Source organism: Sphingobacterium thalpophilum (assembly GCF_901482695.1).
Taxonomy (GTDB): Bacteria; Bacteroidota; Bacteroidia; order Sphingobacteriales; family Sphingobacteriaceae; genus Sphingobacterium; species Sphingobacterium thalpophilum.
This window is the reverse complement of record NZ_LR590484.1, coordinates 5,243,246-5,300,916: the sequence shown is the minus strand read 5'-3', so window position 1 is coordinate 5,300,916 and position 57,671 is coordinate 5,243,246. Positions and strand designations below refer to the sequence as shown.

The 57,671-nt window shown below is 43.2% G+C and carries 52 protein-coding genes and 1 pseudogene (2 of these 53 running past the window's edge); 34 read left to right on the top strand and 19 right to left on the bottom strand.

Going from position 1 to position 57,671, the window contains the following annotated elements:
- Positions 1-212: the 3' portion of a TonB-dependent siderophore receptor gene (locus FGL37_RS22460; protein ID WP_028068186.1), read on the top strand. Its footprint begins 2,038 nt before the window's first position; only the last 212 of its 2,250 coding nucleotides appear in the window; its start codon lies off the left edge, out of view; the stop codon is at positions 210-212.
- On the opposite strand, the gene FGL37_RS22455 is transcribed toward FGL37_RS22460, so the two are convergent.
- Positions 209-388 (bottom strand): hypothetical protein, encoded by a 180-nt coding sequence (locus FGL37_RS22455; RefSeq protein ID WP_028068185.1) that lies wholly within the window; start codon positions 386-388, stop codon positions 209-211. The two genes, FGL37_RS22460 and FGL37_RS22455, sit on opposite strands and share 4 nt — an antisense overlap.
- Before the next feature lie 112 nt (positions 389-500).
- Here FGL37_RS22455 and FGL37_RS22450 point away from each other — a divergent pair, with 112 nt between their 5' ends.
- The 14 genes from FGL37_RS22450 to FGL37_RS22385 all read left to right on the top strand — a co-directional run bounded on the left by FGL37_RS22450 (position 501) and on the right by FGL37_RS22385 (position 20,016).
- Positions 501-1,010: an STM3941 family protein gene (locus FGL37_RS22450; RefSeq protein WP_028068184.1), complete on the top strand. Its 510-nt coding sequence runs from the start codon at positions 501-503 to the stop codon at positions 1,008-1,010.
- 553 nt (positions 1,011-1,563) lie between these two features.
- Positions 1,564-2,334, top strand: coding sequence for a hypothetical protein (locus tag FGL37_RS22445; protein WP_028068183.1), 771 nt, complete (start codon positions 1,564-1,566; stop codon positions 2,332-2,334).
- 9 nt (positions 2,335-2,343) lie between these two features.
- On the top strand, positions 2,344-4,893 hold the full coding sequence (locus tag FGL37_RS22440; protein WP_028068182.1) for an RHS repeat domain-containing protein: 2,550 nt from the start codon (positions 2,344-2,346) through the stop codon (positions 4,891-4,893).
- A complete protein-coding gene (locus FGL37_RS22435; RefSeq protein ID WP_028068181.1) occupies positions 4,890-5,312 on the top strand; it encodes a hypothetical protein in 423 nt (140 codons plus the stop codon). The genes FGL37_RS22440 and FGL37_RS22435 overlap by 4 nt, the downstream gene beginning before the upstream one ends.
- 75 nt (positions 5,313-5,387) lie before the next feature.
- Positions 5,388-6,794: an RHS repeat domain-containing protein gene (locus FGL37_RS22430; RefSeq protein WP_138097040.1), complete on the top strand. Its 1,407-nt coding sequence runs from the start codon at positions 5,388-5,390 to the stop codon at positions 6,792-6,794.
- Positions 6,751-7,125: a hypothetical protein gene (locus FGL37_RS22425; protein WP_051606436.1), complete on the top strand. Its 375-nt coding sequence runs from the start codon at positions 6,751-6,753 to the stop codon at positions 7,123-7,125. Before FGL37_RS22430 ends, FGL37_RS22425 begins: the two co-directional genes overlap by 44 nt.
- A gap of 2 nt (positions 7,126-7,127) precedes the next feature.
- Positions 7,128-7,565, top strand: a complete 438-nt coding sequence (locus FGL37_RS22420) for a hypothetical protein (protein WP_028068179.1) — start codon at positions 7,128-7,130, stop codon at positions 7,563-7,565.
- A gap of 194 nt (positions 7,566-7,759) precedes the next feature.
- Entirely contained in the window at positions 7,760-8,227 is a 468-nt protein-coding gene (locus tag FGL37_RS22415; protein WP_051606434.1) for a hypothetical protein, read from the top strand.
- A gap of 711 nt (positions 8,228-8,938) precedes the next feature.
- Positions 8,939-9,349 (top strand): hypothetical protein, encoded by a 411-nt coding sequence (locus FGL37_RS22410; RefSeq protein WP_028068177.1) that lies wholly within the window; start codon positions 8,939-8,941, stop codon positions 9,347-9,349.
- Positions 9,350-9,565: 216 nt separating this feature from the next.
- The gene (locus tag FGL37_RS22405; protein ID WP_138097038.1) at positions 9,566-10,141 is read left to right on the top strand and encodes a hypothetical protein; all 576 of its coding nucleotides are present in this window, start codon (positions 9,566-9,568) and stop codon (positions 10,139-10,141) included.
- A 12-nt stretch (positions 10,142-10,153) separates the two neighbouring features.
- Positions 10,154-15,631 carry a DUF5977 domain-containing protein gene (locus FGL37_RS22400; protein ID WP_051606433.1) on the top strand — a complete coding sequence of 1,826 codons (5,478 nt, stop codon included), beginning with the start codon at positions 10,154-10,156 and terminating at the stop codon, positions 15,629-15,631.
- Positions 15,632-15,686: 55 nt separating this feature from the next.
- The gene (locus tag FGL37_RS22395; protein WP_160169450.1) at positions 15,687-16,391 is read left to right on the top strand and encodes a hypothetical protein; all 705 of its coding nucleotides are present in this window, start codon (positions 15,687-15,689) and stop codon (positions 16,389-16,391) included.
- Positions 16,366-19,404 carry an RHS repeat domain-containing protein gene (locus FGL37_RS22390; RefSeq protein ID WP_028068172.1) on the top strand — a complete coding sequence of 1,013 codons (3,039 nt, stop codon included), beginning with the start codon at positions 16,366-16,368 and terminating at the stop codon, positions 19,402-19,404. The genes FGL37_RS22395 and FGL37_RS22390 overlap by 26 nt, the downstream gene beginning before the upstream one ends.
- Positions 19,405-19,452: 48 nt before the next feature.
- Positions 19,453-20,016 carry a hypothetical protein gene (locus FGL37_RS22385; protein ID WP_138097036.1) on the top strand — a complete coding sequence of 188 codons (564 nt, stop codon included), beginning with the start codon at positions 19,453-19,455 and terminating at the stop codon, positions 20,014-20,016.
- Between the two features lie 81 nt (positions 20,017-20,097).
- Here FGL37_RS22385 and FGL37_RS22380 read toward each other — a convergent pair whose 3' ends face one another.
- Both FGL37_RS22380 and FGL37_RS25880 read right to left on the bottom strand, forming a co-directional pair.
- Entirely contained in the window at positions 20,098-21,297 is a 1,200-nt protein-coding gene (locus FGL37_RS22380) for an IS256 family transposase (protein WP_171019317.1), read from the bottom strand.
- A 58-nt stretch (positions 21,298-21,355) separates the two neighbouring features.
- Positions 21,356-22,127, bottom strand: a pseudogene (locus FGL37_RS25880) (integrase core domain-containing protein); the annotation flags it as partial.
- Between FGL37_RS25880 and FGL37_RS26050 the strand changes: the two are divergent.
- From FGL37_RS26050 to ybiA, 13 genes are all read left to right on the top strand, one after another.
- Positions 22,111-24,084, top strand: coding sequence for an RHS repeat domain-containing protein (locus FGL37_RS26050; protein WP_028071684.1), 1,974 nt, complete (start codon positions 22,111-22,113; stop codon positions 24,082-24,084). The pseudogene FGL37_RS25880 and the gene FGL37_RS26050 sit on opposite strands and share 17 nt — an antisense overlap.
- Positions 24,084-24,653 carry an RNA 2'-phosphotransferase gene (locus FGL37_RS22365; protein WP_197734502.1) on the top strand — a complete coding sequence of 190 codons (570 nt, stop codon included), beginning with the start codon at positions 24,084-24,086 and terminating at the stop codon, positions 24,651-24,653. Before FGL37_RS26050 ends, FGL37_RS22365 begins: the two co-directional genes overlap by 1 nt.
- Entirely contained in the window at positions 24,622-25,116 is a 495-nt protein-coding gene (locus tag FGL37_RS22360; RefSeq protein ID WP_138097034.1) for a hypothetical protein, read from the top strand. Before FGL37_RS22365 ends, FGL37_RS22360 begins: the two co-directional genes overlap by 32 nt.
- A gap of 423 nt (positions 25,117-25,539) precedes the next feature.
- Positions 25,540-26,016, top strand: coding sequence for a hypothetical protein (locus FGL37_RS22355; protein ID WP_028071686.1), 477 nt, complete (start codon positions 25,540-25,542; stop codon positions 26,014-26,016).
- A gap of 472 nt (positions 26,017-26,488) precedes the next feature.
- Positions 26,489-26,698, top strand: a complete 210-nt coding sequence (locus FGL37_RS22350) for a hypothetical protein (protein ID WP_028071687.1) — start codon at positions 26,489-26,491, stop codon at positions 26,696-26,698.
- A gap of 30 nt (positions 26,699-26,728) precedes the next feature.
- Complete coding sequence (locus FGL37_RS25450; protein WP_160169543.1) at positions 26,729-26,893, top strand: hypothetical protein; 165 nt, start codon at positions 26,729-26,731, stop codon at positions 26,891-26,893.
- Between the two features lie 107 nt (positions 26,894-27,000).
- Positions 27,001-27,330, top strand: a complete 330-nt coding sequence (locus FGL37_RS22345; protein WP_150113834.1) for a hypothetical protein — start codon at positions 27,001-27,003, stop codon at positions 27,328-27,330.
- Positions 27,327-27,581, top strand: a complete 255-nt coding sequence (locus FGL37_RS26195; RefSeq protein WP_081817984.1) for an RHS repeat-associated core domain-containing protein — start codon at positions 27,327-27,329, stop codon at positions 27,579-27,581. Before FGL37_RS22345 ends, FGL37_RS26195 begins: the two co-directional genes overlap by 4 nt.
- 6 nt (positions 27,582-27,587) lie before the next feature.
- Positions 27,588-28,031 carry a DUF4279 domain-containing protein gene (locus tag FGL37_RS22335; protein ID WP_028071689.1) on the top strand — a complete coding sequence of 148 codons (444 nt, stop codon included), beginning with the start codon at positions 27,588-27,590 and terminating at the stop codon, positions 28,029-28,031.
- Complete coding sequence (locus FGL37_RS26240) at positions 28,031-28,237, top strand: tRNase toxin domain-containing protein (RefSeq protein ID WP_491631057.1); 207 nt, start codon at positions 28,031-28,033, stop codon at positions 28,235-28,237. Before FGL37_RS22335 ends, FGL37_RS26240 begins: the two co-directional genes overlap by 1 nt.
- A gap of 36 nt (positions 28,238-28,273) precedes the next feature.
- Positions 28,274-28,549, top strand: a complete 276-nt coding sequence (locus FGL37_RS22330) for a hypothetical protein (protein ID WP_028071690.1) — start codon at positions 28,274-28,276, stop codon at positions 28,547-28,549.
- 62 nt (positions 28,550-28,611) lie between these two features.
- On the top strand, positions 28,612-29,295 hold the full coding sequence (locus tag FGL37_RS22325; RefSeq protein WP_028071691.1) for a hypothetical protein: 684 nt from the start codon (positions 28,612-28,614) through the stop codon (positions 29,293-29,295).
- 612 nt (positions 29,296-29,907) lie between these two features.
- Positions 29,908-30,570, top strand: a complete 663-nt coding sequence (ybiA, locus tag FGL37_RS22320; RefSeq protein WP_081817985.1) for a riboflavin biosynthesis intermediates N-glycosidase — start codon at positions 29,908-29,910, stop codon at positions 30,568-30,570.
- On the opposite strand, the gene FGL37_RS22315 is transcribed toward ybiA, so the two are convergent.
- The 12 genes from FGL37_RS22315 to FGL37_RS22260 form a co-directional block, all read right to left on the bottom strand.
- Positions 30,565-31,764 (bottom strand): IS256 family transposase, encoded by a 1,200-nt coding sequence (locus tag FGL37_RS22315; protein WP_171019317.1) that lies wholly within the window; start codon positions 31,762-31,764, stop codon positions 30,565-30,567. The genes ybiA and FGL37_RS22315 overlap by 6 nt on opposite strands.
- Positions 31,765-31,923: 159 nt before the next feature.
- Positions 31,924-32,583: a DUF6266 family protein gene (locus FGL37_RS22310; RefSeq protein WP_138097032.1), complete on the bottom strand. Its 660-nt coding sequence runs from the start codon at positions 32,581-32,583 to the stop codon at positions 31,924-31,926.
- Positions 32,584-33,224: 641 nt separating this feature from the next.
- Positions 33,225-33,788, bottom strand: coding sequence for a biliverdin-producing heme oxygenase (locus FGL37_RS22305; RefSeq protein WP_028070185.1), 564 nt, complete (start codon positions 33,786-33,788; stop codon positions 33,225-33,227).
- Positions 33,789-33,883: 95 nt separating this feature from the next.
- Positions 33,884-35,101, bottom strand: a complete 1,218-nt coding sequence (locus FGL37_RS22300) for a S41 family peptidase (RefSeq protein ID WP_051606939.1) — start codon at positions 35,099-35,101, stop codon at positions 33,884-33,886.
- Between the two features lie 185 nt (positions 35,102-35,286).
- Positions 35,287-36,354 (bottom strand): cytochrome-c peroxidase, encoded by a 1,068-nt coding sequence (locus tag FGL37_RS22295; RefSeq protein ID WP_081817882.1) that lies wholly within the window; start codon positions 36,352-36,354, stop codon positions 35,287-35,289.
- 81 nt (positions 36,355-36,435) lie between these two features.
- Positions 36,436-37,347 (bottom strand): SGBP N-terminal domain-containing protein, encoded by a 912-nt coding sequence (locus tag FGL37_RS22290; protein WP_150113824.1) that lies wholly within the window; start codon positions 37,345-37,347, stop codon positions 36,436-36,438.
- A gap of 157 nt (positions 37,348-37,504) precedes the next feature.
- The gene (locus tag FGL37_RS22285; RefSeq protein WP_037533473.1) at positions 37,505-38,074 is read right to left on the bottom strand and encodes a hypothetical protein; all 570 of its coding nucleotides are present in this window, start codon (positions 38,072-38,074) and stop codon (positions 37,505-37,507) included.
- Between the two features lie 54 nt (positions 38,075-38,128).
- The gene (locus tag FGL37_RS22280; RefSeq protein WP_051606941.1) at positions 38,129-39,115 is read right to left on the bottom strand and encodes an SGBP N-terminal domain-containing protein; all 987 of its coding nucleotides are present in this window, start codon (positions 39,113-39,115) and stop codon (positions 38,129-38,131) included.
- Between the two features lie 40 nt (positions 39,116-39,155).
- Positions 39,156-39,893, bottom strand: coding sequence for an HmuY family protein (locus tag FGL37_RS22275; RefSeq protein WP_028070188.1), 738 nt, complete (start codon positions 39,891-39,893; stop codon positions 39,156-39,158).
- A 248-nt stretch (positions 39,894-40,141) separates the two neighbouring features.
- Positions 40,142-40,372: a hypothetical protein gene (locus FGL37_RS22270; RefSeq protein WP_028070189.1), complete on the bottom strand. Its 231-nt coding sequence runs from the start codon at positions 40,370-40,372 to the stop codon at positions 40,142-40,144.
- 29 nt (positions 40,373-40,401) lie between these two features.
- Positions 40,402-41,157 carry an HmuY family protein gene (locus FGL37_RS22265; RefSeq protein WP_179958478.1) on the bottom strand — a complete coding sequence of 252 codons (756 nt, stop codon included), beginning with the start codon at positions 41,155-41,157 and terminating at the stop codon, positions 40,402-40,404.
- 47 nt (positions 41,158-41,204) lie between these two features.
- Entirely contained in the window at positions 41,205-43,583 is a 2,379-nt protein-coding gene (locus FGL37_RS22260; protein WP_232048763.1) for a TonB-dependent receptor, read from the bottom strand.
- Between the two features lie 303 nt (positions 43,584-43,886).
- On the opposite strand from FGL37_RS22260, the gene FGL37_RS22255 reads away from it, so the two are divergent.
- From FGL37_RS22255 to FGL37_RS22240, 4 genes are read left to right on the top strand one after another with little or no spacing between them, the layout of a single operon-like run.
- Positions 43,887-44,744, top strand: coding sequence for a heme/hemin ABC transporter substrate-binding protein (locus tag FGL37_RS22255; protein WP_028070192.1), 858 nt, complete (start codon positions 43,887-43,889; stop codon positions 44,742-44,744).
- Positions 44,745-44,749: 5 nt separating this feature from the next.
- Complete coding sequence (locus FGL37_RS22250; protein ID WP_037533476.1) at positions 44,750-45,778, top strand: FecCD family ABC transporter permease; 1,029 nt, start codon at positions 44,750-44,752, stop codon at positions 45,776-45,778.
- 31 nt (positions 45,779-45,809) lie between these two features.
- A complete protein-coding gene (locus FGL37_RS22245; protein WP_037533479.1) occupies positions 45,810-46,601 on the top strand; it encodes a heme ABC transporter ATP-binding protein in 792 nt (263 codons plus the stop codon).
- Positions 46,602-46,647: 46 nt separating this feature from the next.
- Positions 46,648-47,652, top strand: a complete 1,005-nt coding sequence (locus FGL37_RS22240) for a helix-turn-helix transcriptional regulator (RefSeq protein ID WP_232048762.1) — start codon at positions 46,648-46,650, stop codon at positions 47,650-47,652.
- On the opposite strand, the gene pdeM is transcribed toward FGL37_RS22240, so the two are convergent.
- From pdeM to FGL37_RS22220, 4 genes are read right to left on the bottom strand one after another with little or no spacing between them, the layout of a single operon-like run.
- A complete protein-coding gene (gene pdeM / locus FGL37_RS22235; protein ID WP_028070195.1) occupies positions 47,653-48,309 on the bottom strand; it encodes a ligase-associated DNA damage response endonuclease PdeM in 657 nt (218 codons plus the stop codon).
- Entirely contained in the window at positions 48,306-50,768 is a 2,463-nt protein-coding gene (locus FGL37_RS22230; RefSeq protein ID WP_081817884.1) for a ligase-associated DNA damage response DEXH box helicase, read from the bottom strand. The genes pdeM and FGL37_RS22230 overlap by 4 nt, the downstream gene beginning before the upstream one ends.
- Before the next feature lies 1 nt (position 50,769).
- Positions 50,770-52,350: an ATP-dependent DNA ligase gene (locus FGL37_RS22225; protein ID WP_028070197.1), complete on the bottom strand. Its 1,581-nt coding sequence runs from the start codon at positions 52,348-52,350 to the stop codon at positions 50,770-50,772.
- Positions 52,347-53,357 carry a ligase-associated DNA damage response exonuclease gene (locus tag FGL37_RS22220; protein WP_232048761.1) on the bottom strand — a complete coding sequence of 337 codons (1,011 nt, stop codon included), beginning with the start codon at positions 53,355-53,357 and terminating at the stop codon, positions 52,347-52,349. The genes FGL37_RS22225 and FGL37_RS22220 overlap by 4 nt, the downstream gene beginning before the upstream one ends.
- A 210-nt stretch (positions 53,358-53,567) precedes the next feature.
- Here FGL37_RS22220 and FGL37_RS22215 point away from each other — a divergent pair, with 210 nt between their 5' ends.
- A complete protein-coding gene (locus tag FGL37_RS22215) occupies positions 53,568-55,055 on the top strand; it encodes a hybrid sensor histidine kinase/response regulator (RefSeq protein WP_028070199.1) in 1,488 nt (495 codons plus the stop codon).
- Positions 55,045-57,671, top strand: partial view of a response regulator gene (locus tag FGL37_RS22210; protein ID WP_028070200.1) — the 5' portion only. The gene runs 970 nt beyond the window's last position; only the first 2,627 of its 3,597 coding nucleotides appear in the window; it begins with the start codon at positions 55,045-55,047; its stop codon lies beyond the right edge, outside the window. The genes FGL37_RS22215 and FGL37_RS22210 overlap by 11 nt, the downstream gene beginning before the upstream one ends.

Sequence of the window (57,671 nt, the reverse complement as noted above, 5' to 3'; positions counted from 1 at the left end):
AGGACCACAAATACCTGCCAGATGATCTATTTTCGATAGACCTTGGAGCCTCTTATCAGAAGAACAACTATCATATTGCGCTGCTGGTCAACAACGTGACCAACCGATACAATTATGTCGGGTTCTATCCCGGTGCATGGCGCTATACCCATTATGGATGGCGGGTTGTCAACCCACAGGGATTTAGGCTCAATCTCGCTTATAAGTTTTAGAAAGCACCCGCATCAGCAATTAAATGTAATGGCCCGGCGATCTGCATACGCTGGGCCATTGTATTTCTATTTGGATCCCCAGGATACGCCATGCCGGTACAAGCGATAATAGAAGGAGATACATCGCTTTTTAATCCAGTGCCTGCGAATTGTAAAAAGTCGGGATTTGAACCCATTAAGTCGCTATATTTGGTGAGCTAATATCATTTTGTACTCAAATGAACACGGCGCCTTCTTCTTGCCAGGGGACGCAGCTGGAAAAATGATAAAAATTATATCATAAGATATATGAAAGAGACGGTTATAAAATTTGACAAAAAGAAGCGGATTAAGAACTTGTTGGTTGGCTTTATCTTCACAATAGCCGCATTGTGTTTTTCCTATTACATTTTCTTTATCGCGGACAAAATAAGACTATACCACGGTCTTATGACGGCGATGCTAGGGGCGCTAGGGATCTATGTTGTGGTGAAGGCAGCGAAGGAACTGGGTAATGGCGACAGCATCGGACTGATATTGAATGCCGAAGGCATCACTTACAAGGCGACCCCCTTGGGTAAACAGGTTGGCCTGTTGCGGTGGAGTTCAATCGAATCTTTAAGGACCGAAAAGAGACACGGAATACATTTTGTTTTTTTGAAATTGAGGGACGCCAGTCGTGATATTCCGGCACTTGGTCCCGCCCTATACCGAAATGTCGAGACAAACGGCATACCCGTGTCAGCAGATCAGCTCGCCATCGGATTTGAGGAACTTGCACAGCTGATTGCACAGTATCACCAGCGTTATCGGTATTAACAATTATGTACGTTTAATTACCGCCTTCCGGTATGGTTGTAGAAAGCGCCCTTGTAATCCAAAACAAGTTTTGGAACGCTGTGTTTTGATCATGCATAATGTTTTAAACTCTAAATTTGGTTGCAGTAAATTGATATACAAGCTTTCCCAAAAACTTAATTCATGTCATTTTTACAATTTATTTTGAGAACACTTTGATTGTGTCTATCTTTATGAAGAAAAACGATCTAGTGTATTAATGACGTTTTTAAATAGTATATAAGCCGTACATTATTTAGCGCCAGATAGAACCTATTTCATTTGTTATCCAGTACCAATACATAAATTTTTTACATGGTTACTTTAAAGAAATTTATGAAGGTACGGATATCAGATTTGCTGCTCAGCGAGAAGGGCAAACAGAAAACTGATGTTTATCCCGTTTCTAGATTTAAGTCAAAATAGAAAGTATCCTGGAATGGTCAATACAGAAGATGGTTTTCAGGAGATAAGATTAGGGAAATTGGATTTCCTCTTTTTCTTCAAAGAATCAACTCTTATTTAAATAATTAATATGAAACATTTGATTGTTATAGCTGTTGTAGTTACTTCTATTTTTTTTGTATTTAATCTATCGGCGCAAGAATTTAGTGTGAAAGTGACTAAAGAGAGAGTACAACAAGATTTCGACGGACATGGACTTAAGGTCGTATTAAATAAAGATTATAAGTCGGACACAATTTATCCTCGTGATTACGATAAAGCATATTCTTTTGCCTTTAGGTTGGACAAACATGAAAAACTTAAGCTGTTAGAGGAGATGATGGTTTATTTTGTTGATTATTCTTTATGTGGTTATAGAGTGAAAATGTATTCACCCTTTGCAAGAATTTTTGGGGTGCAAAAAATTACAAATCGAAAATATTCAATTGCTATAGAGGCTATGTATTTAATTAACTTAATGTTCTATGGTGAATACACGCGTTACTTATCAAATTTTCAGGTTTTAATTAATAAATGTGACAACGAAGAGATAGCGTATAATGACTCGCTCAATATTACTAAAATGACTAATCTTTATAAGAGCTGGTATAGCAATGTTAAGAACAATATCGAGGTAACAAATTTCTCTTTGTTAGACCTTTTGGATCTGTATAAAGGTCCTATTTGTTGGGTTGATATGGAAAATATGCCACCTGTTAAAGAAATAGCATCTGTATTAATCAATCAGGAGAATCTTATAGAGAAAAATAAGCGAGATAAACAAGACAAAAATATATTTAAAGCAAATAGGCCAAAAGGAAATCTGCCTAAGATAAAACCCAAATTTAAAGTAAGAGAATAATATTATTCTTTGGTAAAAAGACCATGTTGGACTTTCAATAATTATATCTATAGCTATAAATACGACGGCCGGCGCCGCCTGGTGGAGAAGAAGATCCCAGGCAAAGGCTGGGAATATCTGGTGTACAACAGGAATGACCAGGTTGTGCTCACGCAGGACGCCGAACAGCGTGCGCGCAAAGAATGGACCTACACCCGCTACGATGCCTTTGGGCGTATCACTTCCAGTGGTCTGTACACCAACACGGCCAAGGTGAGCCGTGCCGATGTGAGCGGACTGGTGGATGCCTCGACGGGTCCGCTGTGGGAGACGCGCTCGGGAGCGGACTATCCTTCCCCTGCGACGACATTTCCACTGGCGGGTACGGGTATCACGATAAAGCCTTTAGTTGTCAACTACTACGATGACTATTCCTTTACTGGAGCTGCGGATCTTCCCGACAGCGGGATCAGCAGGAGCCAGATGATCAGGTCATTGCAGACGGGAAGCAGGGTGTACCGCACAGACGGAACGCAGCCGCTGCTGACGGTGATGTACTATGACGACTATGGCAGGGTGATCCAGACCGCCTCGAAGAACCATCTGGAAGGGAAGGACTATGTGACTAATACGTATCTGTTCAGCGGCGAACTGAAGACGAGCACGCGTGTACATACGCCGAAGACCGGAACAGCGACGACAATTGTGACCAGCAACGAGTATGACCATGTGGGCAGGCTGGTGTCGGCAAAAGAGCGTATCGGCTCGCAAGCAGAGGTTACGCTGGCATCCAACAGCTACAATGAGATCGGTCAGCTGAAGACCCGTTATATGGGCAAGGCTGGAACAGAACCTGGCTATGTGGATACGACGAGCTATACCTACAATGAGCGTGGCTGGCTCACCGGGAGTATCTCCCCGCGGTTCAGCCAGCAGCTGAAGTATCAGGATGGACCCACGCCGCAGTGGAACGGGAACATCAGCCAGCAGCTGTGGAACGAGAACAGCAGGCTGGATGCCACGGCCCAGAGCTTTACGTATGTCTATGATAAACTGAACCGTCTGAGGAGTGGTACGAACGGGCTGACCGGGACAGCCGAAATGGCCGAGGTAATCAGCTACGATGATCTAGGTATGGGCAATATCAAGACCCTGAAACGGGATGCACAGGCAGTGACGACGTATACCTATGACGGCAATAAGCTGACGGGCCTGTCGGGAGGACTGAAGGGGTCATATACCTATGATGCGAACGGTAATGCGAAGACGGACCGTCTGGGGATGGCCTTTACGTACAATCACCTGAACCTTCCTCAGACAGCAAAGAAAACCGGTACGGATGTGTCATTCCTGTATGACGCTACCGGAACCAAGCTTCAAAAAGTTTCCAAAATCGGAACTACCACCCCGATCATTACGAAAAGAGACTATGTGGACGGTATTGAATATAATAGCGGCACGATCGATATCATCCACAATGCGGTGGGTTATGCGATGTGGAACGGCACTAATTATGTGTACCACTATAATCTGAAGGACCATCTGGGCAGTGTCCGGGCGACGCTGAAACGGCGAACGAATAGTACCTCGGTAGTCGATGTAGTGCAACCGGATAACTATTATCCATTTGGCAAGCGCAGGGTTGTACTGGGCGGAAATAATAGGTATCTTTATAATGGGAAGGAGATCCAGGGCGAGCTTGGAGAGACCTACGATTACGGCGCGAGGTTCTACGATGCGGAGATAGGACGTTGGAATGTGGTGGATCCAATGGCGGAGGATTATGCTCATTGGTCTCCGTATAATTATGCAATGAATAGTCCATTGGTTTATATTGATCCTGATGGAATGTCGTCAGAAGGATTCTATACAAGATATGTGCGTCCAGATGGTAGTACAATTGTGAATACCAATGACGGGCGAAATGATGTCGTAATTGTTCCAACTAATAGGATGGCAGACTTTATGCACAATCTCAATGAAACTGAGAAATCACCGCAATATAGCATACATTCGATCGGATGGAATAACTATTGGAGGGGTGAGTTTGGCATTTCTATAAGTGAAAATACACTAAATTATGCTGGCCATTATTTGTTAGGGACAGAAGAATCTAGGGCTGCTCAAGTTAAATATTTTGTGACAGGAAAGAGTGGAGATTATAGAGACTTTGTACGTACGAGGATTTTCGCAAGTTGGAGTGGTCCAGTACATGTAACGTTCAATATAGTGACAGGAGCCCAACTATATAGCGGCTTAGTAGCTGTTCCTGGCTTAAGAGCTGCCTATGAAGCAGAAGTTAAAGCTTTAAGTAATTTGGCCAATGAGATGAGACTTGCCGGTAAATCGAATGAAGAAATTGCTAGGACCGTTAGCCGTATGAGAAGAGAGATAGGTGTGAAGTATAAAGAATTAACTCCAGCTCAGCTAAGAAACGAAATCTATGAAAGAAACACCAAAAAATATGGCGATCCGTTAGGGCCATCTATAGACTATTTGAGACAACAAGGTAAATCTTGGGATGATATTATTAATTCTGCGAGTAGGTTTTGGGGAAAAGATATGAATTTTAGGAAATGAAATTATTAAGAAATTTTGATATATATAATTTATTTTTCGATCTAGAATCGAGAAAAGAATTTGAAATTTTAGATATGACGATAGGTATTACTGGATGGTACAAATTATTGGATAGTGGTATGTCCGCTTTGTATGTTCAGGAATTTGAACTTTACTTTTTATTCCGTGAAAAGAGCTTTTTAATTAAGGAAGAACATCGAGTTGGTTTACGTAAAATATCAGAAAATAGTGTTGAATTTTCGATTACTGAAAACCAAAAAACTCTTGTCAGTTTTATATATTCTGCGTTAGAATCTGAAAGTTCACCTACTCCTTTCGAATATTTAGACGATCTGGAATCAGATTGGGGAGTGTTTATTCAGGAAATCATTAATAATCCCGTAAGAAAACAAAATTTTATCTTAAATCTGATGGGTTAATTTTACGCAATCACAGTAAATGATCATGTCGGCAGGTTGGTTGAGACCAAAAAACAGCTTAATAATCTTACGGAAGTGTCGCAGAGCAAGCTGTCGTACAATGAGATCGGGCAGCTGAAACAGAAGAACCTGCACAATACCGGCAGCACTGCCGTGCAGGAAATCCTGTACAGCTATAATGAGCGTGGCTGGCTGAAGTCGGTCAACAGTCCGGCCGCTGTGAGTGCCAGGCGTGTTTTCGGGATGGAGCTGAGCTATGGGGATAAGACGGACAGCTACAATGGCAATATCGGCAGTATGAAATGGAATACCCTGGTGCCCTCCACAATGACCATGCAGCCGGTTCAGACCTATACGTACTACTATGACAGGCTCAACCGATTGAAACGGGGAACATATATCAATGCGGCATCCGGTTCCCCTGCGAATAAAGCAGGCCATTATGATGAGGAACTGGCGTATGATGTAATGGGTAATATCGATTCACTGCGCAGGTGTAACGGTACGGGGAGTGGCTGGTACAATAATTTTAAATACACGTATTCGGGCAACCAGCTGACCAAAGTCACTGATGCGGGTACGGCGGCGAGGACCAACACGTTCAGCTATGATGCCAATGGCAACGGAATCACAAATTCACGTCTGGGAATTAGCAAGATTGAATATAATCACTTAAATTTACCCAATAAGCTGACCAAGGGTTCTAACAGTCTTATCTACAGCTATGATGCCAATGGCAGAAAGCTGTCCAAGACACTGGGTTCTGCAGTAACGGATTATGTTGACGGTATCCAGTACGAGAACGGGGTACTGAAGTTCATCCAGACGGAGGAGGGGAGGATCCTTCCGAACGGCAGTTCTTATATATATGAATATTTTCTGAAGGATCATCTGGGCAATACACGTGCTGTTGTTGACCATAGTGGAACGATCAAGCAGATCCAGGACTATTACCCGTTTGGTATGGAGATGAACCAGGGCAATGCACTGAACACTGCATCAAACCTGTACAAATACAATGGGAAGGAGAAACAGGTTGAACTGGGACTCGATCAGCTGGATTACGGGGCTAGGTTCTATGATGCAGAGATAGGACGTTGGAATGTGGTGGATCCAATGGCGGAGAAGATGAGAAGACATTCGCCGTATAATTATGCGTTCAGTAATCCAATACGTTTTATTGATCCTGATGGACGGGCGCCAATCGATCCACCTACTAAAAAACAACAGAGAGTAGCGGCAGGGGTAATTGTTGGCGGAGCAGCGGGCGGCTCAATTGCATCTACTATTATTGGTGGATCACTTGTAGCCGGGGGGGGGCGTAGCTGGAGGGGGGACTGCAACCGTATTCGGTGCACCTGTAGGATGGTTTGTTGGTGGCGCTATAATAGTCGGGGGTGTGGTTGTAGGAGGTACGGTTGCTTTGGTAGAGAATCTTATGGAAAACAGTGCCCCAGAGCCAAGTTCTGTTGTTTTAAGTGAAGGAACTAAAAGTAATCCAACTGATAGAAAACTGCCACGAGATAAAAACGGGCTTCCTGTACGGGATCCAGAGGCACAAGATGCGGGGCCTCATTCTCAAATTGGGAAAAAAGAAGGTAGAAATGGAGATTATAAACAAGTACGAGAGTTTGACAAAGATGGTAATCCTGTAAAAGATATTGACTTTACCGATCATGGTAGACCAGATACACATCCGCATAATCCACATGAACATGTGTATAAGCCTAGTAAGACCGGAGGTACGCTTCAAAGAGATAAAACTCCTGCACCCTTAACATATACAGATTGGATAAATGGCTTAAATAAGTGAAGATGAGGAAAATTATAATACATGGGGACGATAGTCCTATTCTGTCTGTGCGACTTGAAGATATATTGAACTGTTTTGAGACAAAAGAGAATGAAGTTTTTTGGGGGGTGTTATGGGTATACGTGACAACAGTCCAAGAGGTGGATTGTGATATTGTTAAATTTGAAGAAGAAATCAACAAATCAAAGCGTGGCAAAGTAATCTCTTTGGATAGAATATTTAACTTGTCTTCTAAAATTGATCAAGCAATTGAACTTTTAGTGATTGGTGACAGTAATATTGAAAATATCAGAAAATATGAGGGTGATAAGTTGATGTATGAAAATTGTGAATACGTAATTGAGCTGGTCGATTCATCCTATTGGTTAGTCTGTAGTAAAGATGATAGTTTCATTGGGAATATCTTCGAAAAAATACAGGGAGTTGAATATGATAATTAAATTGACTACTAAAAATAAGACACTATTGTAAGTTATAAAAATGCGAGGTTCTAAAGGACTTTAACAGACAGTCAATGCTTTGGACTCAATTAATTCAACACAAGAAGGAGCTTCATTATTGAGTGGGTTGGAAAGCTCTGCGAATAATGGTCGTCCAGTAAACTATCAAGTTCGTTAATGTTAAACATTATGTTATGAAAATATTATTATCTGTGCTTTTGCTGACAAGCTTCCTTTCCCCTCCATCGTATTTTATAAAAGGCAAGGGATTTGAGGGATATAGCTTTTCTAGTGACCATCTTGTGTTTATAGATATCAAAGGACAGCGATATCGTCCAGATGAAAGAGATATCAATGCAGCAGAAAGACTATTAAAAGGAAATCTAAAAACGATAAATATTCCATTGATTAATCAAGGTGGTAAAGGTTGTCCGGCTATTCATAAGAATCTCAAAAAGTATATTAGGCAGTATGTTGGAATCATAAATGAAAATAACGATAAAGTTCTTTGGATAAACTCTGTGTGGAAATCGGGCGCAGATAAAAAAAGGCTCTCTGAAGATATTGAAACTGTCTTGGATGGATGTAGCCACTATTGGAACATCAAAGTTAATATTGACAAAAAGGTAGTCTATGATCTTCGTGTTAACGGAGAAGCCTAAAAGAGAATGTTGACTTAATGCAACTGCGCCTAATCTTTATCGGATTGGGCATTGTTGTTTATTTGAGTATGGCCTGCATCTTTGGAGATAAAAAATTCAGATGGCTCAATAATAAAATTCAGATATGAAAAATAATAATATAAGTTAAGAAAATGGTGTCCTGTTGAAAAGATTGATGGAGCTCTTTATTTGATAAATCTATTATATGATCAAGAGAATGGACTTCAGATCAGTTTTGAAATAGAGAAATTTGAATCTAAACTTGTCGTCGATTTTGGGTTTCATGCACTCTATTATCAAAGCCAAAATGAAAACAGTTCTTTAAAAATGATTGATGATTACGGTATTATGGGAAATAATTGCTCGTTGTTTTCCGTGGGAGAATCTGACCTTATTAACTGGGTAGCAAAAAATAGCTACAATATTATTAGTAGGGAAGACATTTCACATTTTATCATTTTACATGCTGACGGATTAATCAGTGTTTTAACGTCGAAAGAACCAAAAGTGTATTTAGAATCTTAGAATGTAATATCAGTCAATCTGTATAATAAGAATTAACGATATTACTCTTTTCAGGCTGCTGTTTGCCTAAGTTGATTATGAATCAACAATACCATACGGCCGATCCTTCTACATCGTGGTAGCGGAAACATTGCATAACATCGAAGTCGGGACTCTCCAAATTACAGGATTTGAAAGATAATTTGTATGAATACAAAAAAAATGAGAATATTCTTAATAGGCGCACTTGCTATTGGCGTAGTCTATAATATATATTTTTATAGGGAAGACGTTAAAATGGAGAGTAGCGTTGCCGGGAGCTTTCTGGTTGAAGAGCAATATTGTCGAAGTTCAAAAGGAAGCTCATCAATCAATGTCAAATATAAAGGCAAGCTATATTCTGTTAGAATGGCAAATGAAGAATGCTTAAAATATCCTGTTGGTTCTCATATCAATTTAGTATATAACGAAGCGCATGATTTTTTTTATAAAAAGGATAGGCTAGCGACGGCAAAGCTCAGGGTGTTTTTTTTCTTATTTCTTTTACTTATTTCGGTTATACCATGGGGAAGATTTTTGGAAAAAATGCACTTTGTAAGTCCTAGGAAGGCAGTTTAAATGATGGAATACTAAAGCAGGTATTTTCAAAAAACAGGTGCAATAGAGTTTATTTTTTCACATTTGGGCTGGAATGATTATTCCGACGTGTCATCGTGTTAAGGAGTAAGATTATAAGCTATCATTATAAATTTATTTTTATTGCTAATCCTTCCGGTACCATTGCTTATGCAGCAGATGGAACAAATGTCACGGACGATGTCCTTAAACAAATCAATGAAAAATAGTTTTATGACGCGTCTATTATCGATCTTACTGTTGTGGTTAACAGTTATAGGGTGCGGAAATAATGATCCCAGAAAATTTACAACTATTGATGAGGGACTTCAATATGTTTCCGAAGTTAAGCATGGTTTCGTAAAAGATACGTTATTGGGAAATGGTGTAGAGATTAGAATGCAGATTTTACCGGCATGTCTTGTACGGCGAACCAATAAGCCCGGGAGACAAAAATATTTTAGTATCCAGTTATCTCATAAAGGGCGTGAGTTGCTTGCACAACTTCCACTCGAAGAGTACGGTAGCTATGTTCAGCTTTTCTCTTTTGGTATGGACCAATATATTTTTCTTCGTACCGATTCGGGAAAAGAATATGGTGCTAGTATGGTCACTTATCAGCCTACTTATAACCTAGGTAAAGCTAATGAGCTAGTTGTAGTATTCAACGATGACCTGTCTTCCTACAAAAGTCTCAGTCTTGTGATTAAAGAGTTTGGGCTTAATTTAGGACAAATAGACCTTTCCGTAGATTTGAACAAGTTTAATTACTCTCCTATTATCGAGCAATTATAATTTTAAACAACAATGATTTTTATCCAATTATTAAATAGACATACGAAGAAGATTGCAGCTTTATGGGGAAGCATATTTCTTTTCGAATTAGTAAGTCCAATGGCAGCCTTAGCATTGACAGCCGGACCAACTGCGCCCGAAGCAACGAGTTTTGAACCAGTTGACACTACCGATATGGTAAACCCATTAACTGGCAGCTTCACGTATAATCTTCCTTTAATGGAAGTCCCGGGGCCTGAAGGAGGTTATCCGCTTTCTCTCTCTTATCATGCGGGAATTCGTCCAGATGTTGAAGCGTCCTGGGTTGGGTTGGGATGGTCGTTGAATGCTGGCGCGATAAATCGTAATGTCTCCGGTATCCCTGATGATTTTAATGAAGTTTCTTTAAAACGAAGAGATTACTGGGCCGGCGGTTCAAGAAGAGAATATGGTATAGAAGTCGGCTTCGCTAGCGCTGTCAATGTAGGTTTAGTGTTTGCTTCGGATACTTATCAAGGCTTTGGAGTAGGGGCAAGTATCGGCTATGGAATTCGGGTGCCTGGCTCCCCAGCAAATATTGGAATAGATGTCGGTATAGGCCCATATCGTGGCGGATACACAGGAATAAGTGTGTCATCGGGATATGAGGTTGCCAGAGGGCTTAATGGCGTGGCAAGTATAGGGCTCTCTACAAATTTTGAAAGTATTAGCGTGGGTACAGGGGCTTCCTTGGTTAAGAGCGATGGCGGAAAAGCCGGTACGAGCTTAGTGTCCGGATCAATGAGCAGCTCTTCGAATAAACCTAGTTTGTCCGCGATGGGCGTTACCGGATCGGTTTTCAATAAGAATAGCGGAAAGATAAGTACTAGTAGTTCTGGTTTTGGTTTCAACATTCCATTTGGAGCATTTAGTATTGGAGCATCGTTCAGAAACACACGTTATTGGATTGATGAAACGGTTGAAGTAGCATCGAATGGAAGTCTATATACACCTGTCTTAGCTGCAAATACTCCTACATCGTATTGGGATAACCGTAATTTTGATAATTATCGTTTGATGCCCGATAATATGAATGTAGTTGATAATGCTGATGATCATGAATTTGTTGGAGGTACATTTCCTGAATACGATAATTACACTGTAAGTGGCCAAGGTATAGGGGGGCAAATTCGTCCATTCCTTTATCAAAGAACGTTGAGTATACAAAATTCCGGTTACGATAAGAGTTTTAGTTATCCTAGCGCTGTTAGTTCGTTACATAAAGCTGGAGTCGGTTTCCGGTTTGTTAATGATTTCTCTAATTCGTATGATCAAGGGCTTGATGACGTAATTAATCAATCTGGGTCGCCTTCAGATACCAAAGTTCTACCATTTAGTACGGGAGGGCAACCGGACAATAGAATTGGAAACGAGTTAGTATCATCTAAATTTATCAAATACTTTACCAATGATGAGATAAGAAACGGAACGGCTCGGGCTAAGGGCTTCATCGATGTGGGTAATGTTACTAAAGGATTTGCCAGGCTGACAAATGGCAGCACAATCGGTGCTGTTGCGGTAACAAAGGGAGGAAGTCAGGTTGGCGGATTTATGATAACAAATGAATCAGGAGTAACCTATCATTACGCATTACCAGTATATTCTTACAACGAGTATTCATTTAACTATACGAATAAAGGTGGCTATCGTTATAGTGAAACCAATAGAACCGAACCATATGCATACACCTGGCTTTTGACTGCAGTAACTGGGACTGACTACGTAGATCGTAATGGAAATGGTTTGGTAGACACAGGAGATTGGGGCTATTGGGCAGCTATAGACTATGGTAAATGGACAGGTGATTATGTTTGGCGCACGCCAGCCGACGGAACAGATGAGGACCTTGACCAGAATTATTATATGTACACTTCTGGACAAAAGGAACTGTACTATATAAACCGAATCAGAACACGTACACACACGGCTATATTTGAGAAAGAAGTTCGATTAGACGGTAAAGGAGGATCTCCGGGATCTTTAGATAAAAAAAATACAAGCGGGGGCTTTAACGAAAAGTCGGGACAATCTCTAAGGTTAAATAGAATATATTTATTAAATAATAGTGATGTAAGTTCCGTTTCTGAAAATAGCCAGTCAGCTAACAACGGGCGCATTAACGATTTATATACAAACGTAATAGACGTTTCTGACATAGAGAAGGTAGGGCGACAAAATATAGAATCTAGGTCTATAAGAATTATTGATTTTGGATATAGCTACGATCTTAGCAAAAATACCCTCAACAGCTTTAACATTAAAAGTCCGAATGTGAAATTTGGAAAGCTGACATTAGATGGTGTTCATTTCCGTGGAAAAGGTGGAGTGGACCTTATTCCCCCAACACAGTTTTCCTATCAAATTTCAAATAAGACTTTTTTAGCATCGGTAAATGCATCAAATAAAATTATAACAAGTGAACCCTTACAGCTAGGAATGATGTTAGAAGGGGCAAATTCTGTCTCTAAGTATTACGGAATGATCAGTAAAATTGAGACGACGGAAAATGGCCAAAAACTTGTGACACTGACAAATGGAAACGCGTTAGATAGTGTTGGATTAAGTAAGCATCTACGGATCACTAAAAATCCGGATTATTGTAGAGAATGTCACGATATTTGGGGATATTATAAAGGTGATGTAGATAAGTCATATTTGGATATTAACAAGGACTTTGGCCGCAGAACGACCAATATTTCTGCGCAAGGTACGGATGCATGGAATCTTCGGACTATAAGTTCACCTACTGGAAGTAATATAGAATTGGAATATGAAAGTAACGAATATGGACAGACTATATTTGATCGTCCGTTAAGTTATCCTATTGAGAATTGGCTCTTTATAAGCGCCAATGAAATTAGTGTGGCGCTTCCTATGTCAAAAGAAGAGTTTGAGCAGCACTATAGCTTGGGAGAAAAAATTGATGGTGTTTTTAGGGAGGACCTTAACAATTCTGAATACCATCCTGAGATTTACGCCAGGTCATGCAAATTTAATGGCTGGACCTCAGACGGCCGAATTAGGTTGTTGTTTAATACAACGATTAATAGAAGCTTTCATGGAGGGAATATTAGGTTACGACAGGATCTCTTGAGAATGTTCGGCGGGGGTGTAAGGATTAAGACCATTAAAAATAAACTTTTGACCGGCGTCATGTATCAAACGAAATACAATTATTGGAATAGAGATAATTCGCCGGACGGTAATGTTTCTACTGGTATTACATCTTACGTTCCATATGGAGTAGAATTCGAGAAATTACTCGGTGTAGATAACGAGGTTAAGAAGAGTTTTAAGCGCTTTCTCAACAAGAATCTCAATACAGTATTGAAATATGCGCGTGAGATCCCTGCCCCGGGAGTGATGTACTGGAATGTCTGGATACAAAACCAAGTAATACAACCCAATGGAGATACTCAGCTAGAAGGTTATACTGAAAATTATTACCGCGCTCTTGATAAAAAAATGATCAATAGGGTAGTATTTCAAGACACTGATTTTAGTAAATATAATGTAAGGGGAATTAACCTGCTGATATCGGACCTGACGGCTAATGTTGGCGATTTATTAGCTGTATATACCTATGATAATTCTGGAAGGCTCATAAAGGAAGTCTATAATAAGTATTTATGGGATGAAATAAATTCGGACGGAATCATTCGAAGTGAATACCGAGATAAGCTTTCCCAATTTGCTAACCAGGGGCTGATTGTCGAAAGGTTCGGGGAAGTTAGAGCTTTTTATAGAAAAGGAGACCAGGCAAAGGTAAATATCGTGATGGCAGCTCGTGAACAATACCCTTCCCTGATGCTTTCATCTACAACGATCGACCATATCAATCGTTCTTCTGAAACTAAACAAAATGTCGCGTTTGATTTCTTTAATGGCCAACCGAATCAAGTGCTGACTAAAGACTCTTATGGTAACCGCTTTATGGCTGAAACGAGGTTTGCTTATAAAGATTATGCAGAAATGGGAAGTAAACTTACGAACAGCAGTTATAAAAATATGTTAACTCAGGTTTCTAGTCAGGTGAATTATAAGGTAGATGCATTTAATAACAAGATCGGAGCCATCAGTGGTAGCCGAACCATCTGGAGCAAGGGTGTTGATGTGCTTACGCCGGAAGGAACGTTAGTAAAGCAAAATACTACCACCTATGGTCATATCTGGCGTAAACAGCGTGAAGATATATTGGAAATACCCGATGAGTATGCAAATTCTGGAATTATGCCTTCAGGACAGATAAATAGTAACTGGAAGCCTGTTAATACTATTAATTTATATAATGTCTTTTCAAAAGGGCTAGAAGATTATGATCGAAACAATAATTATTCGGCGAACCGATATGGCTACAATAATAGTAAGATCGTAGCCGGAGCAAATTTCAGTAAGTACAAAGAGATTGCATTCAGTGGTGCAGAAGATGAGCTAGTGGTAGGAGCCGGAGTGACTGGTGAGGTGACTAGAGGGGCAAGTACAGTGTCCACTGCTGCTTTCCATACAGGACGTAAAAGCCTTTCGGTGCCAGCAGGGCTTAATGGATTCGAATATACAGTTCCAATCTCTGCACTTACAATAGGTAGGACTTATCAAGCAAGTGTCTGGGTCAAAAATAGTGCTAACAGCAAGGTAAGTCTTTATTATGACATAGATGGTATAGTAAAAGCGTCATTGTTCAATTCAGCTCAAAGTACAAGGAAAGCGGGTGATTGGAGCTTAGTTAATTTGGAGATTCCGGTAACATCCGGAACACAACTCAAGGTGTATGTTAAAAATGACGGAGCTGCGGCTAGCTTCGTTGATGATTTTCGTTTTCATCCGAAGAATGCTAGCGCAACAGCATATGTGTATGATAATTTTTCGGGCGAACTAACTTATATTTTGGATCATCTCAATCTATTTACACGATTCGAATATGACGCGGTGGGACGTCTGATAAGAACTTACAAGGAGCAGTTTGGCAGAGCTCCATATAAGACAAACGAGTATCAACAAAATTATGGTACAAATAAAAGTGTTTACTACAACGATCAATTAACCGAGGAAATCCGTAAGAATGACTGTGTTACTGGTGACGGCACTCTTGTCACGTACACTGTGCCAGCAGGCAAGTATAATTCAACTATAAGTAAAGGAGATGCTAATAACAAGGCAATGACGGAGGTAAATCAATATGGACAGCAATATGCAAATGCCAATGGCCGGTGTGTTAGCTGTAAGCGCTATAAAGTGACAATTCATCGGATGGATCTCCAAAACTTGAATCTATATGTCAACTACCGTGATTGTAATAATACATATCGGTCCTCGAGTTACCAAAACTTTGAGACTGAGGCGGATACAGGCGTATATTTGGTCTTTTATGTGTGTGTAAATACCTACGATACAAGTATCAGATTTAGCCATGGACAAAATCAGCCCAGTATTAATCTTTCTGCCGAAATTGAATTAGTGGGTGACTGTAATTAACACTACCGAAAATGAAAAAACAAGTGATAGGAAAATATTTGCGTTGGCGCTATTTGTGTTATCATTAATAGGTATAGCTAAGGCGCAGACCACCAACCAAAACCCTATCATATTACCTCTGAACGGCGCATCGTCGCTCGTGATTGAATCGGGACAGAGTTACTCAGCTATCAGTGCAGTGAGTATCACTCTGAAACCAGGGGTGCATTTTAAGAGCGGATCAAATATCCTGTTACGAATAGACAATAATATGACCGGCCCGGCGGCCCCCAATAATCCGGACGAAAACCTTGATATGAACTGGACATTGTCCAGGTCCTTTGATGCCAGCGGCGCTGTGATCAGGGAGATGAAATCCTTTTTTGATACCAATGGCAAATTGCTTCAGAGTCAGTCAAAGAATATCCAGGCAGGTCACGTCCTTGCGGCACAGCCGCTATATGACGTGGGGGGTAGAGAGATTGGCTCAACTATGTCTGCTCCAATCAATAATGCTTCTTTTGCTTATAAAGCGGATTTTATAAAAGGTCCTGGAAATACAGTGTTTACCTACCGTAATTATAGTCGTTATAAGAGCACCGATTCAATTACTGACAAGAGATTTCGGCCAGACCCTGTAGACACGGTTACTGCAGGAATCGGCTCGCTTGGTTTTTATTATAGCAGTAAAAATGTTTGGGAACGGCTTCAGGATTATACCAATATGCCCTACAGCACCTTCGCAGGACCGAAAGATGGAACAGACATCTATAAACGCTGACGTTGGGCAGAACTTCAAAATGGGGAGTTCGCATGAGACCAAGCATTTCAATGTACCCGTGAACCGGATACTTGATTTCTACAATTTAATTAGACGCACTTATCTGAGTTCGCAGGAGCTCGGCGATACTGCGCTTATATCGAATGCGCAAAAAATGATGTCTGTCAATTTTGACGCTGACGGACGGAGTAATATTAGCGTCAGTATAGATGGAAGAAAAGTTATGAGCGGCCGCGGGGGGACAGACATTCCGTTTAGGGAGACGATCACATTGAATAGGGACAATTCCGGATATTTTGCCGTTTTAAAAGAGCAGAGCATATCTTTTCCATCAGGTAAACTCAAAGATTATTTCCGTGGAGAGTCAGAAATTTCAAATCCAGGAACACGGCAGGTTTTACCTGGTCTCTATCATTTTGGAGGGAGTGGCTCTACGATTACTTATCAGATCGGTCTCTCTGACGTAAGCTTTACCTTCTATGACCAGCTGGGGAGGGTAAAAGCTGTGATACCTCCTGAGGGCGTCAAGAAATTATGGACTGAGGGAGTTGGGAGCTATGCAACACTGGGAAGTATCCCGTTTGTCCAAACGTTCAGGTACGATGGTAAGGGTAACCTTGTCGAACGCACCGATGCGGATGCCGGCCGGAGCGAATTCAGATATAGCAGCGACGGCAAGCTTCGGTATTCGCGCAACGCGCTGCAGAAACTGGCCAATAGATTCAGTTATACCAATTACGACCGTTATGGACGTTCTGTTGAAAGCGGGGAACTGGCTCCTTCGGGTACAGTGACCTTTGAGACCCTGACAGCGGCTATGCTCGATGCTACCGAATCAGATCCCGGCAAATATCCTCCGGGTGCCAAATACGAAGTTACCGTGGTGACCTATGATACACCTTCGGAGATACCGGCTTTGCCGGGCTACGTGCAGGACAGTTATTTTCTTTCGGGTGGTGCTGTTTCCACAAAAGCGAAATACAGCGGCACACCGACCGAAGCGAACCTGGTCAGCAGGACGTGGTACAGCTATGACGGCGATGGGAACACGGTGTGGACGGTAAAGTATGTTGCCGGTCTTGGTTACAAAACCATGGACTACGTTTATGATGATATGGGGAATGTGACCAAGAGTATTTACCAGAAAGGTACCCCGAGCGAGACCCTGGTGCACTATTTCGAGTATGACAAAAATAAGCGGCTTGTGGCCACCTATACCAATACGACCGATAATGCGGCGGGCAAAGTTCTGCATGCCAGATACAGTTATTATCTTCACGGGCCTCTTAAGCGAGTTGAGCTGGGAGATAAGCTACAGGGTATCGATTATGTGTACAGTATAGACGGTAAGCTGAAAAGCATCAACAATGCGAATGCGGCCAAAGACCCCGGCATGGACGGAGGCAATGGTTTTGCAGCGGATGTCTTCGGTATGAATCTTGAATATCATTCAGGGGACTACAGTAACCCTCAGGTTGGATTGCCGAGTATACAGAGTGGAAGCAGTGCTGCGAACTATAGTGGTCTGATCAACGGGATCAGCTGGTTTTCGAAGAAGCCGAACTCGGCCGATGCCGCCGCTGTGATGAATATCTACAGTTATGATCCGAAAGGTCAGCTGAGTGCGAGCCGCTGGGGTACCCCGAACTTTGCTTCATCTTCATTCGTCTCGGCAGGAGAGATCAACAGGGAATATGGCCTGACGTATGACAGCCACGGTAATATCAGGTCGCTTATCCGGAACGGGAGCGGTACGACGGTCCTGGGTAACTATACGTACAGCTATCAGGCGAATACGAACAGATTGACCTCTGTCAGCAGCTACGCAGACTACACCTATGACGCGGTCGGTCAGCTGGCTTCCCAGGTCAAGGGCAGCTCGGGGATGTATCTGGATTATGATGTATCGGGTAAGGTTACCAAAATCTACAGTGATGCCGCAAAACAGACCATAATGCTTAGCTTTGTATACGACGATGACGGCAATCGGGTTATGAAGAAAGATCATCGTACCGGTGCGGTAACTTGGTACAGCTATGATGGGGAAGGGACACTGGTCGCGGTCTTTGAGCAGCAGGGGACTGGAGCAATCCAGCTCAAGGAACAGCCGATCTATGGATCAGGCCGCTTGGGCACATATTATAGGCAGGGCAGTAACTATCAGTATACGGTTACGGACCATCTGGGCAATACGCGTGTAGTGATCAACCGGAACAAAACTGCAGGTGGGAGTGCCGACATTGTCTATTATGCAGATTACTATCCCTTCGGTATGGAGGTACGTTCAGGAGGTATCGAGAACAGATATGGTTATCAGGGACTGTACGCTGAGAAGGACAAGGAGACGGGCTGGAACAGTTTTGAGCTGCGCAATTATGATGCGGCAATTGGGCGGTGGCTGACAACGGATCCTTACGGACAGTATCATTCTCCATATGTCGGAATGGGAAATAATCCAATAAAAAGTATTGATAGAAGTGGCGGATGGGCTAATGATAGTATTGGGGTAAACAGAAAAGGAGAAGTGGTTTTTGATGATGGGAAAAAAGATGGTAATTTGTTTCTAGTTAATGATGGTGTTGGGAAAATAAAAGATTTAGCAATGCTCAAAAATAATTCTATTCAGCTAGCGAAATATAATGTCTGGATTGGTACGGATCAACAAAAAATTGACTATGTTAAATCCCAATGGAAATTTGCTGAAGGAGGATTTGACTGGTTTCCAAGTACGAATAAATTTGTGACAGACACTAAAAACCAAGCCGCATTCTCTGTTAATGCACTTATGGGAGACAATGTTATGACAGGAACTAATAATATGTTTAATATTATATTTACAATTCAAGATCAAGGCTTGAGTAATCCCCTATTATCAGATCCATATAACACTAGGAATACAATTTCTCACGAAAAAAGACATCTACAACAATCAGTTAAAGTTCATCATGGTTCATTGGTAAATCCTACAATTACGAACTTAGAGTTGGATGTATTCGCTACCAACGATCTGTGAAAAGCTGGCAAAATACAACTGAAAAATTTAAAAGAGGTATAAAAGGTTATGAGAATAAATTTGCTTTTTAATATTTTAATGACAGTTATCCTATCTTCATGTCAATCTGCTAATAAATGTGAGGATCCAATATGCTTGAATACTTCAATTGAAGAAAGCAAGAATAATTATGTTGTTAAACTTGAATTTGAATCAAAAAAAGATACAATACTAAAATTAGATGCGAGAATGTTTACGACAGGTTGCCCTGATTATTGGGAAGATCCAACGGAGTTCTATAAAAATCGAAATCCCAATGTCTTAAAACATAATCAAATTATTGTTGAGAATACAGATAATGAAGTTAGGCTACTATCGAGGCAGTTTGTTCCAAAAGGAAAACAAATACCAATAGAATTACCTAACTGCGCCTTCTTGGAACAGTTTGATTTGATATTGAAAAAGAATAAAGTAATTTCTTATAATTTTTTTGTTGGGAAGGATCAAAATGAATTAAGAGTGTCGACCTCAGATCGAAAAGTCAAATTACACTTATACCTGAAAAATAACGGACATGGAATTATTATAAGCTCAAGTAACTGGATTGATCTAAATCGTTACATTCCTGAGTAAATATGTGATCGGAAAGTAGTTTTTCTTTGGGACTGTCCCACTAAGTGTGTAAATAAAAAATACGGAGTTCAGTTATGTTCCTTATAACTGGACTCTTTTTTCAAATAAAGTTAAGAACTGATTTAGGATAATGCCCCAATTCTGAATAGGCATCGTCCACTTTTTAGAGATTTCTCTCAAAGCCAAATATACAGATTTCAGTACGGCATCATCGCTGGGAAATGACAGTTTATTCTTTGTGTATTTACGGATCTTCCCATTCATGTTTTCGATGATATTGGTCGTATAGATAATTCGTCGGATCTCAAGTGGGAAGTCGTAAAAGACGGTCAGTTCGTCCCAGTTCTCCCGCCATGATCTTATGGCATAGGGATATTTGGATTCCCATCTATCGGCAAAATCTGCCAGCGCTGCCTGTGCAGCCTGTTTATTGGGAGCATCATAGATAGGCTTCATATCTGCTGTAAACGCCTTTTTATCCTTCCATACAACATATCTGCAGGCATTTCGGATCTGATGGACAACACAGACCTGGGTACTACACTCAGGAAACACACTCCGTATGGTAGCGGAGAAACCATTGAGATTATCGGTCGCTGTAATCAGCATATCCTCTACGCCCCGGGATTTCAGGTCTGTCAGGATTCCCATCCAAAAACTGGCACTTTCATTCTTGCCCAGCCACATGCCCAGAACTTCTTTATAGCCATCCCTGTTTAGGCCCACAGCAAGATAAATGGTCTTATTGACCACTTTGGAGTTTTCCCTGACCTTAAAGACAATGCCATCCATCCAGACAATCAGATATACGTTGTCCAGAGGACGGTTTTGCCAGGCAATCACATCGCCCGCCACACGGTCAGTAATCCTGGAAATCGTCGATTCAGAAAGATCAAATCCGTACACATCGCGCATCATATTTTCTATATCCGAAACACTCATGCCTTTGGCATATAGCGAAACGATCACGTTCTCAACTCCGTCAATCATGTTCTTGCGCTTGGGAACGATAATGGGGTTGAATGTACCATCGCGATCCCGTGGGACCTGAATTTCCAGATCTCCCTGATCCCCACGAACCTTTTTGCTGGTATGCCCGTTTCGGGAATTGCCCTGACCACTGCGCTCATGCTTTTCATAGCCAAGGTGGCCGTCCATTTCTCCTTCAAGCATCTGCGATACTGCACGTGCCTGTAATTCCCGGAAAAATGATTGCAGCTCTAACCCGTCCTTAAAACTCTTTAAGAACTCCTTGTCGTTTAATAGTGACTCTTTGTCAATCATACTCTTATAAAGTTAAGTAAATAAAAAATGCGAAGTCCTTTCCAACTCCGCATTTTTATAACTTACACACTTTATGAGACGGTGTCTTTTCTTTTGCAAGATGGAGACTTTCGCTCCATGTCTGCATTGGAGTTTTTCCGTAGCAGTGCTTTCCGGAATGTGGTCTTTCGTTGTTGTAGTACTCCATCCATATATCCAGATCCGCCTGAAGTTCTTCTATGTTGCCATATATCTTTTTACGCAATGCGGTAGCTTAGAATTCATCCTGCATTTTTCTGTGGAAGCGCTCACAAATACCGTTAGTCTGGGGGCTCTTTGCCTTGGTCTTGCTGTGGTCTATATTCTCTATAGCCAGATATAGCTGAAATTCATGATGTTCTCTTGCGCCGCAATATTCACTTCCCCTATCTGTTAGGATCCGTAGCAACGGAATATTATGCTGCTCAAAGAGGGGAAGAACTCTGTCGTTGAGCATATCGGCGGCCACTAAAGCTATCTTGCGATCGTAAAGCTTAGCCGTAGCTACTTTGGGAGTATGTGTCAATGAAGGTCTGTTGATAGATCTTTCCCACACCTTTTATGTAGCCTACATAGTAAGTATTCTGCGCTCCAAGGTACCCTGGGTGATTTGTTTCTATCTCTCCATGGGCAACTTTTTCATCTTTGGCTTTCTCCAATGCAACAACTTGCGACTCGGTCAGGATCAGACCTTCCTGTGCGACTTTAGCTTCAAGGGCTTTCAGAAGCTTCTTGAAGGTCTCCAGATCATGACGCAGCCAGACGCAACGGACGCCACAGGGCGAGATAAAAATGCCCTCTTTCTTTAATCATGCGCTTACGGGTGCACTGAAACGGGTGGAGTACGGCGACAGGCTGCAGGGGGTTGACTATGTGTACACGGTTGACGGTAAGCTCAAGAGCATCAACAATGCCAATGTGGCCAGCAACGGGGCCAATGATCCTGGCAGAGACGGTGCGGGCAACGGTTTCGGGAGAGATGTGTTCAGCCAGAACATGGAATATTATCCCAATGACTATGCACGAGCGGGTACAAACATCAACGGGATTCAGAATGCCTCTGCTCCATTTAAGTTTGGAGGTTTAGTGAACGGAATCGGCTGGCAGACGCAGGTGAGCGCATCGGCCACGACCGTTGATCCTGCGGTGATGAATATCTTCACCTACGACAGCAGGGGGCAGCTGCTTTCCAGCAGCTGGGGCACGCCAGATTATGGGACAAAGACATTTACGGCTATGGCCAATGTGAACCAGGAGAAGGGTATGAGCTATGACGGCCACGGCAACCTGCTGAAGCTGCAGCGAACCAATGGAGCCGGGGCGCTGGTGAACAATTTTACGTATAATTATCAGGCGGGTACCAATAAGCTGAGCGCTGTGACGGGCTATGCGGACTACACGTACGATGTTACGGGGCAGCTGGCATCCCAAGTGAAGGGTACTGCCGGCATGTACCTGGACTATGATGTTACGGGCAAGGTGACAGCGATCTACAGTGATGTTGCAAAGTCGACAATAATGCTTAGCTTTGTTTATGACGAGGGCGGTAACCGGATCATGAAGAAGGACCACCGGACAAGTTCGGTGACCTGGTACAGTTATGATGCCGCGGGTACGCTGCTTGCGGTCTTTGAAAGCAAGAATGGCGGTGCACTGCAGCTTGCCGAGCAGCCTGTATATGGATCTGGGAGGCTGGGCATGCTGAACCGGCAGGGTGGAAGCTACAGTTATACGCTGACGGACCATCTGGGCAATACACGGGCAGTGATCAACCGGAACAAGCTGCCCAGTGGCCTGGTGGATGTGATGTACCATGCGGATTACTATCCGTACGGTATGGAGGTACGTTCGGGGGGTATAGACAGCAGGTACGGCTATCAGGGGCTGTATGCGGAGAAGGACAAGGAGACGGGCTGGAACAGTTTTGAGCTGAGGAACTACGATCCGGCGGTGGGGCGTTGGCTGACAGTGGATCCGATGGCCCAGTATGTTTCTCCATATGTGGGCATGGGTAATAATCCTGTGAGCTTGTTCGACCCGACAGGAGGATGGAGCGGTGGTGGCCTATGGGGCTGGTTCAAAGGGATTTTTGCAAGTGAGAAAAAAGATGTCGCAGCACATTATAAGTTAGAAGAAGTTAAGATAAGTCGATTCTATAATAAAAGCCCGGTCCTATCGCCAGGTCAGAATATTTCAGCGGCTGAACGTCGTAGACGTGAAAGCCTGTATTATCTTAGACAGAATCTTGCTAATCCTGATTTTAATGATATGTCAAGAGCTTCTACAAGTTTCGCCGTTGTAGCAGGTGCGGGCGAAGCGATTGCAGGAGAAATAGCAGCGTTTAAATTTGGACAGCTATATAGATATATTTGGTCTTTACCCCGTTCAAGTACTGTTGCTAAGGCAGTAAGTGCCGAAGGAGCTGTTTGGGCACAGAAAACATTTAGTGGTACATTTAGTGTAGGAGGGAAGTTTGCAGGTCAAACAGTTGATGATGTAGCAGGGATGTTGAGAAGTGGTACATTATCTGCTGCTGATGTTCCAATTAATGTAGTCGTGCGAAACGGACAAACATTTATTTTAAATACGAGGTCGTCAGCGGCTCTTATAAAGGCAGGTATCCCAAGAAGCTCTTGGAATGTTATAAACCAAACAGGTGTTTCTTCCTTTGAAAGTATGCTGACGGATCAATTAGGTAGGAATAGTTTGATTTATGGTACGAATACCATCAGACAATCTGGTACTCAATTAATTTTATCTCATTAGTGAATTCAATAGATTTTATACAACTGAGCAAGACTGTGTCTCACGCCTTAAGGCACGAGCCACAGTCTTATAATCTTAATTTAGATAAACAAGGATGGGTATTACTTTCCGATTTAGTTATTGCCTTAAATTCAAAAGGAATACAAGTTGATAAAAACGATATTTGTAAAATGGTTGAATTGTCTGAAAAGAGAAGACACCAAATTTTAGATGATAAAATCAGGGCGTATTATGGGCATTCCATAGGAAATAAGATTTTGAAACAGCAAGCTAAGCCACCTCGATTCTTATATCACGGAACAACTAAAAGTAGACTAAATAATATTTTAAAAATAGGATTGCTTCCTATGGATAGACAGTATGTTCATTTGTCAGTTGATGAAAATACTGCAGCAATGGTAGGACGTAGGAAAAAAGGGGAGCTAGTTGTATTGAAAGTAAGTGCTAAAGAGGCATATTTAAATAACATACAATTTTATAAAGAAGAAAATGGTATTTGGTTGTCTGACCCAATACCGTCAGAATACATAATAACTAATGGAATTAATAGAAATAAAAGGTCTTTTTGAGATGGATTTTGGTTCGCCATCACCAACAATATTGTCAAACGATAATGAGCTTTTTATTGCCTTTTATGCAGATAAACAGAATTCATCGGCCATTCCACAAGAGCGTAATACCATTTATGATACTGGTATTTTTGCTTTGAAATTTAAAGTGTATTTAAAATATATATTTGGATTACCAGGGCAAGAAACAATACAGGGACATCCATATAGTAAACTTGGTATGAAGTCTTATTCATTTTATGAGCTCAAAAATTCCGATTTAATTAAATCACTGCAGGATATAGAAAAAGTACACCCACAATACAATCCCAAGAAGTGGGAAATGTATAGACATTTTATTTTAACATTTCATGACAATATGTTTGAATGTATCGCTCAGGATTTCGAAATTAGAGAGGAAAATACATCAATTTATAATCAAGCAGCAGTAATGCTTAATGAATTGTCGGTAAAACATTTTTAGGTCTAGACAACGAAGGTATTTTAAGCCCACAATAGCTCCCTTTTTTATTTTCACATCAAAGAAATCTTTCTTGCTTTGATAAAGTGTTCAACGGTAGTGAGCAAATTGGCTTGGGTTGGGCAGGTTGACAGTTGATCTCCTGACGGCCCAGCTGAAACAGCCGCTTTTCTACAAAAGCAGGAGGCAAATGTAAGTGAGATGATCCGAAAACGAAAAGCTAAGTACAAAATGCTGGCAATAGGTACAAGATCAGTATAGCCTGTCGTTGCGAAGTGATGAGGTAGATTCATTTATTTAGCCGTTTTGTCATCCGATTGATTTGTAAGACGTTTGCATGGTGGCAGCGATCTACAGGGATGGCGCAAAGTCAACAATAATGCTTAGCTTTAACTCCAAGCGAGTTAACCATTTATAAAGAGAATTATGAACATAGATAAAGCTATAAGAGTATTTTCGGATTTTTTAAATAGCAGTTGGATAATAGTATCTCAATTGTTGCCTAATAGAGATTATACTTCAAATGAGGACTCAATTAATGATTGGTTGCAAGCCAACTGGGAACTACTTGTTGAGCGAAAGATACTTAGAGTTAATGAATATTTGCAAGTATATGGTGCGGGTGCGGATTATAATGGCGCAAGCAGTAGAATAGTTGATCCTGAAGTATTACCAAATTTCAAAGTAGTTACAAAGTCGAGAAATGGTGATAAGATTCTTGATATATTGAATAACGAACAAGTATCTTTGGGAGATATAACTTTCGAAAAGCTTGTAGGATTTAAAAACGGATTTTATACATTGGAGCCGGAATTTAAATATGTGTTACTTACAGATGATAACTTAGGACTGGAAAGAGTTGTAATATTAGAAGATGTTGTGTTTGAGTTGGAGAAATTATAGGACTTGGCGCTAAGAGCGGGGAGACACCTTTTATTTAAATCCACAAATGGGATTGAATGTTATGGCCCCAATGACAATTTTAATATTAATGAGAATGAGTTAAGGAAGAGGTTAGACAGCAAACTGTCTGTATTAAATATGCTTATTTCGTAATGCTGATAAGGGGGTAGGCGGCTTATTGAAGGCAGGAAATACATTAGATAAAGGAGGTTTTACAGCGGTAGCTAGAGCATTACAAAAACATGGAAGCACAAAACAGGTAGTATCTTTCCAAAAGCTACGGGAAATCTAGCCGCAATTAATGAACAAGGCGAAGCGGTTCTTAATGGAATATTAACTAACCCTAATGTCTCCTCAGTAACAAGACATCACACAAGATTTGGCAATGTATTGGATACAAAATTCCAGGAGGTCAAGGAGCAAGGTTTAGCGGAGATGGAAAAACATTTATAGGACTTTTAGAATAAAAAATATGAGTCAGTTTAAAATACAATTATCAAGTGTTCCTGACAGAGAAAATCTCGTTGCTGAAATTTGGTACAGAGAAATATTGGTTGCTGAAATAAATCAGGAAGCAGAAAAGTTAGATATTGAATTTTATGTGAATGAAAAAATGAAATTTGATTTAGATGAGTTTTTAAAAGCAGTGGAAAATGCAAAAGGAAAAATAAGGGAAGAATAAGAAGAATGCCATAAGGAGGGGGATGGTGCATTGGATGCACCAGAATTTTTTATTTTCGGTTCGGATGGAGGTGATACCGCATTTGCTATCGAAAGAAGCACTGGTGCCATTTTTGAGATGCCATTTATTGGTATGTCAAAAGAAGAAGCTGTTTTTAGAAGCAAAACCTTTACAGATTTCTTAGAAGAATTATAATAGAATTTAATGTTCGTCCTTAGCGCTTTATAAAGGATGGCTTTGTTCATTCAAATATTAATATTGTTTTTGAGTTCGCCTGTGACTGACATAAAAGTAGTAGCTTTGTGTATGACGAGGGCGGTAACCGGATCATGAAGAAGGATCACCGGACAAGTTCGGTGACCTGGTACAGTTATGATGCCGCGGGTACGCTGCTTGCGGTCTTTGAAAGCAAGAATGGCGGTGCACTGCAGCTTGCCGAGCAGCCTGTATATGGATCTGGGAGGCTGGGCATGCTGAACCGGCAGGGTGGCAGTTACAGTTATACGCTGACGGACCATCTGGGCAATACACGGGCAGTGATCAACCGGAACAAGCTATCTAGTGGCCTGGTGGATGTGATGTACCATGCAGATTACTATCCGTACGGTATGGAGGTACGTTCGGGGGGATAGACAGCAGGTACGGTTATCAGGAACTTTATGCGGAGAAGGACAAGGAGACGGGCTGGAACAGTTTTGAGCTGAGAAACTACGATCCGGCAGTGGGGCGTTGGCTGACAGTGGATCCGATGGGGCAGTATGTTTCGCCATATGTTGGTATGGGAAATAATCCTGTGAGCTTGTTCGATCCGACAGGAGGATGGAGCGGTGGTGATCCGGAGAAACCGGTCTTGGTAATTTGTTTGACTACCTACCATAAATAAAAAAACATGAAAGGAGATTACTTTATTTATAAAACATACTGCGAACTAGTAATTGTATCCAATGAAATTTCCCCCAATTATATAACAGATAATTTAGGTGTAGTTCCTACGAGATCTTTTCAAAAAGGAGAGCGATCGGTATCTAAACATTCAGGATCAACTATTATAAAACCACACAATCTTTGGGCTTCTAAATCAGTAACTACGGAGTTAGAGGAGGAAAGCATAAGTCAACATATTGATTATTTTAGGTCAATTTTTTTTTCTAAAATTGATTTACTAAAAAAGTATAAAGAAGATAACCGTTTCGATGTTACTTTTTGGGTTTGGATTGAAACTGATAACGCAGGAATAGGGCTTGGTTTAAACGAAGATGAATTGGATTTTCTTAATAAGATAACAAATCGTATGTCTTTCTCAATCACTTGTAATAGAATAGAAGAAGAGTAATAGTTGCCGCTAAGGGGGTAGTTAATTACTCAAATGTTTTAAATTCAGCTAGCTCTGCATATAAAGGTTCAACTGTTTCAGGGCATGCTCTTAGTAAACATGCTGGTCGAAATCCAAATATTTGGGGAAAACTAATGGGAAACCCAGCAACATGGCATAACCAAATGAAAAAGGATCACCGTACCGGTAACCAACATGTTAATTAAAAAAGGAATTGTAACTCCAATAAACTAGACATATTTATGACAGTAGAAGAATTATCTAATAAGCTTAGAGATTTGGGTATTCTCGAAGATAGATATTATTTACAAGGACTTTTTGGTTCATCAAATGATGATGAAAAATATGCTATGATTATCAAAAAAGGCTTTAATTCTATAGAATATGAAATTTATTTTAAAGAACGAGGTGAAAAACATTCAATAATAGTATTTGATAATGAAAGTGAAGCTTGTCTGTTTTTCTACAAACGCCTTAAAGAAAACAAAGAAATAGAAGATCAATATTCAAGAGAGTAAACATTACCGCTGCTAAGGGATCAGAGAATTTTTGGGTTACCTACACAAATAATTAAGCCGTAATGATAACAAATAATAAAAAGAAAGTAGTTGCAAATAATTGGTCTGATAATTTTTCAGACCTGTCAATTTATGCGCAAAATAAGTTGTATAAAATATGTGGACCATTTCTATTAGGCATAGAAATATTGAGCCTTCCAAGAACGGAAGACTACAGACCGATTTTTGTATGTTATCCTCTATGGAAGGCAGACATAAGACAATGTCTTGAAGAGCCTGTTTTTATACAAGAGATATATAATAAAAAAGGTTTTCAATTTAATATTCCATATGAGAAACATCTTAATTTTTTTTACGAAGCTTTAGAATGCACAAAGGAACAAGTGCCGATTTTGGGACATCAATACACTTCTGTAAGGCAATTGTTTGAGGTTTTTAATAAGCAGTTCACCCAAACCCTGATAAAATCAAGTCCAGTTGGACAAGCAAAGCTCTTTGAAGCAAAACTTCTAGGTGGCTTGTATGTAAATGATTTGAATATAGTTAAACAAGTCTTTACCGAATTAAATGAAGTTTCAATGTCTTGGTCTCCTAAGTTATTTGAATGGAAATATGGTAAGCTGGATGTTTGGCTTCAAAATTTACAACAAATGATAGTTAATAGAATCGGTTTTTTAAAGCAGATAGAAACAAATAAACAGGATAAGAAAGTAGCGAAACTTCATTATTCGGAACTTACAGTATAAATGAAAAAGCTTTGTGACTTGAGGCTTGATAAATCATCTATGTTGGGCGGACCCGCAGCAACTCCTCGAGGAAAATTCACGGTGCTAGAATACTAGCATGTATAAAAAGATGGTTTCTTTTAAAAAAAAACAGGCTTTTGTTCAAATGATACGGCCGGAATGTAACTGGACTATGATGTTTCGGGCAAGGTGAGTGCGATCTACAGCGATGCTGCAAAGTCGGTGATAATGCTTAGCTTTGTGGGTACCTATTGTGTAATAAATGTAAGCAAGACGATGGTAAAATGAAAATTAAGCGATTGTTAATAAACGAGTTCGAAAGAGTGTAATGCCCCTCCTTAGTGACGTAAGTGCAGAGACATTGTCCACGGCCTTTGAGCAGCAGGTGGAGGATCGTATTTTTCTAAAAAAACTTGCTGAAATATTTGAACGATTGGTTAACTTTATAACAAATAGCCTTAGCGGAATTTTTAACCATATTGTATATGAACAAAAAGTATTGTCACAGATCGTCTTTATGCTACCGACGGCTTGCTATGAGCCAGATCAAGGCGTAGACAGCCACATTTAGCAAATGTTTAGATTTCAATAGGACAGATCTGATAAAATAATATGAGCACTATTTATTTCTACAAAAATGATGAACCTTTTGGATTTTTATCCAATTTTTCACCACATCCTATTTTATTGGATAACGAAGTTTGGAAAACTGTTGAACATTATTTTCAAGCAAATAAGTTTCTAGATAACAACGTTGCTAGAAAAATAAAGGAGTTGGATTCACCAATGAAAGCGGCAAGCGAAGGGAGGAACAGGCGAAATATCATTCGCTCAGATTGGGAAGAGATTAAAGAACAAGTAATGTTAAAAGCGCTTTTAGCTAAATTTTTGCAGCATCCTAAACTAAGGAAACAGCTTCTTATGACAGATAATAATATACTTGTAGAACATACGGCTAATGATAATTATTGGGCTGACGGCGGAGACGGTACCGGAAGAAATAGATTAGGGAAACTTCTAATGCAAGTAAGAGATGAACTTAAATTTTATTCGGAAGATGTTGATATAGTATTACCGCCATGGATAGCATTTCCTAAAATTAATCAATTTGATTTGTTTTGGAGGATGGGACTTGGGGAAGAATATATAACTCAATGGGCTAAGTTCTACTTAAAGTCGGATAAAGAGGTGTATCAGAGGTTGTTTCCTGAAAATGGGGACTGTCCCACTAAGTGTGTAAATAAAAAATACGGAGTTCAGTTATGTTCCTTATAACTGGACTCTTTTTTCAAATAAAGTTAAGAACTGATTTAGGATAATGCCCCAATTCTGAATAGGCATCGTCCACTTTTTAGAGATTTCTCTCAAAGCCAAATATACAGATTTCAGTACGGCATCATCGCTGGGAAATGACAGTTTATTCTTTGTGTATTTACGGATCTTCCCATTCATGTTTTCGATGATATTGGTCGTATAGATAATTCGTCGGATCTCAAGTGGGAAGTCGTAAAAGACGGTCAGTTCGTCCCAGTTCTCCCGCCATGATCTTATGGCATAGGGATATTTGGATTCCCATCTATCGGCAAAATCTGCCAGCGCTGCCTGTGCAGCCTGTTTATTGGGAGCATCATAGATAGGCTTCATATCTGCTGTAAACGCCTTTTTATCCTTCCATACAACATATCTGCAGGCATTTCGGATCTGATGGACAACACAGACCTGGGTACTACACTCAGGAAACACACTCCGTATGGTAGCGGAGAAACCATTGAGATTATCGGTCGCTGTAATCAGCATATCCTCTACGCCCCGGGATTTCAGGTCTGTCAGGATTCCCATCCAAAAACTGGCACTTTCATTCTTGCCCAGCCACATGCCCAGGACTTCTTTATAGCCATCCCTGTTTAGGCCCACAGCAAGATAAATGGTCTTATTGACCACTTTGGAGTTTTCCCTGACCTTAAAGACAATGCCATCCATCCAGACAATCAGATATACGTTGTCCAGCGGACGGTTTTGCCAGGCAATCACATCGCCCGCCACACGGTCAGTAATCCTGGAAATCGTCGATTCAGAAAGATCAAATCCGTACACATCGCGCATCATATTTTCTATATCCGAAACACTCATGCCTTTGGCATATAGCGAAACGATCACGTTCTCAACTCCGTCAATCATGTTCTTGCGCTTGGGAACGATAATGGGGTTGAATGTACCATCGCGATCCCGTGGGACCTGAATTTCCAGATCTCCCTGATCCCCACGAACCTTTTTGCTGGTATGCCCGTTTCGGGAATTGCCCTGACCACTGCGCTCATGCTTTTCATAGCCAAGGTGGCCGTCCATTTCTCCTTCAAGCATCTGCGATACTGCACGTGCCTGTAATTCCCGGAAAAATGATTGCAGCTCTAACCCGTCCTTAAAACTCTTTAAGAACTCCTTGTCGTTTAATAGTGACTCTTTGTCAATCATACTCTTATAAAGTTAAGTAAATAAAAAATGCGAAGTCCTTTCCAACTCCGCATTTTTATAACTTACACACTTTATGAGACGGTGTCATGTTCAGCGAAATAAAGAATAAATCTTGGGAAAGAATACAAATTTACTCCGGAATATGCATGACAGGGCTCAAACCGTTATCTTACCCAAGTGCATACTGTCTGTATTACCGCCGCCATAACTCTCTACAAAAAAGATAAACACTTCATAGGTGACTTCCTTTGTACGTTTCGGGATTATGACATTTTGTTTGCCAGATATTAAGCTGTCTTTCGAGTCGTTCGTCAAAAGAGGGTATTCAGCCCCATCATCCTCCGCACTATACAGGATTAAGAACGAATCGTAATACCTCGTGTCAAACTTTTTCTCCAAATAGGCATCATATTCCCAAGTAACCCGAAGCACTTGGTTTTCTTGATCGAAATCCATCGTGTAGGAAGTGATGGGATTGGGACTTCCTTTGGCAACCATAAATTTCTGCCAGTCAACGACAAAACCGTTTTCTTCCTGAACAAGTGCTTTGTTCAAATTATAAGACATCGCAACATCATATGCACGCTTAGGATAACTGTAAGCCTTATAACCAATATTGATGATGGGATTTAACATACTGATATGCGACCTCACAATTTTGAAGCGTGTTCTGCTGAGCAGTTGTTCAGGTGTAGGTGCCCGTTTTTTAACGCGGGGGAGAGAACGCACATAATTACCTGTTTTCGTTAAGACAAACACAACAGAACCAGCTTTCCCGGAAACAGTCCCATTAACGCCATTTTTGATGATTGCCATAATTGCCTGATTAAGTTTATAAATAATAAAGATAAACATTAAAATGGAAACATCCTAGAATCAAGTTATAACTAACGACAATTTTTAATCAATTTTTAGACAGTATTCAGTCAATGTTTGTACAGTTGAGACTGAGTAATCACTGAGCAAGCACTGAACAAACACTGAACAAATAATGTTAAAAGGTATATTTGATAACCATCTGATCTTCGTTTGCTGCACCTAAAATTAAAAGAGAAGAACCTACGTTTGCGTAACAAAATATTCTGGCTGAACTCATTGCACTTGAGTTTAAAAGCTGGGAAATATTAAAGGTCGTCTTGCGGTATCTGGAAAATTTATAACGGATTCGGTGGGGACGTAAAGGAGGGAGCTGGAATGATTATTCCGACCTGTCATCCTGTTAAGTAAGATTATAAGCTATCATTAAAACAGCAACACCCAATCTGATAAAGATTGGGTGTTGCTGTTTTATACTTAAAATGACCAGCTACAAGACTTGGCGGCGAAGAAAAACACGACGAGCCACACGAGCCCTTTGGCCAGAAAAAATAGGAATGCACCTATGCCGGCGCGTTTAAGCCATTTTGATTTATTGTCTTTTTGCTCCATCTGCAGGATTAAATCCTATTGCTGCTGATTTACTTTTCACTCGCAATAGACGTGAATACTTCACCAAAGTTATAAAAAGTTTGGTTAGCAATCTCTACGGCGCGCTCATAAGTTGATGGATCTGATCCGTATTTGTTTAGCACAGCTGTGAAGCCCGCCCACATGTCGCGGCTATTTTCACCGTAGCCTTCAAAAAATGATGTCCCCTTGCTGACCCCATATTTGTTCAGCATCTGTACGATGTACGGACCACCCATGATGGAACCTTCAAGTATATAGAGGGACGCCAATGCTTCAAGCACATTGCCAACAGCAGGCGCGGTAGCCTCCGGAAGATCATCAACACGACCGCCCAATGCTTCGATATCACGCTTGATGTAAGCGGAATTGCGGCGCTCTGCCAGATCAGGTAATACCGCAGCGGTGATATATGGAGCGATGTTGTCTTCGACTGCACGAAAATAGGCATAAAAGCCTTTTAATACCTCCGCATAGTCTGCTTCAGAACGGATATTTTTCAATTGGCGCACGATCGTTCCTTCTACGTTTTGGTGAGCAGCGTGCGTATGCTCTTTGATATGTTGACTTAACATGTTTTTATTTTATTTATAACGATTCTATACAAAGATTCGTATTTATTTTCAATATTTTATGCTGTTTTCTGACTTATCATCTATGAAAAATGGTTTTAATTCTCTTCCGCAGGCAAGGGAAAGTAAGCTGATGACCAAATTGATCTAATACTTTCCTCTCTAGCAATATCCTTTAGCGCTGCGGCCAGCCACGGTTCTCTAGGGTCGCCCGGATGAAAGTCTGATTGTGCAGGGGCGGGTGAAAGATCTACCGGTATGCCGTCAAAATAATCTGACCAACCATCGGCATTGCGGATGAGAAATGAAGCCAGGTAGACATCGAAGTCTCCGATACGGACTGAAAAAAAGCCTACGGGTTTGCCAAAAGTCTGCTGACCGATGAGGCGCAGCGGAAGATAAGGTTTGAAGCTGCTGATCAAAAGCTCACTGGCCGAAGCTGTACGTTCAGATACGATACAGGACAACTGCTGCAAAGAATTGAAATGTCCTTTTTTGATAAAGTAATGCGTATTGGCTTTTTCACTATAATCCACATCTGCCATTGTTGCGGGGCGTCCTTTATACTGGACCACTTTGCCATTGGCATCCAGATAGGGTTGCTTACGTAGCAATGTCGCCTTGCCTTGCTGGACATTTGGATGAAATTGCTCGCTGAACATAATTTTTTTATCCAGTTTGGCTGGGCTAATGAGGTTGGCCAAATATTCTGCGGTCTCCACATACCCGCCACCGTTATGACGTAGATCAAGTATTAGATGAGTAACTTGCTTTTGAGCCAGTTCGGCTGCAAGTTGATCCAGTTCGGCCTTCACGGCATGAAGCTGGGGAAAGGTGGGGATGTAAACATAAGCAATCCGTTTGTCTCCCGCGGACCAGTAGGACAGGTGGGTAGCATACCTGTATGCTGTTTGTATGCTGGCCATATGACCACTACTTTTCTTGCCGTCACGATGGTGTTCCAAATATGAATATTTTGGTTTATTGGGGATTGTCGACAATTCGTAAGGTCTATCTTTCTTGCGCAAAGCGTATTGGCTGAGTGCAAAAAGTGCTCGCTCATATGCCGTTTGCTCGGGTTCTATCTGTGCATATTTCGTCCGCGGATCAAAAGCCGTATATGAAGGAAGAGATTCCTGCCAGCGGTATAGCTGTTTGGCATAGAGGTAGATCGAGTCGAGCGTCAGTTCTTTTTTCGTTCCTGTTTTTGGACTAATAAGTTCATCGGGCAGCGTTGTTGTTCTGCTGGCATTCTGACAAGCTGTTATAGCAGCTGTTGTAACTAATAGACCAACTATTTGGCGGATTCGACTCATTATATGATGCGGATTTTGTTCGTTATGCTTGTAATTGATTCGCTACAATGGATAATTATCTGAAATTTTTAACTTTTTTTTAAAAATATAAAAGCCTAATTTTGTGCCAATTTATTTAATTTTGATGCCTCCGCTACTGTGGAGTACTCAAATGTCCCAAAGGTTTGCCCTTTGGGATTTTTTTTTCAGGGTAATATAGGTCGCTCTGTTTTGTTTGGTACACTGGATAAACTCTCCAAAAAAGCCAGGATATTTTCCTGTTCTCTACTACTTAATCGAATATTTTGGATATGTGGCGATAAAGTGCCATTGATCTGTTGCCCTGGCTTTTGGGGCATGCCCTGGCTTAGGAGGTTTATCAGTTCACGTAAGTTTGCTATACTGCCGTTGTGCAGATAGGGCGCAGTATGGGCCACATTCCGCAGACCCGGTGTACGGAATTTACCTTTGTCTGTTTCCTGACCTGTCGCCTCAAAGCGACCATTATCCAAGGCACCTTTGCTGGTAACTGCGTAACCCAGGTTATGAAAATCGAGATCGGTAAAGAAGGCGCCGTTATGGCAGTTGATACATTTTCCTTTGGTCCGAAATAAATGGAGGCCTTCAAGCTCTGCATCGTTTAACGCTTGATAATCCCCTTTGATAAAGCGATCAAAGGCGGTTTCACCACTGCTTATTGATCTTGAATAAGCTGCTATGGCATCCAGTAAACCTTCAATAGTCATCGTTTGCGTAGCATAAGCGGCCTCATATAAACGAAGATATCCGGGTATGGCTTGCAGCTTAGCGGGTAAAGTAGCTGTATTGCCGCCCATTTCGATGGGGGAGTTGATGGCCTCGGCAATCTGCTCACGATAAGTCTTTGCGCGGCCATCGTGGAAGAGCTTGCCTTCCAGATACCAGACATTTTCCATGGAAGGTGTATTGCGGTGATGCAGTGCAATGCCATCTGCCGTTGTTTTTTGGTCGATCCAGTAGGTGTCCGGATTATGACATGAAGCGCAAGTCCTCATGCCATTACCGGTACGGGGGTCGAAAAATAAGGCTTTGCCAAGTGCTATAAGCTCGGCCTTATCTTTTGATGGGTTTTCGGGTAAAGCGGCCAGTTCGCGTACCTTGATATTATCGTACCAAGCCGCGGCTGGCCATTGCGTTATCGATTTACTATATTGTTGCCGTAAGGTTTCTTCAGGTTGAGGGACAATCGTCGGCTCTTCTGGCGTAGACTTACCTTTGCGGCAGCTGTATACCATTATGGTTGCTAAAGCAAAAATGATAAATAGCTTTGTTTGATTAGTGATAATCACGGTTTAATAACTACTGAAGCATATTAATTAGTTAAGGTTAATCTGTTGTTCTCCCTCCGACAATAGCTTTCCATCTTTATCCATCAATTTCAGTGTTTTAATCTGATTACCCTGAATAGTGGCTGGTATCGGTAAAGTAACTGTTTTTTTAGCGACATCGAATATTGCATTTGTTATCTTATACGAGTTATTAAGATTGTCAATTGCCATAAAATGATCGAAGTCAGCTTTGAAAAAAAGTTCATAAATCTCGGTGCTTCTAATTGGCATGACCAGATTTTCTCCTTTTTTTACAGTATAAGAACCTGAGGTAATTAAAAGATTAAGCTGCGGCAAGAATACGTCAAAAGAATCGGTGATAACCGTGTAGCGACCGGAAATCACCTTAATTTTGTAAGTGCCCGGCTTTAGGTCATCAGGGCGATTTAGCGTAATCGCAAATGCACTCAATTGTCCAAAAGATAATAAGGTCTCGTTATCGTCTTTATCCACAAGATATGCTTTTGTCTGAGTTTCATCAGGTATAATATTTTCCCCCTTTAAGGAAATAGGATTCGTACCGGGTAAATAAAGATAATATTGGTTGTTGAGTAAGTTTAAGCTTACTTGTACTAAAGGTTGATTATACTGGAATACCAATGTATAATTTTTGCTGGAACCATCTTGTGCCCGTACGGTATAGGTAATCGGTTTGTCCGATTGCAACTGTATGGCTGTGCCCGATGCAGGTGTAATCGTTGCTAATTCCGAAACTTTAATCGTCGGTGTAATGCTTTCGGGTTGGTCCACTAATGGCGGCCAATATAAGATAATCTGGTCATCCACGATACTGGCCGACAAGGTTTTGCCGTCAGCATCCTGAATGCTAAAGGACTCAATGTCATTGTAGGGCAGGCTGGGGTATTCGGTCTTGCAAGACCAGCATGATAGTGCTAGCATAAAAATAGCTAGCCATTGAAAAGTACGTATTGTTTTTTTAAATACTGAAAGTTGCATAATTTTTTTTGATTAAAAAATAGTTATGCGGATGATTAGGGTAGAGAGATCCGCAACCCATCCACTAGGTTGCGGGTCTTTTAAGATAAATTATTGAAAATTATAATGCCTTAACTTCGATATTGACATCTGCTTTTACTTGTAATTGACCTGCCACAACTTGCTGGCCGACATTGCTGAAGCTAAGTAATTTTACTGCATATAATGCTCCAGCTCCATCACCCACCAATACGGTCAATGGCTGGATGGCTTTATTTGTATGGTCAGTTATATCGTATTCATACCATTCGTTATTACCTTGTGATGATACTGGTGTCGCAGTCGTCCAATCTGATACTGTAACAGAAGAGATATCTTTTGCTACGGTTTTGAGTGAATAACCAGAATTTGCTCTTATGGATCCATTTACATGGCTAAAGAATGCGACCTGGCCTGAGCTGCTTAAGCTTTGTGCTCCTGTACCAAGATTTACATAAACAGCTGGCCAGTTGGCTGCGTCTGCGGGGCTCCACCATTGACCTACAACGGTGTAGTTGCTATTTGCTTTAGCTTGATTGAGCACCAATGGAGCTGTTGCAGATTCTGTTGTTGGGGTCGCTGCCCATACTGCTGCCGATAGCGCAGTCACGGCCATTGCCGATTTTAAGATGGTTTTGATGTTTAAGTTCATGATATTTTAATTTATTTAATTTTGATGCCACCATGGCATCTCGTGGATGTCTGTTTATGATTCCGTTATCGTACTTGGCATATACTGCGTAAATACCACATCGGCCCAGTCTTTAAACTGGAATGTGACTTTTACGTTATCAAAAGTTCCCGTTGGTAAGCTAGCTAGCAGGGTAACAGTCATTTCGGTACGGGTATACGATTTAATCGTTAAAGGATAATCCTTTCCATCCAATGTCATGATAACAGCCGTAGGATCCAGAATAACACTGCTTGAACCAGCGATAATGGTCCAATCCTTGTCTTTTGCCAGGGTTAAACCTGATGAATTGATATACACCTTCGGCTGGCGGTAGGTAATTGTGATGGGGTCTGGCAAGATAATGGTATGCCCAAGATTGGTCACCTCCACATCGTATACACCCGGTGTAATATCTGAAGGAATGCGATTTTCCCGCTCGGTACCGATATAACGTAATTGATAAGTTCCAGCCCCTATGGTCAGGCTATTGGGGGTAGGCATCGGTATGCGTTCCTTGGTTTCCTGATGAATTAATGTGATACCTACCAAGGTGGGATTGGTATGCATAAAAGTTCCATTTATCACTGGAAGCGCCATCGCCGGTCCTAATGCCAACACAGAGGGTGAGTTAGCGTAAAAAGCAGCTTCAAACGATGGCGTACTTTGAAAATCAATCTTTAAACTATAAGTTCTTGTGGTACCTGTCGCGGATTTGACAGTATAGGTCTGATTCTTTTCATCTGTTTTGACAGGCAGAATTTCCTCTGCGATGCTGGCCCCGTTGGAAACTTTGATGGCCGGATCGATCACCAATAGGCCATAGTAGTAGGGGACATATACCGTAATGGTATTTGCTTCATTGTCGATGGCCCCATAAATGACTTCGTCATTTGGTAGGTTGGTGACCTTGTATTCGAGTATCTTATCTGCTGGAAGCAAGGCTAATTCTTCCGTTTTGGTGCAGCGGGTTAGTAGCAATCCAATAAAAAGGAAGCTTAAAATGCTGTATATTCTTTTCATGATAGTTTAGTGTCTAATAAGTACGCTAAGCTTATTTTTTTTAGTTAGCAATGGTAAATTTGGTACTGCCAGCTTTGGCAAGTACATATTGGAAAGTAAAATACGGGGCTGGCGATGTTCTATACCAGTCTTTTGGATCTAATAAATCTTTATAGATACTTTGAATTTTCACCTTAGCGTAGTTTCCGTTGGCTGTACGTACAATCAGCGTGTGCTCTTCTATGGGATAGCATACATGTTTTTTGTTTTCAGCGCCTCCGCCTTTATGGATAGCATTAAAATCATAGACGTACCAACCCAATCCAGTCCCCATATCCCCTGAATTATCAGGACCATAGGGTTGTTCACCTTTGCGAAACTCCGCATCTGAGGGGATATCGATGACATCTTCAAATTTTTTCTCAACAATAAGAATACCGCCTTTACCAGGACCGCCTTTTCCAAAATCGTATGCGCTATTATTACAGTTGATAAAGCTGCGATAGATATTAGAGAAAGATATGTCCCAGCGCGCTGTACGTTGATAATCGGATGTAACGGCCTTATTCTGTTCTAAGCTGTAATAGATCGGAGACTGCTCTGTGGTAGGTGCACTACCTGCAGGTAAGTCTTCTCCAAAATTCTTGACAGTAATCAAGCGGTTGAACATCGTTTCCGGAGTTACGGGATCAGGCTCGGGCTCTACAGTCGGCTCACTTTTGCTACAGGCACCCAGCACAATTAAAAATGCCAGTACTGGCATAAATTTGAATAGATTGCTACTTTTCTTTATTTTCATTATGACTTGTTTTTATGTTAGTTGATATGCTATCCGCTTTTTAATACATTTACACGATGTATTATATTTATTTAAATTTATTCTAAATAATAGTAAAGGTAAAGAGTTTAGCCTATTACTTGTGTATGAAAATTGGTATTTAATATATTTTTTTCGGTTTTTGATTTTGGTAACGAAAGCAGCTGGAATTTTAACCAGCTGCTATGCTAGTAAGTTTCTTGAAGTATTCAACCTTTTATCGCAGTTTACTACTGTTTAATAAATCTTTTAAAATTGATGTTATAGGTTGCATTTCCACTCGCCGCAGTAATACTTCCTGCCTGAATTACATAAAGCTCATCTGCTTCATTGTTCAATTTCTCACCTTTGTACATCACGATGTAGCGATTGGCAGTAGGGTAGAGTTCATCTTTGCTACAAGAAGTAAAACCTAAACTTAATGCACATAGCAGTGCTGCTGTTGTAAATAATCTGTTCATTTTTAATCTAATTGTGTAATTTTTCCTTATTATAATGTGTTGGTGTTTAAATCTTTGCTGCCGTCTTGCTGTACATAATATTTAAATGTATAGTACGGGGCGGGCCAATTCAGATTGGTTACCGCCGCTGGATTTCCTTTGTAGGCATTGATCAGCTGCAATTTGGCATATTTGCCATCGGGCAGCCGAATGGCATAGGTACGATTCGGCAAAGCTTGCATGATATGGGTGCTCAAGCTATAGCGAAACCAGCCATCCGAACCATCGGTTGCTGCCCAGCCAATTTTGTTGACTTCACTTTTATTGAACTCTTCGTCGGAAGGGGCTACGTTTACGCTCTGGTACGCTTGCCGCAATAAAACCACGGCGGTATTGTTGGCTGGCCCACCATAACCGGGGTTATGCGCGTACCGGGCGTTGTTGACAAAAACCTCCGAATTATAGGGGCCAGTAAATGCAATATCCCAATCTGTTGTTTTGAGCCACTGTGCGGAATCTGCCTGATTTTTGATCCAGATCTGCTTTTGATCGTTAAAGCGGAAAAGAAAGATAAAAAATGGGCGTTGCTCTTTTCCTTCGGCGCCTTCTCCCATGGCAGCATCGGTATCTCCGGCCAGATCTTTGATAACTGTGCTTTTGCCGTCTTCCAATCCAATTGTATAGTCTTTGTCCTTCCCACAGGATAGGAGCATAAGCGCCAGAAAACCTGAAAAAATACAGCGGCCGATCTTGTGAAAGGAAAGCCAGAAGCTACATTCGCCAATAATCATATGAATCGTTCTCATCTTTTGTCCTGTACTTTGTGTGCTAATTTCTTGTTCATAAATCCTTATTATTCTTTTATCCACCGATAGCTGACCCCGCCCATGATAATCCGTCCGGGCTGTCCTAAGAGATAACGGCTGGTGAAATTAAATAGGTTATCGCCGATCAGACGGAGGGTTAATCTTCGGTTCATCAGACTCTTTTCTACCGTGATATTCACCAGTGTGTGGTAGGGAATAAAGATGTCGTATTTGTCGATAAACTGGTTGCCATTGTATTCCTGAAAAGGTGTGGCGCTTCTGAAATTGATCCGCGCATTGACATGGACAGCCCAAGGTTTATATTCGTATTGCGCTTTTGCGTTGAACATGTGTCTCGAACGGTCCTCAATACCCCAATAATCTGATTTTTTGCTCTGCCGATATTCGCCTGTAGCAGGATCATTGATCTGGTTATATGGATAACTGCCTTTCGCAATACTGTCCAGCACACTCAGGTCTTTGGCAATCAAATATTGATAGCCCATCGACAATTGCAGATCTTTGGTTGCCTGGTAAGTGAGGGAGACTTCAAATCCTTTGTTCATCGCTTTTGGCAGGTTTCGGTAGCTATAGATCTGAGCAATACTGGTACCATTACCTACACTGACTGTGTTGATCTGATTGTTGATCCGATGATAGAACAGGGAAAAATCTGCCTGAAATCTGCTTGAAGGATTCCAGGTAAGCCCAATATTGTTGGACAGACTGGTTTCAGCCTTGAGGTTGCCTGCCACCAAATTGAGCATGTAGCTGTTCTTGTAGCTGAGCTCTCCGGCTTGATCCATTGCCGCAATGACGTCGGCGACACGTTCTGAACCGACGACAAGGTAATTGGCCGCGGGATTGAAGAAGACCTGATAACGCATCTTATAGTCGGGCGCCTTGAAACCTGCCCCAATACCGCCTTTGATCAACAGTGTAGGACTGAGGTGGTATTGCAGGCCTAGACTTGGACTCAGGTGACCCTTGTAGACATTCGTCTGATCGTAGCGTAGACCGAGTGTCGTCAGCAAGCGGTCCACAGGTTTCCATTCGGTCTGTAAATAAGCAAACGCGCTATTTAATGAGCGTTTGCCATCCAGATCCTGATTGTCCATCAGCTCGAGACTACCGCCTATGCCTCCGGTGAGTTTTACCTGGTGTGCAGGACTATAAGCAAATTGCTGTTCGATGCGGTGTACGTTCTGTCCAAACTGCTCGGCACTTGCCACAATGCCCTGCTGTAACCACTGTGCGGCAATCTGCGAGTGGAAGCGTGAGAAATAATAGCGCGTCATGCTGCGCAGTCCCGATTGGAAATTATGGTCGTAGCTTGCGGAGAGGTTGATGTCCTGATCTTTTTGTTTGTCCTGTAAGGTGGCCGATTCGGACCAGGCATTGATCATTTCGGACGCTCGGGCTGCATAACGTCCGGTGATACCTACTGTTCCATTCTTACTGGTACGATAGCGTACACGGCCCTGAAAACTGTAATTGGTATAGGGTGGGAATGTCGTACTCTTCGAATCGAGGTACTGTTTGTCTGTATTGAAACCGTCGGTACGGTAGTAATTGCCCGAAAAGACGGCGCTCCCACGTTGATTGGCAAAAGGTGTTTCAGCCTCCAATGTGGCATCGACGGTATTGAGGCTGCCATAGAGAAGAGATGCCTGCGCCTGTGGTGTAACAGCTCCGTGACGAGTGATAATATTGATGGCTCCGCCCAGCGCATCACTGCCGTATAAGCAGGAAGAGGCCCCCTTGATGATCTCGATGCGTTCGATATTGGTCACGGAAATACGGGATAGGTCAAAGTTGCCACTATTGCGGCCCAGCATAGGCTGGCCGTCTACGAGCACCATCACATAGTTGCTGCTGAATCCCTGAATCTGTACGCCCACAGCTCTGGAACCGCCGGCAATATCATTGACTATGGCCATGCCGGTCTGCTCTTTGAGTACCTCATCCAGACGGCGGCTGCCCATCAGTTCGATCTCCCGTTTGGTGATTACCTTGACAGGCATGGCCGCATTTTCTGCTTTAATGAGGTTGTCCACGGCCTCTGCCTTACGATTGACCTCGACGGTGCCGATCTGCCGGACTTCGGATTTCAGCGCAATCTGCAGCAGCTGGTTGTGTTCCTCCAGATCGACAACCTGCCGATGCTGCTGGTACCCCAGGGCCTGCACCAGGACTTCATAACGGCCGGCGTACAGCTGCTTAAAGTGAAACCTCCCAGCCGAATCGGTTTTAAAAACATACTTATCCGGATAGAGATAAACGGTGGCGTCGGCTATGGCTTTATTGGATTCGTTCTTCAATACGCCAGAGATCTTCCATTTTTCCTGTGCTTCTACATGGTGAAGCTGCCAGGTACATAGGGCAATCAAGGTACTCGTTCGAAAGGATAGAATGCTTTTAAACACTATTTTTATTTTTACTAATTCTAAATAATGTTACAAAAAACGGAATTCCTTCCGGAATTTTCTCTATGCAAAGTGTCAAAAATTCTATTTAATTCGATTTTTGTTGATAAAAGTGTATGCTGTTTTTATGTGTAATTATCTTGTTTTTAGTTTTTTATATGTTTCAATCCGCCCCGTTGCTTCATGAAAGGATATTGTATATAATTTGTATTTAGACTGATTATTGATTTGTTTTGTATTCAAATTGATAATCTACTGCAGGCCGCTTGACTGTTTCTTGCCGTAGGATCGCAAACAATAAAGATGAGTAGATTTTATAGGATTACACTATGCTGTCTGCTGCACATCGGAGGATGGGTGACGGCACAGGAAAGAATTATTACCTTGAATAGCTCGTTGACCGAAACGGTCTACGGACTGGGGGTCGGGAAACGGATGGTAGCTACTGATGTAACGAGTATATCTCCCAAAGCGGCAGCGGCACTGCCAAGGGTAAGCAAGAACCGGTCGGTATCTGCTGAGGGCTTACTGTCCTTCAGACCCACGGTTGTGATCGCCAATGAAGGTGATCTGTCCAAAGCGGTTATTCAGCAGATCCGTGCTGCGGGGGTCCGCTATGTTTCGATTCGGCCCGACTATTCGGCACAGGGCGCGCTTCGGTATATCCAGGAAGTGGCGGATGCCGTAGGGGAATCTGCGGCTGGAAGAAATCTCGTGTCCCGCACTAAAATAAGCCTGGATCATACGCTAGAGCTGGTACGGAAGGAAAATAGGGGTAAAGAACCGCCAAAAGTATTGTTCATTTATGCCCGCGGTACTGGTACCATGAGCGTAGCGGGCAAGGGCAGCAGCCTGGATGCCATGATCAGCCTGGCGGGCGGAAAAAATGCGGTTCAGGAGTTCTCAGATTTTAAACCGTATACGACGGAAGCTTTAGTGCAGGCGAATCCGGACATCGTGCTGATGTTTGACTTTGGTGCCAGCAGTCTGGGCGGAAAAGAGGCTATTTTAAAGTTGCCGGGCATGCGTATCACCAACGCGGGCAAACATGGGCGAATCCTCGTGATGAATGCCTCCCTGCTGGTGAATTTCAGCAATCGCCTGCCGGACGCCATCCTGGAGTTGCACCGTGGTTTTAGAAATGTAATGGATTCAAAATAGAGCAGGTGCAAAGGAAACAGAAATTCATAGTACTGGCATTGAGCTTAGTATTATTATTTACTTGTGTTGTTGCTTTAGGTATGGGCGCATATCATATTCCAGCCGAAGATGTCCTCTCGCTTTTGGCGCAAAAGCTGGGGCTGCCCAGTGCCGGCCGGGATGCCATGCAGCAGGACGTATTATTTGAGATCCGCATGCCGCGTCTTTTGCTCGGACTGCTGGTCGGCGCCGCACTCGGAATCTCTGGAGCGGGTATTCAGGGCATCTTTCGTAATCCGCTTGCTGAACCGGGGTTGATCGGCATTTCCTCGGGAGCCTCCTTATTTGCGGTGCTGATCATTGCTTTTGAGACCTTTCTCTTTACATCGCTATCGGCATGGATCGGCTACTATATGCTGGCTGCAGGGGCTTTTGTCGGGGCGGGACTCACAGCCTTTGTCGTTTACCGGATTGCCAGCAAAAATGGCAGGCCCAATGTCACCACGATGCTGCTCGCGGGAATTGCCATCAATGCCTTTGCGGGGGCGCTCACCGGACTGATGACTTATATGTCCACTGAACAGCAGCTCCGGACGATCACCTTCTGGATGCTGGGGAGTCTGGGGGGCGCTACCTGGGATAATGTGCTGGCTGTGGCTCCCTTCATTGTTATCCCTGTACTGATTTTACCTTTTTTTGGCAAGTCACTGAATGCTTTTGCGCTGGGCGAACTGCAGGCTGATCTGCTGGGAATGCGCACAGACCGTGTCAAACGCTGGGTGGTGATTTTGTCCACCCTTGCTGTAGGTGCATCTGTTGCCGTATCAGGCATTATCGGTTTTGTGGGGCTCATCATCCCGCATACAGTTCGGCTCATGGGGGGGGCTGATCACCGTTTTGTGCTTCCGGCATCTTTACTCCTGGGCGCGCTGGTGCTGACACTGGCTGATGTGATCGCACGTGTTTTGGTGGCACCGATCGAATTGCCGATCGGGGTGATCACTGCGCTCCTGGGGACCCCCATATTTTTGTACATTTTAATCAGGGATAAATGATCTGCCAGAAGTCTAAAAAATAATAGTTTATATGTTGCGTGTAGAAAAAATCAACTACGAGGTGAATGGCCGTAAGCTGCTCAGGGATATTACCTTTCAGGTACGCAAGGGGGAAATACTGGCCGTCCTTGGAGCCAATGGCGCAGGAAAATCAACTTTAATGGGTGTGCTCTGCGGAGATAAGAAACCGGATTCAGGAGCCGTCCATCTCAATGGTATTCCGCTGGCTGAGTATGATCCGGTGGCTCTTTCCCGATGTAGGGCATTGTTGAGCCAGCAACAGCAGATGACACTAAGTTTTAAAGTCGAGGAAATCGTGCTGATGGGCAGATATCCGCATTATAAAAATACGCCGGGACAACATGATCTTAAAGTCGTGGCCGAAACCATGGATCTTTGTGGTGTATCGGCTTTTGCGGGACGCGATTTCCTGAGCTTGTCGGGTGGTGAACAGCAACGTGTCCATCTGGCCCGTATCCTTGCACAGATCTGGGATAATCCTGATGCCCTGTTGCTACTGGACGAACCTATCGCCGCGCTGGATCTGCATTATCAGCAAAAAGTGCTCGCGATAGCCCGCGCACTGGCGCGAAAAGGCTTTATGGTCGTACTGATCGTGCACGATGTCAACTTTGCGGCCATGTATGCCGACCGTATTCTGATGCTCAAAAATGGACGTAAGCTGTTTCACGGTACGCCGGTAGAGGTGCTGGCACAGAAGGAAATATATACTATTTTTTCGGTTGAATCGAATGTGATTATGAATCCGCGCACGTTAAAACCTTATGTGCAGCTGGAAGAAATGAATGTAGAACTTGATTAGGTTGTTATTTAGAAAGATTATAAATAATTTTTAAATACCGTCTTAATTGATTAATTTTAACCTCGTCAGGCTTATTTTGGATTGTATCATGGTGGTGAAAAGTAAAATAGTAGAGTTGGCTGAATGGCTTTTTGAAGAAGAGATTCCGGATAGCTATGTACCCGACAAGCCTCTTGTCGAAAAAAAAGTGTCTATCCACAGGGATCCGGTGCACATGGAAAATTTCCAGCTTTCGACTTCAGGCCTGTTTATCCTGCATGCCAAAATGCAGTTTGACCGTCCTGTACGGGTGCTCACCGAGATCGGGGGGGAGACAATCACAAGCCAGTTTATTTTTTTTAAACCTACAGACAGTAAATTGCCGTACGGAATGAGCCGTCATAATATCCGATATATTCCCTCCGTCAAGTCTGTTCATGAAGTAGAACCGGGAATTGAATATACCTATTTTATTGCGGTCATTTCCAAGGAATATTACCTCAGTCTCATAAAGCGGGACTCGTTACTGCACCAGCAGTTTGTGCATGAAATAGAAAAGGGAGAATATGTTTCGTTCTCGGAGGAGGACCTGATGGCGACCTATGAAATGCAGCACACGATTACGGAACTCATTGAGTCGAAAAAGAAAGGTGAAATCCGCCGGCTGCATACGGAATCGCGTGTGGTGGAACTGCTGATGTACCAGTTTGAACAGTACAACGAGAGAAACGAAAATGCGGCGCCGCTATTCCATGAAGAGGATGTACAGCGTCTGGAACTGGCTCGGCAGATCTTGGAACAGCGTGTTGCGAATCCGCCGACACAGAAGGAGCTTGCGGCAGAAGTACTTACCAGCGAAAGCAAACTGCGTAAAGACTTCAAGGAATATTTTTCTGTGACGATCCATGACTATCTGACCAGAATACGTATGGAGAAAGCCAGGAACTATCTGCTCCAGGATAAAATGACCGTCTATGAGGTGGCCCTTCTGACCGGCTATGGGCACCAGAATAACTTTAGCAGTGCGTTCAAGAAATATTACGGTATCTCGCCGGGCGAGCTGAAGATGTAGCTACCGTGTGTTTATGGGGAGCAGGGAGTCCTCGAGCACAGCGTAGCAACGGTACTCCCGGGGCATCTGGCGGCTGTCTAGCCCGGTGAATCTGCTGAAAGCTGGCAATATAATCTGATGTTCGGATATCCAGAAACAGGGCAGTCGCAGCTGTCTCCGGGGAGGGATGGTGATGCTTATGCCGGGGTGAAGATGACCTGAAATACGGAAAGAGGTTGCGCTGGGCCGGGGTTGGTGCTCAAAGCAAATCTGTTCGATTTCAAGAAGATCGTCGTGGCAGTGGATGCCGAACTGTTTGGCAAGGCCTGCGGACTGTCGGTCATGATTCCCTTTTACGAGCTGGATCTGAAGGTCGGGATAAGCTGCTCTAAGTTGTTGGAGGGCCTGCACTTCTTGATTGATCCCTGCATGGATAAGATCGCCCACGACGATGACTTGGGCTGCGCGGTAATGTGCAATCAGCGCGGCCAGTCTGTGAAGATCGGCGGTTGAGGCCTCGGCTGGAATGGCAATCCCATGCTTCCTAAAATGGGCTGCTTTGCCCAGATGAAGGTCGGAAAGGATCAGGCTGTTCTGGTCTCTCCAGAATATAGTTCGTTGATTGTTAAGAATTAGCTGTTGTTTATTAAATGTAATACTTTGCTCCTGAATGTTCATTTTTTTCTCCTGCTTTTTGGGCTGCGGGTATTTTCCATACGCTGAATCCGCTCTAATAAGGCCTCGCTCGAAAGCGACTGACGTAAACTGTCGACCTTGATCGGGAAGCTCAAAGGTGTATACTCCGTTGCAAAGGTATAGATGATCTTGCTATTATTGATCCTTTCAAAAGCTTTTATTAGCCGCGGCTCTTCCAGTTGCTGATTGAAGACTTCGCTGAAGGCCTGTTTGAGCAGTAGATTATTGGGGTCGTGGTCCATCAGTACCCGAAATATAATGCCGGAGGACGCCTGCAGTGATTTGTTGTTCTGCTGCGTGCCCGGATAATTCTGAATGACGAGTCCGGAGATAACGGCAATATCCCGAAATTTTCGGCTGGCCATTTCTGCGGAATTGATGCTGCTGATGACATCCGCCATGAGATTGTCGCGGCTCAGAATTTCGCGCAACTGTGTTTCATCCAGTGGAATTTCCTTGTCGGAAAACAGTTCAAAGCCATAGTCGTTCATGGCCATCGAGAAACTGATGGGATAACGCAAGCTGATCCGGTAAGCAACCAGAGCAGCCATGACCTCGTGGATCAAGCGGCCTTCCAAAGGATAAAAGAACAGATGATGACCTTCGCGGGTACTGATGTGCTCGACAAGAAACTCGGATTCGCCGGGAACGGCAGACAGATTTTCCTGTCTCTGGATCATCGGCGCAAGGAAACGGAGTTCAGGCTCTCCGGTAGCCGGGTCTTTGGCCTCTGCGAGCTTCTTTCTCAAAAAATGGCTGAGGTTGGTGGACAACGGAAGCCTGCCGCCCAGCCAGCTTGGGGTGATCGCCTTGCCGGATGAACCCCTTACATATACCGTCATTTCCTTGACCATCACCAGCTCTAGAATACGTCCTGCCAGAACAAAACGTTCGCCTTTCTTCAGTTTGCTAATAAAGTACTCTTCGATCATGCCGATGTATCCGCCGGATAGAAATTTGACCCGCATCATGGCATCGCCCACGATGGTACCTATATTGAGACGATGAAGCAAAGCAATGCGGCGGTTTCTGATGATCCATTTGCCTTCTTCATTTTGCACGACCTTATGGAATTCTTCATAGCGCTTGCCTATTTTGCCGCCGGAAGTAATGAAATAAAGGCACCATTCCCATTCTTCATCATTCATATACTGGAAGGCATGGGTGCCAGCTACAATCTGTTGTAACTGTTTCTGGTCAAATCCGCCGCCCAACGCAATGGTGACCATAAATTGCACCAGCACATCGAAGGTCTGTACCATTGGATCCCGGTTTTCAATGGTCTGCGTCCTGACAGCTTCCTTGAGCGCAGCGACTTCGATGAGCTCAAGGGAATGTGTTGGGACAAAATAAATGACAGAGGTTTCAAAAGGGCTATGTCCGCTTCTGCCAGCACGTTGCATAAATCTGGCTACACCTTTGCTTGATCCGATCTGCACGGCGGTGTCCACAGGCTTAAAGTCTACACCAAGATCCAACGAGGAGGTCGATACCACTGCTTTGAGCTTTCCGTTGCTCAGGTTTTCTTCAATCCATTCGCGGATATGCGCATCAATGGAGCTGTGGTGCAGCGCAATCTGTCCGGCAAAATCGGGGTGAGCCTGTAGCAGTAGCTGGTACCACATCTCGCTCTGGCTACGGGTATTGGTAAACAGAATCGTGCTCCTGCTCTTCAGAATGACCGGAACGACCCAGTCGACCAGACTGCCTCCGAGATGTCCCGCCCAGGGCAGTAGCTCAACTTTTTCAGGATAAATGGGCTTAATGGCGATTTTCTTTTTTTCTCTGGCCACGATCTTTACTCTTTTTTCTGCAGTCGGCAGCAGTACCTGCAAGGCCTCGTCCAGATTGCCGATCGTGGCGGTTATACCCCAGACAAGAAGCGACTGCTGAAGTGACCGCAGAAAAGAAATCGCCAGTTCGACCATGACGCCACGCTTGCTCCCAAGTAGCTCATGCCATTCGTCGACCGTCACACAGCGGAGGTTTTTGAAGAACTTGTCGCGCTGCTTCTGGGCGAGCAGCAGGTGTAAGCTCTCGGGTGTCACCAGCAGGATATCGGGCATGGCGCGGGTCTGCTGGGCCCTGAGCTTAGGGTCTGTATCGCCATTGCGCACCTGCACGATCCAGTCTAGGCCGATATCATCTATGGCCTCCTGCATCGCGCGGGCCAGATCCTTGGCCAGCGATCGGAGGGGTGTGATCCAAAGGAGCTTCAATCCCTTTTGGTATTGTTCGGGATGGTTCATGTAGTCGATCAGCACTGCCATAAAGACGGAAAAGGTTTTTCCGAAACCTGTCGGTGCAATAACAAGTCCGCTATAGCCCAGGCTGTAACTTTCCCAGGTCTTGCGCTGAAAACCGAATGGACTGCGGCCCTGAGACTCAAAATAACGGTTGACGATCTGAAAACCTTCGCTATGGATGCTCTTATTTTTCAACTTATGGTATCAATTTTTTGACGTTTTCCAATGTATCAATATCGGTCGCTTTTTTATCTCTTCGCCAACGCAGGATTCTGGGAAAGCGCAGGGCCACACCGGACTTGTGTCTTTTGCTGTATCCTATGCCTTCAAAGGCAATTTCAAACACAAGTTCGGGTCGGACGGTACGCACCGGTCCGAATTTTTCCAGTGAATTCTGTTTGACATAGCGGCTCACTTCGAGTATTTCCTTATCTGTGAGTCCTGAGTAGGCCTTGGCTATGCTCACTAGATGATCACCATCCCGCACCGCGAACGTGTAGTCGGTATAATGCGCACTACGTCGACCACTGCCTTTCTGCGCGTAGATCAGCACGGCATCGATGCTCATGGGGTCAACTTTCCATTTCCACCAACCGCCTTTTTTTCGGCCCGCATAGTAAACGGAGTCTTTCCGTTTAAGCATGAGGCCTTCACTATTAATCGTCCGGGAGGCCGATTGTACCGATCGTAATTCCGTCCAGTCTGTACTGCTAATTGTAGGTGATAACTGTATGGCTGTATTATGATTGCGATGGTATACCTCTTCCAGTAGTTTACGTCTGTAGGCCAAGGGTTCAAGGCGCAGATCGGTGCCATTTAATTCCAATAAATCGTAAAGATACACAACGACGGGCACTTCCTGACGCAATATCTTAGTGACTGCTTTTCTGTTGATCCGTTTCTGAAGTTCGGAGAAATTGAGCACTTGTCCTTCTTTGAACGCCAGGATCTCACCGTCCAGCACGGCGCTGTCGGTCCATTGCTGAAGGGCCTCACTGATTTCGGGGAACTGTGCAGTGACGAGTTCTTCGCCCCGCGACCAGATAAAGGTGTCGTCCCCGCGTCTGATCAGCTGACCGCGTATTCCGTCCCACTTATATTCTGCCTGCCAGGCGCTGATATCACCCAGGTCTTCCAGCTCTTTTTCGATCGGATAGGCAAGGCAGAATGGATAGGGCTTGGATAAATTGGTATCACTATAAACGCCACCGATCAGTTTGTCAAATTCTACATCATCAGGATGCCATTCACCCATAATACTGTGTGCCACAACGCTGGCTTCAACGGCAAAATGCTGCGCAATAGTGTTGATCAGGCCCTTGGCCGAAACGCCCAGCCGGAAACTTCCCCCGAGCAGCTTATTGAAAATGAATCGTTCGACCGTATTCAATGCATTCCATGAATCGAGTACAAAGGACTTTTTCTCCGCAGGAGTGGCTTGTTGTAATCTGGTAATGGCGTCCATCCATTCGCTTAGACTGCGGTCGCTGGCCGCCGTAGGCGGAGGTAAAAGGAGCGCCAGGGTTTCGGCAAGATCGCCAACAGCAGCGTAGGACTCGATGAATAACCACTCCGGGATGTCCGTGATCTCCAGTGCCCAGGTCCTCAGATCTTTGGTAGATACCGGTCGCTTTGGCCGCTTGCCGGTCATGAGTGCCAAAAGCCAGAGCTTGTCCTTGTCTGGGGCTTCGTTAAGAAACGCGATGATTGCTTCTTTTTTTACGTTGGTTTTATTGCTGCTGTCGAGAGCATGAATCAATGTTGCAAATTCTTTCATGTGGCGGATTCCTGTGTAAGGGTTTGTGGATCTTCTTCATCGCCATATTGGGTTTTGACTTCTTCAGCTTCAATGCCGATCTCATTAAGGTATTTGGCAAAGGTGGCTGTCTGCCCATGGGTCACATAGACCTTCTCGGCGCTGCTGGCACGGACGGCCTGGAGCAGACCGTGCCAGTCGGCGTGATCACTGATCGCGAAACCGGCATCTGCGCTTCGCCAGCGTCGGGCACCACGGATCTGCATCCAGCCGGAGCAGATGGCGTAGGCAACGTGAGGTATCTTATGTAAAAGCTGGCTGTCAAGCAGTGCCGGCGGGAGTAATATAATCTGTCCGTCGAGTTGTTTGGAATTAAGCTTAAGATCTGCAATCTGATAAGACGGTAGCTTTATACCTGCTTCGGTATAAGCTTCGTTCAGTCGGGCAATGCTGTAATGCACGTATACGGGCCCCATCTCCTGCACGGCATTCAGAATCCGCTGTGATTTGCCGAGCGAGTAACCAATAAAAACCGAAGACTTTTTGGCGGCCTGGTTGTTGGCTATCCAGGTTTTTAGACGCTGATTCTGTATGGTTATCGTTTCCCAGTGGTACACAGGCAGCCCAAAGGTGCTTTCTGTGATGAGCTGATGGCATTTGACGGGTTCAAAGGGCGTGGATAGACCATCATCCTGTAGCTTATAGTCGCCCGTGAAGACAACAACTTGACCTTTGTATTCTAAGCGGATCTGTGCCGAACCGATGATATGCCCCGCAGGATGTAAGGAAACTTTTACACCGTTGATATGTACAGGCTCATTGTAAGCGAGACCCTGGATCTGTATATCGGGGCCAATACGGCTTCGGAGAATTCCTACCGTGAAATGGTGACAAAGGTATTTTTTCATTCCCCAGCGGGCATGGTCAGCATGTCCATGTGAAATAACAGCCAGGTCAACAGGTTGCCAGGGATCAAGATAAAACCTTCCCGGAATGCAATATATACCCTTGGATGTAAACTGAATCATACGCAGCTGTGTTTGTCTTCTGATGTATTGATGTTGATCTTTATTAATTCAAACAGGTAATCATAAGTTAATGTTTTGTTTATTTGTTGCATAGCTTGTCCAGAGTGCTTAAATTGCGGGGTGAACGTTATTTTACCGTGGACAAGACGAAGGTGGATTCAGTTAATTTTTTTACATTTGTTTACTTTTGATTCTAAGTTTTAGCTCTCTATGATATTAATAGTCGATGACAACCCAGATAATATTTATTCGTTACAAAAGTTATTGGAATCCAAAAATTTTAAGGTTGATACCGCACAGTCGGGCGAGGAGGCCTTGAAGAAGATTTTAAAATACAACTATGCGCTGATTATACTGGATGTCCAGATGCCGGACATGGACGGTTTTGAAGTGGCTGAAAATATTGCGGGGTTCAGTAAGACGAAAGAGACGCCCATTATTTTTCTTTCCGCTGTCAATACCGACAAGCGTTTTATCACCCGTGGGTATGACTCGGGTGGACTGGATTATGTCACCAAACCGGTAGACCCTGATATCCTGATGCTGAAGGTAAAGACATTTTATCGGCTGCACGAACAGACACAGGCTCTCAAGGATATACAACAGACTCTGGAAATGGAGGTTGAGCGGCGGAAGCAGGCACAAAAAGAATTGCGTTCAAAGGTGGATTATCTGCATACGCTGCTGGAATCGCTGCCACAGATCGCGTTTACCTGTGACAACCGTGGAAATATTGGATTTGTCAACGGACGCTGGTTTCAGTTTTCGGAACATGAATCAACATTCCCGCAGACGCATCCAGACGACAGACCAATCATGGATGACCTTCGGGAAAGTCTCAAATCAGGACGGCCACTGGAAACCGAAGTGCGCCTCAAAAAGCGGGACGAAACCGGCTATTCATATCAGCTGCTGCGTGTATGGCCCATACTGGAAAACGGTGAAAAAAATAACTGGGTGGGTACATTCACGGATATTGACGGGCAGAAAAAAGCCGAAAAAGAAAAAGATGAGTTTTTAAGTATTGCAAGCCACGAACTCAAGACACCGTTAACGAGCATCAAGGCGTATATGCAATTGCTGGACCGTAAGTTAAAGCTCGAGAAGGACTGTGCTGAAGCCAAATATGTCTCCCGTGTGCAGGATCAGGTAGAGAAGCTCAACAGCTTGGTCACCGATCTTCTGGACCTGTCCAAAATCGACAACGGGAAGCTGGGAATAAACAAAAAGCTGTTTTCATTGGAACGGATGGTACAGAATGCTGTGGATTCAATTGTTCAGACGCATGACCAAAGTACTATGAAACTCTGTAGGAGCGGGGATATCAAGGGGCTAATGGTGTACGGCGACGAAATACGGCTGGAGCAGGTACTGGTCAATTTTTTGACGAATGCGTATAAATATGCCGCGGGAACAGAAAAGGTAATCGTTGACTGTTCAATATACGGCGACTTTGTCAAGATCAGTGTCGTTGATTTTGGTATAGGCATACCGGCAGATAAACAAAAAGAGGTCTTCAATAAGTTTTACCGTGTGGAGGAAACTTCTTTCGATTTTCAGGGGCTCGGAATAGGGCTTTATATCTGTTCGGAAATCATACGCAGTCATCAGGGCACAATCGGTGTCGAAAGCTCGGCTGGGCAGGGTGCAACATTCTATTTTACATTACCGCTAAACTTACCTATAGATGCCAAATAAAACACTACGTAATTTAACCGTCGGAATCGGCCTCTCCCTTGCTGTGCTATTGATCAGTTCGACCGTTTCTTATCTAGGGATCCAGGAGCAGAACAAGCACCGGCAGGAGCTTTCGGTCACACGGAAGATCATTAGCTTGTCCAATATTATTCTGAACTCGCTACAGGGCGCCGAAACTGGTAACAGAGGTTACCTCCTGACGGGCAGAGAAAATTACCTGGAGCCATTCAATATGGCCCTCAAAAGCCTCCCCAACGAACTTCGGGAAATAAAGGAGCTAACGGCTGATGATCCTGCGCAGAAGGCTCGTGTTGACAGCCTGTATAATGCAGCCCAGCTGCGTCTTGATGTACTAAAGGAATCGGTGGATACGAAAAGAAAAGGTGGGGTGGTAACATTTGACCAGCTGGAAGAAAGTAAGTTGGCGATGGACAGGTGCAGGAATATCCTGAAAGAAATCATCCGGTATGAAGACGATAATATCGACCAAAAGTCCACTAATCTCGACAATTCTTCTTTGATAACAACCTTATTCATTATTATCAGCGCAATACTGTCGGTCATCATCACAGGGTATTTTTACATACGTCTGCGGGCTGATTTCATTAAACGCGCCGAACTCGAACAGACACTTCGGGAAAAGGATGAGGGCATCCGACGCAGACTCAACATGGTGCAGGCAATCACCAGCCGGATCGCCTCGGGAGATTACGACGTGCGGGCCGAAGATATTGAAGAGGATGATCTGGGCGCCATTGCCAAAGCGGTCAACCGCATGTCCAAAGCACTCAAAAAGTCCTTTGACCAACTCAAGGACAACGACTGGCTCCATACCGGATATGCGAATTTATATACCGGACTGGTGGGCAATAAAACGGAGAAAGCCATCGCTGCAGACTCCATTAGGGGACTCGTTAGCTATGTGGACGGCCTGACCGGTGCGATTTACCTCTTTAATGAGGAGCGTCTGGAGCGTTCCGCTGCCTATGGTCTGGACCATGGAGCGCAGGAGTTCTTTGCCCCCGGTGAGGGGTATGTGGGACAGGTGTTCGCAGACAAGGAAACAAAGCTGATTAATGATATAAGTTCTGGAGATTACGTGGTTAGTTTTGCAAGTGGCAAAATCACTGTTTCCCATCTGATCTTTGTACCGATGGTATACGAGGATCAGGTACTGGGGGTTCTGGAAATCGGACAGAGTGACGCTTTCACCCCGATTGAAGTTAAATTTTTGGAGGAATGTGCCCGTCAGCTCGCCATAGCCTTGGTGTCGGCAAAGAGCAGAGCCCGCATACAGACGCTCCTGGAAGAGACCCAGGTACAGTCCGAAGAACTTCTTTCGCAGCATGCGGAGCTGGAAAATCTGAATACTGAACTGGAAGCTCAGACCCTTAGATTACAGGCCTCGGAGGAAGAACTGCGAGTACAACATGAAGAACTGCTGCAGTCCAACCAAGAGCTGGAAGAGCGTTCGAAACTACTGGAGGATAAAAACCTGCTGATTGCCGAACGCAATCTTGAAATTCAGCAAAAAGCCGAAGAACTGGCATTGAGTACCAAATATAAGTCGGAGTTTTTGGCCAATATGTCGCATGAGCTGCGTACTCCACTAAATTCAATCCTGCTCTTGTCCCGTCTGCTTTCTGAAAACAACGAGCAGAACCTCAGTGTGGATCAGATTGAATCGGCAAAAGTTATTCAGAGCTCCGGTACCAGTTTATTGACATTGATCGATGAAATATTGGATCTGTCAAAGATTGAATCCGGCAAGATGACGCTGGAATATACGCCACTCAATCTCAACGATATCGCGGCGGATTTAAACAATCTTTTTTTGCCGATTGTCAACGAAAAAGGACTTTCCTTTACGATCCGTATCCGTTCTGGATTGAATCCAGCGTTCAGAGGTGACCGCCTGCGTATTGATCAGGTATTACGCAACCTGATCTCTAACGCAATCAAGTTTACGGCTAAGGGTGAGGTCAGACTCGATGTGTATGAGGATGAATCGCGTGAAAAACTCGTGTTTGCGGTGGTGGATTCTGGTATAGGTATACCATTGGACAAACAAAAGATTATTTTTGAAGCTTTCCAGCAGGCGGACGGTTCTACACGTAGGAAATTTGGAGGCACCGGCCTCGGCTTATCCATCAGCCGGGAAATCGCACGCTTGCTTGGTGGTGAGATCAAGCTGGAGAGCGAGGAAGGAAAAGGAAGCACATTCCTGTTCATTATTCCAAAACAGGAAGTGGAAACCGGCGACATGCGGACAAAGGAACAGCAATTGGTCGAGGAAATTCAATCCGAAATCGAAGAGGTCAAAGAGCTGGTTACCGATGATGCTTACAATCCGGCAACGATCCGTATTCCGGAAGAACTGCCTGATGACCGGGACCACATTGTGGAGGGAGACAAAGTGATATTGATCGTCGAAGACGACGTTAACTTTGCAAAAGCTCTATTGCAATATACCCATAGCCAGCACTATAAGGCAGTCGTCGTCGTGCGTGGTGACCATGCCTTACCTGCTGCCAAGAAATATCATCCGCAGGCTGTGCTACTGGATATACAGTTGCCGGTGATGGACGGATGGGCTGTAATGGACCAGCTCAAGGG

Bases quoted from the DNA above. Each gene is read 5' to 3' on its own strand.
- FGL37_RS22435 (WP_028068181.1), top strand. From the start codon at position 4,890: ATGAAATTATTAAGAAATTTTGATATATATAATTTATTTTTCGATCTA.
- FGL37_RS22355 (WP_028071686.1), top strand. From the start codon at position 25,540: ATGAACATAGATAAAGCTATAAGAGTATTTTCGGATTTTTTAAATAGC.
- FGL37_RS22360 (WP_138097034.1), top strand. From the start codon at position 24,622: ATGGAATTAATAGAAATAAAAGGTCTTTTTGAGATGGATTTTGGTTCG.
- FGL37_RS22335 (WP_028071689.1), top strand. From the start codon at position 27,588: ATGAAAGGAGATTACTTTATTTATAAAACATACTGCGAACTAGTAATT.
- FGL37_RS22400 (WP_051606433.1), top strand. From the start codon at position 10,154: ATGATTTTTATCCAATTATTAAATAGACATACGAAGAAGATTGCAGCT.
- FGL37_RS22390 (WP_028068172.1), top strand. From the start codon at position 16,366: ATGGAACAGACATCTATAAACGCTGACGTTGGGCAGAACTTCAAAATG.
- FGL37_RS22290 (WP_150113824.1), bottom strand. From the start codon at position 37,347: ATGCTAGCACTATCATGCTGGTCTTGCAAGACCGAATACCCCAGCCTG.
- FGL37_RS22425 (WP_051606436.1), top strand. From the start codon at position 6,751: ATGGAAAACAGTGCCCCAGAGCCAAGTTCTGTTGTTTTAAGTGAAGGA.
- FGL37_RS22350 (WP_028071687.1), top strand. From the start codon at position 26,489: ATGAGTCAGTTTAAAATACAATTATCAAGTGTTCCTGACAGAGAAAAT.
- FGL37_RS22225 (WP_028070197.1), bottom strand. From the start codon at position 52,350: ATGAAAGAATTTGCAACATTGATTCATGCTCTCGACAGCAGCAATAAA.
- FGL37_RS22455 (WP_028068185.1), bottom strand. From the start codon at position 388: ATGGGTTCAAATCCCGACTTTTTACAATTCGCAGGCACTGGATTAAAA.
- FGL37_RS26050 (WP_028071684.1), top strand. From the start codon at position 22,111: ATGCCCTCTTTCTTTAATCATGCGCTTACGGGTGCACTGAAACGGGTG.
- FGL37_RS22325 (WP_028071691.1), top strand. From the start codon at position 28,612: ATGATAACAAATAATAAAAAGAAAGTAGTTGCAAATAATTGGTCTGAT.
- FGL37_RS22405 (WP_138097038.1), top strand. From the start codon at position 9,566: ATGAAAAATAGTTTTATGACGCGTCTATTATCGATCTTACTGTTGTGG.
- FGL37_RS22385 (WP_138097036.1), top strand. From the start codon at position 19,453: ATGAGAATAAATTTGCTTTTTAATATTTTAATGACAGTTATCCTATCT.
- FGL37_RS22270 (WP_028070189.1), bottom strand. From the start codon at position 40,372: ATGAACAGATTATTTACAACAGCAGCACTGCTATGTGCATTAAGTTTA.
- pdeM (WP_028070195.1), bottom strand. From the start codon at position 48,309: ATGAACATTCAGGAGCAAAGTATTACATTTAATAAACAACAGCTAATT.
- FGL37_RS22295 (WP_081817882.1), bottom strand. From the start codon at position 36,354: ATGGTATACAGCTGCCGCAAAGGTAAGTCTACGCCAGAAGAGCCGACG.
- FGL37_RS22310 (WP_138097032.1), bottom strand. From the start codon at position 32,583: ATGGCAATCATCAAAAATGGCGTTAATGGGACTGTTTCCGGGAAAGCT.
- FGL37_RS22450 (WP_028068184.1), top strand. From the start codon at position 501: ATGAAAGAGACGGTTATAAAATTTGACAAAAAGAAGCGGATTAAGAAC.
- FGL37_RS22285 (WP_037533473.1), bottom strand. From the start codon at position 38,074: ATGAACTTAAACATCAAAACCATCTTAAAATCGGCAATGGCCGTGACT.
- FGL37_RS22300 (WP_051606939.1), bottom strand. From the start codon at position 35,101: ATGAGTCGAATCCGCCAAATAGTTGGTCTATTAGTTACAACAGCTGCT.
- FGL37_RS22410 (WP_028068177.1), top strand. From the start codon at position 8,939: ATGAATACAAAAAAAATGAGAATATTCTTAATAGGCGCACTTGCTATT.
- FGL37_RS22220 (WP_232048761.1), bottom strand. From the start codon at position 53,357: ATGATTCAGTTTACATCCAAGGGTATATATTGCATTCCGGGAAGGTTT.
- FGL37_RS22275 (WP_028070188.1), bottom strand. From the start codon at position 39,893: ATGAAAATAAAGAAAAGTAGCAATCTATTCAAATTTATGCCAGTACTG.
- FGL37_RS22305 (WP_028070185.1), bottom strand. From the start codon at position 33,788: ATGTTAAGTCAACATATCAAAGAGCATACGCACGCTGCTCACCAAAAC.
- FGL37_RS22245 (WP_037533479.1), top strand. From the start codon at position 45,810: ATGTTGCGTGTAGAAAAAATCAACTACGAGGTGAATGGCCGTAAGCTG.
- FGL37_RS22215 (WP_028070199.1), top strand. From the start codon at position 53,568: ATGATATTAATAGTCGATGACAACCCAGATAATATTTATTCGTTACAA.
- FGL37_RS22280 (WP_051606941.1), bottom strand. From the start codon at position 39,115: ATGAAAAGAATATACAGCATTTTAAGCTTCCTTTTTATTGGATTGCTA.
- FGL37_RS22415 (WP_051606434.1), top strand. From the start codon at position 7,760: ATGAAAATATTATTATCTGTGCTTTTGCTGACAAGCTTCCTTTCCCCT.
- FGL37_RS22330 (WP_028071690.1), top strand. From the start codon at position 28,274: ATGACAGTAGAAGAATTATCTAATAAGCTTAGAGATTTGGGTATTCTC.
- ybiA (WP_081817985.1), top strand. From the start codon at position 29,908: ATGAGCACTATTTATTTCTACAAAAATGATGAACCTTTTGGATTTTTA.
- FGL37_RS22255 (WP_028070192.1), top strand. From the start codon at position 43,887: ATGAGTAGATTTTATAGGATTACACTATGCTGTCTGCTGCACATCGGA.
- FGL37_RS22445 (WP_028068183.1), top strand. From the start codon at position 1,564: ATGAAACATTTGATTGTTATAGCTGTTGTAGTTACTTCTATTTTTTTT.
- FGL37_RS22420 (WP_028068179.1), top strand. From the start codon at position 7,128: ATGAGGAAAATTATAATACATGGGGACGATAGTCCTATTCTGTCTGTG.
- FGL37_RS22265 (WP_179958478.1), bottom strand. From the start codon at position 41,157: ATGAGAACGATTCATATGATTATTGGCGAATGTAGCTTCTGGCTTTCC.